The 57,671-nt window shown below is 63.7% G+C and carries 37 protein-coding genes (2 of these 37 only partly in view); 17 read left to right on the forward strand and 20 right to left on the reverse strand.

Annotated elements, in window-relative coordinates; all coding sequences use genetic code 11:
- Positions 1 to 112: the 5' portion of an iron chelate uptake ABC transporter family permease subunit gene (locus tag CH305_RS21680; RefSeq protein WP_080734371.1), read on the reverse strand. It extends 1,364 nt beyond the left edge of the window; 112 of the gene's 1,476 nt are visible here — the first part of the coding sequence; it begins with the start codon at positions 110 to 112; its stop codon lies off the left edge, out of view.
- A 179-nt stretch (positions 113 to 291) separates the two neighbouring features.
- On the opposite strand from CH305_RS21680, the gene CH305_RS21685 reads away from it, so the two are divergent.
- The 8 genes from CH305_RS21685 (at position 292) to CH305_RS21720 (ending at position 7,539) form a co-directional block, all read left to right on the forward strand.
- Positions 292 to 1,053 carry a hypothetical protein gene (locus CH305_RS21685; protein ID WP_094704870.1) on the forward strand — a complete coding sequence of 254 codons (762 nt, stop codon included), beginning with the start codon at positions 292 to 294 and terminating at the stop codon, positions 1,051 to 1,053.
- Between the two features lie 223 nt (positions 1,054 to 1,276).
- Positions 1,277 to 1,738, forward strand: coding sequence for a PaaI family thioesterase (locus CH305_RS21690; RefSeq protein ID WP_094704871.1), 462 nt, complete (start codon positions 1,277 to 1,279; stop codon positions 1,736 to 1,738).
- A gap of 5 nt (positions 1,739 to 1,743) precedes the next feature.
- Positions 1,744 to 3,012, forward strand: a complete 1,269-nt coding sequence (locus tag CH305_RS21695; RefSeq protein ID WP_094610415.1) for an aldolase/citrate lyase family protein — start codon at positions 1,744 to 1,746, stop codon at positions 3,010 to 3,012.
- An 85-nt stretch (positions 3,013 to 3,097) separates the two neighbouring features.
- Complete coding sequence (locus CH305_RS21700) at positions 3,098 to 3,730, forward strand: urease subunit gamma (protein WP_052058378.1); 633 nt, start codon at positions 3,098 to 3,100, stop codon at positions 3,728 to 3,730.
- On the forward strand, positions 3,730 to 5,451 hold the full coding sequence (locus tag CH305_RS21705; RefSeq protein WP_037150374.1) for an urease subunit alpha: 1,722 nt from the start codon (positions 3,730 to 3,732) through the stop codon (positions 5,449 to 5,451). Before CH305_RS21700 ends, CH305_RS21705 begins: the two co-directional genes overlap by 1 nt.
- On the forward strand, positions 5,451 to 6,107 hold the full coding sequence (locus CH305_RS21710; RefSeq protein WP_094610339.1) for an urease accessory protein UreF: 657 nt from the start codon (positions 5,451 to 5,453) through the stop codon (positions 6,105 to 6,107). The genes CH305_RS21705 and CH305_RS21710 overlap by 1 nt, the downstream gene beginning before the upstream one ends.
- A gap of 52 nt (positions 6,108 to 6,159) precedes the next feature.
- A complete protein-coding gene (gene ureG, locus CH305_RS21715) occupies positions 6,160 to 6,864 on the forward strand; it encodes an urease accessory protein UreG (protein ID WP_094610340.1) in 705 nt (234 codons plus the stop codon).
- Between the two features lie 6 nt (positions 6,865 to 6,870).
- Positions 6,871 to 7,539, forward strand: a complete 669-nt coding sequence (locus CH305_RS21720; RefSeq protein ID WP_094704872.1) for an urease accessory protein UreD — start codon at positions 6,871 to 6,873, stop codon at positions 7,537 to 7,539.
- A gap of 85 nt (positions 7,540 to 7,624) precedes the next feature.
- On the opposite strand, the gene CH305_RS21725 is transcribed toward CH305_RS21720, so the two are convergent.
- The 6 genes from CH305_RS21725 to dapA form a co-directional block, all read right to left on the reverse strand.
- Entirely contained in the window at positions 7,625 to 9,028 is a 1,404-nt protein-coding gene (locus CH305_RS21725; protein WP_032403457.1) for an NAD(P)/FAD-dependent oxidoreductase, read from the reverse strand.
- A 106-nt stretch (positions 9,029 to 9,134) separates the two neighbouring features.
- Entirely contained in the window at positions 9,135 to 9,935 is an 801-nt protein-coding gene (locus tag CH305_RS21730; protein ID WP_094704873.1) for a HugZ family protein, read from the reverse strand.
- Between the two features lie 22 nt (positions 9,936 to 9,957).
- Positions 9,958 to 10,635 carry a GAP family protein gene (locus tag CH305_RS21735; protein WP_094704874.1) on the reverse strand — a complete coding sequence of 226 codons (678 nt, stop codon included), beginning with the start codon at positions 10,633 to 10,635 and terminating at the stop codon, positions 9,958 to 9,960.
- A 19-nt stretch (positions 10,636 to 10,654) separates the two neighbouring features.
- Positions 10,655 to 11,209 (reverse strand): isochorismatase family protein, encoded by a 555-nt coding sequence (locus CH305_RS21740; RefSeq protein WP_094704875.1) that lies wholly within the window; start codon positions 11,207 to 11,209, stop codon positions 10,655 to 10,657.
- A 42-nt stretch (positions 11,210 to 11,251) separates the two neighbouring features.
- Positions 11,252 to 13,636 carry an excinuclease ABC subunit UvrA gene (locus CH305_RS21745; protein ID WP_094704876.1) on the reverse strand — a complete coding sequence of 795 codons (2,385 nt, stop codon included), beginning with the start codon at positions 13,634 to 13,636 and terminating at the stop codon, positions 11,252 to 11,254.
- 6 nt (positions 13,637 to 13,642) lie between these two features.
- On the reverse strand, positions 13,643 to 14,587 hold the full coding sequence (dapA, locus tag CH305_RS21750) for a 4-hydroxy-tetrahydrodipicolinate synthase (RefSeq protein WP_256983948.1): 945 nt from the start codon (positions 14,585 to 14,587) through the stop codon (positions 13,643 to 13,645).
- A 72-nt stretch (positions 14,588 to 14,659) separates the two neighbouring features.
- On the opposite strand from dapA, the gene CH305_RS21755 reads away from it, so the two are divergent.
- The gene (locus CH305_RS21755) at positions 14,660 to 15,559 is read left to right on the forward strand and encodes a LysR family transcriptional regulator (RefSeq protein WP_094704878.1); all 900 of its coding nucleotides are present in this window, start codon (positions 14,660 to 14,662) and stop codon (positions 15,557 to 15,559) included.
- Here the strand turns inward: CH305_RS21755 and helR are convergent.
- The 5 genes from helR to CH305_RS21780 all read right to left on the reverse strand — a co-directional run bounded on the left by helR (position 15,520) and on the right by CH305_RS21780 (position 22,288).
- Positions 15,520 to 17,697 (reverse strand): RNA polymerase recycling motor ATPase HelR, encoded by a 2,178-nt coding sequence (gene helR, locus CH305_RS21760; RefSeq protein WP_094704879.1) that lies wholly within the window; start codon positions 17,695 to 17,697, stop codon positions 15,520 to 15,522. The genes CH305_RS21755 and helR overlap by 40 nt on opposite strands.
- Positions 17,698 to 17,987: 290 nt before the next feature.
- Entirely contained in the window at positions 17,988 to 18,404 is a 417-nt protein-coding gene (locus CH305_RS21765) for a hypothetical protein (protein ID WP_032403697.1), read from the reverse strand.
- A 225-nt stretch (positions 18,405 to 18,629) separates the two neighbouring features.
- The gene (locus CH305_RS21770) at positions 18,630 to 20,825 is read right to left on the reverse strand and encodes a bifunctional diguanylate cyclase/phosphodiesterase (RefSeq protein ID WP_094705230.1); all 2,196 of its coding nucleotides are present in this window, start codon (positions 20,823 to 20,825) and stop codon (positions 18,630 to 18,632) included.
- 218 nt (positions 20,826 to 21,043) lie between these two features.
- Positions 21,044 to 21,706, reverse strand: a complete 663-nt coding sequence (locus CH305_RS21775; protein WP_094610347.1) for a class I SAM-dependent methyltransferase — start codon at positions 21,704 to 21,706, stop codon at positions 21,044 to 21,046.
- A 42-nt stretch (positions 21,707 to 21,748) separates the two neighbouring features.
- A complete protein-coding gene (locus CH305_RS21780; protein ID WP_094705232.1) occupies positions 21,749 to 22,288 on the reverse strand; it encodes a hypothetical protein in 540 nt (179 codons plus the stop codon).
- 49 nt (positions 22,289 to 22,337) lie between these two features.
- On the opposite strand from CH305_RS21780, the gene CH305_RS21785 reads away from it, so the two are divergent.
- The 4 genes from CH305_RS21785 to CH305_RS21800 all read left to right on the forward strand — a co-directional run bounded on the left by CH305_RS21785 (position 22,338) and on the right by CH305_RS21800 (position 25,701).
- Positions 22,338 to 22,853 carry a GNAT family N-acetyltransferase gene (locus CH305_RS21785; protein WP_179278372.1) on the forward strand — a complete coding sequence of 172 codons (516 nt, stop codon included), beginning with the start codon at positions 22,338 to 22,340 and terminating at the stop codon, positions 22,851 to 22,853.
- Between the two features lie 404 nt (positions 22,854 to 23,257).
- On the forward strand, positions 23,258 to 24,442 hold the full coding sequence (locus CH305_RS21790; protein ID WP_094705234.1) for a GNAT family N-acetyltransferase: 1,185 nt from the start codon (positions 23,258 to 23,260) through the stop codon (positions 24,440 to 24,442).
- Between the two features lie 78 nt (positions 24,443 to 24,520).
- Entirely contained in the window at positions 24,521 to 24,865 is a 345-nt protein-coding gene (locus tag CH305_RS21795; RefSeq protein ID WP_255182736.1) for a nuclear transport factor 2 family protein, read from the forward strand.
- Positions 24,862 to 25,701: an SDR family NAD(P)-dependent oxidoreductase gene (locus CH305_RS21800; RefSeq protein ID WP_094610349.1), complete on the forward strand. Its 840-nt coding sequence runs from the start codon at positions 24,862 to 24,864 to the stop codon at positions 25,699 to 25,701. Before CH305_RS21795 ends, CH305_RS21800 begins: the two co-directional genes overlap by 4 nt.
- Before the next feature lie 135 nt (positions 25,702 to 25,836).
- Here the strand turns inward: CH305_RS21800 and CH305_RS21805 are convergent, their stop codons facing one another.
- From CH305_RS21805 to CH305_RS21815, 3 genes are all read right to left on the reverse strand, one after another.
- Positions 25,837 to 26,721, reverse strand: a complete 885-nt coding sequence (locus CH305_RS21805; protein WP_094704881.1) for a PD40 domain-containing protein — start codon at positions 26,719 to 26,721, stop codon at positions 25,837 to 25,839.
- 125 nt (positions 26,722 to 26,846) lie between these two features.
- Positions 26,847 to 27,302 carry a hypothetical protein gene (locus CH305_RS21810; RefSeq protein WP_094704882.1) on the reverse strand — a complete coding sequence of 152 codons (456 nt, stop codon included), beginning with the start codon at positions 27,300 to 27,302 and terminating at the stop codon, positions 26,847 to 26,849.
- A 26-nt stretch (positions 27,303 to 27,328) separates the two neighbouring features.
- Complete coding sequence (locus tag CH305_RS21815) at positions 27,329 to 28,600, reverse strand: DUF6745 domain-containing protein (RefSeq protein WP_094704883.1); 1,272 nt, start codon at positions 28,598 to 28,600, stop codon at positions 27,329 to 27,331.
- A 258-nt stretch (positions 28,601 to 28,858) separates the two neighbouring features.
- On the opposite strand from CH305_RS21815, the gene CH305_RS21820 reads away from it, so the two are divergent.
- Positions 28,859 to 29,059, forward strand: coding sequence for a hypothetical protein (locus tag CH305_RS21820; protein ID WP_143545326.1), 201 nt, complete (start codon positions 28,859 to 28,861; stop codon positions 29,057 to 29,059).
- 507 nt (positions 29,060 to 29,566) lie between these two features.
- Here the strand turns inward: CH305_RS21820 and CH305_RS21825 are convergent.
- The 3 genes from CH305_RS21825 to CH305_RS21835 form a co-directional block, all read right to left on the reverse strand.
- Positions 29,567 to 31,204 carry a cation:proton antiporter family protein gene (locus CH305_RS21825; RefSeq protein ID WP_032403442.1) on the reverse strand — a complete coding sequence of 546 codons (1,638 nt, stop codon included), beginning with the start codon at positions 31,202 to 31,204 and terminating at the stop codon, positions 29,567 to 29,569.
- Between the two features lie 208 nt (positions 31,205 to 31,412).
- Positions 31,413 to 31,868, reverse strand: a complete 456-nt coding sequence (locus CH305_RS21830) for a tellurite resistance TerB family protein (protein WP_027497122.1) — start codon at positions 31,866 to 31,868, stop codon at positions 31,413 to 31,415.
- A gap of 129 nt (positions 31,869 to 31,997) precedes the next feature.
- On the reverse strand, positions 31,998 to 32,330 hold the full coding sequence (locus tag CH305_RS21835; RefSeq protein WP_032403441.1) for a hypothetical protein: 333 nt from the start codon (positions 32,328 to 32,330) through the stop codon (positions 31,998 to 32,000).
- Between the two features lie 193 nt (positions 32,331 to 32,523).
- Between CH305_RS21835 and CH305_RS21840 the strand changes: the two genes are divergently transcribed.
- From CH305_RS21840 to pabB, 3 genes are all read left to right on the forward strand, one after another.
- Positions 32,524 to 32,862 (forward strand): RNA polymerase-binding protein RbpA, encoded by a 339-nt coding sequence (locus CH305_RS21840; RefSeq protein ID WP_027497120.1) that lies wholly within the window; start codon positions 32,524 to 32,526, stop codon positions 32,860 to 32,862.
- Positions 32,863 to 33,137: 275 nt separating this feature from the next.
- Positions 33,138 to 33,533: a chorismate mutase family protein gene (locus CH305_RS21845; RefSeq protein ID WP_179278373.1), complete on the forward strand. Its 396-nt coding sequence runs from the start codon at positions 33,138 to 33,140 to the stop codon at positions 33,531 to 33,533.
- 9 nt (positions 33,534 to 33,542) lie between these two features.
- A complete protein-coding gene (gene pabB / locus CH305_RS21850; RefSeq protein ID WP_037150415.1) occupies positions 33,543 to 35,603 on the forward strand; it encodes an aminodeoxychorismate synthase component I in 2,061 nt (686 codons plus the stop codon).
- A 67-nt stretch (positions 35,604 to 35,670) separates the two neighbouring features.
- On the opposite strand, the gene CH305_RS21855 is transcribed toward pabB, so the two are convergent.
- Positions 35,671 to 36,267: a hypothetical protein gene (locus tag CH305_RS21855; protein WP_032377910.1), complete on the reverse strand. Its 597-nt coding sequence runs from the start codon at positions 36,265 to 36,267 to the stop codon at positions 35,671 to 35,673.
- A gap of 101 nt (positions 36,268 to 36,368) precedes the next feature.
- Positions 36,369 to 57,671, reverse strand: the 3' portion of a protein-coding gene (locus tag CH305_RS21860; RefSeq protein ID WP_094704885.1) for a non-ribosomal peptide synthetase. It continues 5,475 nt past the right edge of the window; 21,303 of the gene's 26,778 nt are visible here — the last part of the coding sequence; its start codon lies off the right edge, out of view; its stop codon occupies positions 36,369 to 36,371.

Consider the following 57,671-nt stretch of genomic DNA (forward strand, 5'->3'; position numbering starts at 1 on the left):
CCGCGATGCAGGAGCTCCGCGGCGGCGGGCCGTCGGGCACGTTCTCGGTCCCGTACTGCTCATCGGGAGACCGGCGAGCGCCGTGCGGGCCGAGTAGCGGAGCTGTGGTCACAGTGTCGTGACTCCTCGCTGTATCGAAGGGACTCGTTTAGGTTACGGAACCCTTGCTTTCCATGTGAGGTGAGGTAAGGGTAGCGGTACCTGATTCCCAAAATTATCTGGTTAGGCTAACCTACATAACGAGTCGGGGTGCGACGCATCCACCCGCCACGAACTTCAAGGAGCGATCAGGTGTCAGTTGCAACGGCGGCATTCTCCAGCTGGGCCGATGTTCATCGATTCTCGAACCGATCCGATGGGACGGCCCAGTTGGCCGACTCGTGTGAGACTCTTCGCGCGCTCAATCCCGATTACCCGCGGATGTACGCGGTGGCTGCCATGGCGAACGAAGGTAAGCGCCGGTGGTGGCAGTTGGCCGTCGGGCTCACGGACGGACGTGTCGAGCGGATGTACAGCCGTTCGCTCGAGGATCTGGATGTGCCGGAGGCTGCTGCGGTTCAGGTGGCCACTGCCTTGATTCACGCTGTGGTCGGCCGAGTATCTGCACTGCTGGTCCTGGAGGCCCGGGCGTGGGATCCGGGCATCGACAACATGTGGATCCACATGGACAGTGACGGTGGAATCGACTGGGCGGGTGTCGCGTCGCCGATCCTGAGGGTGCTGCCGGAGGATCCCTCGGCGGGTGAGCCCGGCACCGTCACCCTTCCGTGCGAGGAGGCTCTGCTCGTCTGGACCGCGCATCGCTGCACGACGTCGCTCGGTGCTGTGTTTCGCGCGATATCGGAGCGCGCTCCGCTCGATGTTCGAGTCTTCTGGGCCCTGGTGGGGGATGCGATTCTCGGCGCGTCCACGTACGTTCCGATTCTGGCCGGGGCGAGCGCGTCCGACGGAGCTCGTCGAGGTCAAATACTGCTCGACGCCATGGTCGACGCAGGCGCTCCCGTCCGGTCACGCGCCGGGGTTCCCGGACGAGCGAGACTTCGGGTGTCGTGAAGCTCTTGCGCCGTTACTAAGGTTTGCCTATGCTGACCACGTACCAACGGACCGCGCCGGAGTCCTGAGGGCTGCAGTGACTCCCGGTCCTTGCCACGGTGGGCCTCTCGTTCTTCACGAACGGGAGGCCCACCGATTTTCGTGGGTCGACCGTCGTGTAATTCTGATGGAAAGTCGGCTGCACAGTCGGCTCACATGTTTCGACGCAACCGGAGGCAGTGCAATGACGGACTCGAACGGCACCACGGAAGAGTCGCCTTTCGACGCCTTGACGCCGGAACAGTTGACCGAGCTGTGCCACCGTGGATTCGACGGAGTCATCGGTCTGAAATACCTCGCGGTGTCCGGCGAGGACGTGCGCGCGGAGTGGACGGTGACTCCGCAGCTCCATCAACCCGCAGGAATCATGCACGGCGGCGTCCTGTGCGCGGTGGTCGAATCGGTGGCCAGCATCGGCGGATCGGCCTGGTTCGGGTCACGCGGACACGTGGTCGGCGCCAACAACAACACCGACTTCCTCCGAGCCACGCGATCGGGAACCTTGACCGCACACGGACATCCGATTCATCGTGGACGCACCCAGCAGCTGTGGCAGGTGGACATCTCCGACGAGACCGGACGCTTGGTAGCTCAGGGCAGAGTCCGACTGGCAAATATCGAAAACACTGCACATCTGGGACAGTGATGCCCATGACGGGCCACAACCAGCATCCAGATTCACCGGTCACCGCGCTGACTCCCGACGCTCTAGATCGCCTCGAGACACTCTTCGGGCCCATCGACGAGGATCTGGCGCGGCACTATCCCGGGGACCGCATCGGCGGGCAGCCTTCCCACACCGTGTACGTCTCGGCGGCGGACGCCTCGGCGAACGTGCCCGCCGAGTGGGGCGCAGCATCCTCGGCGATTCTGGACGCTCACCCCGAGGCATTCGACGAACTCGACACTGCGAACGTTCTGCCCCTGGTTCGTGAGCGATTGAGCACGGCCCCCATCCAGGACCTCCGAATCGATTTCGAGGACGGGTACGGATGGCGGTCGGACGTCGTCGAAGACCGTCATGCAACGGCCGCGGGTGCAGCGTTGGCAGCCTTGGCGAAAGATGCCGATGGTCCGACCTGGTTGGGTATTCGTTCCAAAGGACTTGCAGCACACGAGCGTCGGCGCGGGATTCGCACCCTCGAGCTCGTTCTGGACGGGGCCGGGGGAGTGCCCGACGGTTTCGTGTTCACCGTGCCCAAACTGCGGGCCACCTCGCAGGTGGCGGCAGTGGTCGCGTTGTGTGAGGAACTCGAGCACGCGCACGGCCTGCCCGATCGTGCCCTTCGATTCGAGTTGCAGATCGAGAGTCCCCAGGCGGTCATCGGGGCCGACGGCACGACGACTCTCGCGCGGGCGATCACTCGCGCGGACGGTCGCTGCACGTCACTGCACTACGGAACCTACGATTACAGCGCCGCGTGTGGGATCACTTCCGCGCAGCAGTCGCTGGCACATCCGGTGGCGGACCACGCGAAGAACGTCATGCTGGTGGCAGCCGCGCAGACCGGAGTGTGGGTGTGCGACGGCTCGACCCAGGTTGTTCCCACCGGCAGCCCGGAGCAGGTTTCGGCGTCGGCGCGGCGGCACTTCGATCTGGTGACGAGGTCCCTCGAACGCGGTTTCTACCAGGGCTGGGACATGCATCCCGGGCATCTGGTGACGCGGTGGCTGGCCACCTTCGGTTTCTTCCGCCACGCCATGCCGGTCGCGGCTGCTCGACTCGGGGGCTACCTCGATCGTCAGGGCGGTGAGGTGATGGACGAACCCGCCACCGCGCAAGCGTTGGCCGGCGTGCTGGTGCGAGGCCTCGACGCGGGTGCGTTCGGCCTCGCCGAACTGCAGGCAATTGCTTCGGGAATCGACCGAGACGTCCTGCGGGGACTGCTCGATCGATCGGTGACCGTGCCCCTCGGGTGAGGCGCGAACCGGCGCTCCGCTGCCGGGCTGCCTCGAGCGTGTCAGAATTGCCGAGCACCATCACCGATCGGGACGGAGAACTCCAATGCGGTTGTCTCCGCACGAGCAGGATCGACTGCTCGTCAGCTATGCGGCCGAGCTCGCGCGGCGTCGTCAGGCTCGAGGCTTGAAGCTCAATCATCCCGAGGCCATCGCGGTCATCACCGATCACCTTCTCGAGGGTGCCCGGGACGGGCGATCCGTTGCAGACCTGATGTCCTCGGGGCGCGAAATCCTCACTGCCGACGATGTCCTCGGTGGGGTTCCCGAGTTGCTTCCCGAGGTGATGGTCGAAGCGACCTTTCCCGACGGCACGAAATTGATCACCGTGCACGAGCCGATCTCACCCAAGCGAGGTGACGGTCACCTGATTCCCGGCGAGATCATCACCGTCGCAGGGGACATCGAGATCAACGAGGGTGCCGAGGTGATCACGATGGTCGTCGTGAACGGCGGAGATCGGCCGGTTCAGGTGGGCTCACACGTGCACTTCCCACAGTCCAACGCCGCCCTGCAGTTCGATCGTGAACGTGCACACGGCCACCGCCTCGATATTCCGGCGGGCACAGCGGTACGTTTCGAGCCCGGAATCGAACAGACAGTTCGGCTCGTGCCTCTCGGTGGCACGCGCGAGGTCCACGGTTTGAGCATGACACCTCCCGGAAAGTTGGACAGCTGATGGCGCGTCTGAGCCGTAGTCGTTACGCCCAGTTGTTCGGGCCTACCACGGGCGATCGAATTCGCCTGGCAGACACGGATCTTCTGATCGAGGTCACCGAAGACCGCAGCGGCGGACCGGGCAACGCGGGGGAGGAAGCGGTCTTCGGCGGCGGCAAGGTGATCCGCGAATCGATGGGTCAATCGCGTGCTACCCGCGCAGACGGAGCTCCCGACACGGTGATCACCGGGGTGGTTGTAGTCGACTACTGGGGAATCATCAAGGCCGACCTCGGTATTCGCGACGGGCGCATCGTGGCATTGGGCAAGGCAGGCAACCCCGACACCATGACCGGAGTCCATCCCGATCTCGTGATCGGACCCTCGACCGAGATCATCGCGGGCAACGGAAAGATCGTCACGGCCGGCGGCATCGACTGTCACGTCCACCTGATCTGCCCGCAGATCAAGGAGGAAGCTCTCGGCGGAGGCATCACCACCGTGATCGCCGGCGGCACCGGACCCGCCGAAGGAAGCAAGGCCACCACGGTCACCCCGGGTGCATGGCACCTGTCCCGGATGCTCGAAGCTCTCGACGACTGGCCGATGAACATCGTGCTCCTCGGCAAGGGCAACACGGTCAACCCCGACTCCATGTGGGAGCAATTGCGCGCAGGCGCGTCAGGATTCAAGCTGCACGAGGATTGGGGCTCGACCCCTGCTGCGATCGACGCGTGCCTGCGAGTGTGTGAGGACGCCGGTGTGCAGGCCGCGCTCCACTCGGACACCCTGAACGAGGCCGGCTTCGTCGAGACCACTCTCGCTGCGATCGACGGCCGTGGAATTCACGCCTATCACACGGAAGGCGCGGGCGGCGGGCACGCACCCGACATCATCACCGTGGCCGCGCAAGGGCACGTGCTGCCCAGCTCGACCAACCCGACGCGTCCCCATACCGTCAACACCCTGGACGAACATCTCGACATGCTGATGGTGTGCCATCACCTCAGTCCGTCCATTCCGGAGGATCTGGCCTTCGCCGAAAGTCGTATCCGGCCGTCGACCATTGCGGCCGAGGATCTGCTGCACGACATGGGTGCGATCTCGATGATCGGCAGCGATGCGCAGGCAATGGGCCGGATCGGCGAGGTCGTTCTGCGTACCTGGCAGACGGCACACGTGATGAAATCTCGTCGGGGCTTCCTCTCCGGAGACAACGGGGCCGACAACAACCGCGTCATGCGGTACGTCGCCAAGTACACGATCTGCCCGGCCGTGGCCCACGGGCTGGACGACGAGATCGGCTCGATCGAGCCTGGAAAATTAGCCGATCTGGTGCTGTGGGACCCGGCGTTCTTCGGCGTCCGCCCGCACATGGTCGTCAAGGGCGGAATGATCGCCTGGGCGGCTATGGGCGATGCCAACGCGTCCATCCCGACTCCGCAACCCGAGCTTCCGCGTCCGATGTTCGGGGCCTCGCCCAAAGCAGCTGCCGCGACATCGCTGCACTTCGTCGCTCCCCAGGCAATCGAAGATGGACTTGCCGGCCGCCTGAACTGCGATCGCCGGCTCGTTCCGGTCAAGAACGTCCGCAGCATCAGGAAGTCCGACATGGCTCTCAACGACGCCATGCCCGACATCGAGGTGGATCCGGACACGTTCACGGTGCGCATCGACGGCGACGTGTGGAAAGAACAGCCGGCAACCGAACTGCCGATGGCGCAGCGATACTTCCTTTTCTGATGACGGCTGCTCGTCTGCAGGTGACAACGCTTCTCTCTCTTGCCGATTCACGTCTGCCCACCGGTGGACACGTGCATTCCGGTGGAGTGGAGGAGGCGATCGCATCGGGTTTCGTCCGAGACATCGCGACACTCGAGGCTTTCTTGCGACGTCGAATAAGGACCTCCGGTGCCACCATGGCGTCGGTGGCGGCAGCGATCGTCCACGGCTCTCTCGGCACGGAGGGTGCCGACGCCGAGTGTGACGCTCGGACGCCGTCCCCCGCGGCCAGATCCGCGTCACGCGCACAGGGTCGCGGTCTGCTTCGATTGGCCAAATCGGCTTGGCCGCATCATGATTGGACATCGATCGGCCGTAAGCCGCACCTCCCGGTGGCTGCAGGGCATGTGGGGCTCGCGTGCGGGCTGTCGGTTGCCGACGCAGCGGCTGTGCAGGTGTACATCACCATGACCGGGTCGGCGATCGCGGCGCAGCGTCTGCTGGCGCTCGATCCGGCCGAGGTTGCCGCATGCACCATCCGCTTGGGCGACTTCTGTGACGATGTGACTGCCTCGGTGTGCGAGTGCCTACCCGAGCTGATGGAGTTGTCGGATCCGTTGCTGGACATGTTCGCCGAAGCCCACGCCGTCCGCGATCGTCCGTTGTTCGTATCCTGAGATTCCGATCCACTGTTTCGACCGACTGTTCTCGAACGACGAAGGAGATGTCATGCCCCCGCACCTGATCGACGGTGAGCCCCACGACCACGGACTGGATCGTCCGAAACGCGCGCGGGAGGCGGGCGAGGCGCTGCGAGTGGGAATCGGTGGACCGGTCGGTTCCGGAAAGACCGCTTTGGTGGCTGCCCTGTGTCGCCAGCTTCGTGACGAGCTGTCGCTTGCTGTTCTGACCAACGACATCTACACGACCGAGGACGCCGACTTCCTGCGTCGGCATGCGGTGCTGCCGGACGAGCGCATCACGGCCGTACAGACAGGTGGCTGCCCACACACAGCCATTCGCGACGACATCACCGCCAATCTCGACGCCATCGACGACTTGATCGAGAACAATCCGCCCCTGGACCTCATTCTGGTCGAGTCGGGCGGAGACAATCTCACCGCGACGTTCTCGTCCGGTCTCATCGATGTGCAGATCTTCGTCGTCGATGTCGCAGGCGGCGACAAAGTGCCGCGCAAGGGTGGTCCCGGTGTCACATTCTCCGATCTGTTGGTGGTCAACAAGACAGATCTGGCCCCATACGTCGGGGCTGATCTGGGTGTGATGGAACGCGATGCGGCACAGGTGCGCGAGGGCCGACCGACTGCGCTGATCTCACTCACCGACGACCCGGCCGCGACCACGGTACTCGCGTGGATTCGTGAGCAGCTCGAGGTCGTTGCCGACGCCGACGCGCATGCTCACACGCACTGAGCGTCGATGCACACCGAGCTCTGCATCGATGCGAGCCTGCATCGCAGCCCACGCATCACCTCGGTGGGCGGACTTGCCGGCCGCCAGACCGGGGCGGATACGGTCCACCTGATCGGAACCGCCGCAACGCCACTCGGCGGTGACACCATCACCGTCAGAATCTCTGTGGCGGCCGGCGCACACCTGGAAGTCCGCAGCGTCGCGGCGTCACTGGCGATGCCCGGTGGGCAGCAGCGTCATTCGTCGGCGCAGTGGCACGTCGAGGTGGGTGCGGGTGCATCTCTGATCTTCGATCCCGAGCCCATGGTCGTCGTGTCGGACGCATCGCATTCGGTGGTCAATACTATTGCGCTGCAACAGGATTCAACCTTGTGGTTGCGCGAGCGGACGCAGATCGGGCGTTTCGAGGAGGCGTCGGGTCGGTGGACCAGTGCGATGCGATGCGACGTCGGAGACAGTCCTTTGCTGCGCCACCGGGTGGAACTGGGCAACGGATCGATCTCGCACGACGCGTTGTCGGCTCCGCTGTCGATGTCCAGTACGTTGCAGTACCCCGATGATCGTGCGTCCGAGGTCGATCTGCGCGGCGGAAGCGTTCGGCTTGCTTTGGCAGGAGGCGGCTCACTGACCACCTCGGTGGGTCGCCTCCTGCCGCCCAGTGATTCGAGTACGTGAGAGCGGTACGCCGAACGACGAATCGCATCGGCCGACGGTGTCCCGTCGGCCGATGCGATGTCGGAAAGCTGGGGTCAGCGGTGGGTCAGCCCGCTGCCTTCGCGCGTTCCTGTTCCGTCTCGGCGGTGTCCGTCTCGACGGCACCCGCGCGTTCGAGGGAATTCAGTTGTTCGATGGCCAACCTCGCGAACACCTGCTGCTCGGTCGATGCCATCTGGGCGCGACCGCGACCGAGGAAGGTCACGAACCAGGAGATGACGGTCGTGATTCGACTGCGGTAGCCCACGAGGTAGTACAGGTGCAACGCTAGCCACATCAGCCATGCGATGAATCCACCGAACTCGAGCTTGCCGACCTTCGCGACCGCGTTGAACCGCGACACCGTTGCCATCGAGCCCTTGTCGAAGTACTTGAACGGCGCACGCTGAGCGGGGTCGTCCTCGCCCTTCACTGATGCCTTGATCCGCTTGGCGGCGTACGTCGCTCCCTGAATGGCACCCTGCGCCATGCCCGGTACATCCTTGACCGACATGAGGTCGCCGACCACGAACACGTTCGGGTGGCCCTTGACGGTCAGATCGGGTTCGACGAGCACACGTCCGGCGCGGTCGGTCTCCGAACCGGACTGATCCGCGAGTTGCTTGCCGAGGGGGCTGCCCTGAACGCCTGCCGACCAGACCTTGCACTGCGCCTCGATGCGACGCGTCGTGCCGTCCTTCTCCTTGACGGTCAGGCCGTCGTTGTCGACGTCGGTGACCATCGCGTTGAGCTGGATTTCGACGCCGAGCTTCTCGAGTCGTTCCGCGGCCTTGCGGCCGAGCTTCTCGCCCATCGGCGGCAGTACGGCGGGCGCTGCGTCGAGCAGGATCACGCGGGCGTCGCGAGGATCGATGTTGCGGAAAGCTCCGTCGAGGGTGCGATCGGCGAGCTCGGCAATCTGCCCGGCAAGTTCAACACCGGTGGGGCCTGCCCCGACGACGACGAAGGTCATGAGGCGGTCCTTCTCCTCCTGATCGTCGGAGAGTTCCGCCTGCTCGAACGCGCCGAGAATGCGTCCACGCAGTTCGAGTGCGTCGTCGATGGTCTTCATGCCGGGCGCGAACTCGGCGAAGTGATCGTTGCCGAAGTAGGACTGCTGCGCGCCGGCTGCGACGATCAGGCTGTCGAAGGGAGTGACGGTGATGCGCTCGAGCAGCTTCGACGTCACCGTCTTGGCCTCGAGGTCGATGTTCAACACGTCGCCCAGCAGCACCTCGGCGTTCTTCTGCTTGCGGAGAATGACGCGGGTGGTGGGAGCGATCTCGCCGACGGACAGGATGCCCGTCGCTACCTGGTAGAGGAGCGGCTGAAAGAGGTGGTGCGTCGTCTTGGCGACGAGGGTGATGTCGACGTCGGCCTTCTTGAGCGCCTTGACGCCGAACAGACCTCCGAACCCGGAACCGATGACGACGACACGATGACGCTTCGATTCGACCGGTTGGATGCTCATTACCTGCTCCCTAGACGTTGAGATGTAAGCACAACGGTAGCCGCCATCGTTCTCGGCGTCTCGGCAAGGTGGCTGTACCGGTCCAGAGCGGGGAGTGCAGCGGAAACTACCGCCCGCCTACCGCTCGCTTCGCCAGTTCCACGGTCGCGGCCCGTAGTTCCCCAGCCGAGTCGATCGGGGCCGCGTAGCCAACCCTGGTGTACGCGACTCCGCGCGGCGTGAGCACCTTCAGGTCGAGTCCGTAGCGGTCTGCGGCGGTGCATTCGGCGGACGTGGCATCGGGATAGCCACCCAGTTCGCGGGCCATCGCCATCAGAGACGTCGAGTGGTCGGCGTTGAGGTGCTCGATCGCGTACGCGGAGGTGGGCGATACCGGATCGGGTGCGGCCTCGGCGTAGTCCTCGGCAGTTGCCGAATCCATCCGCCCGTATCCACCGACCCAGCGGACCCGATGCACGCGCATGACCCAGAGCGTGAAGTCGCTGTAGTCGAGGTAGTACTTCGCCGCGGGCACCCCCGCGAGATGCGCCTCGCGGGCAGCCGCCAGCTCGTCTCCCTCGGGCCGTTCGACCACGCCGGCCAGAGTGATTCGGCCCGACGCCAACGGATCGGTCTGCGATTGCGGTGCCACGATCGACAGGCTCGCGCGCTGATCGCCGGCGAGGTTGCGCCCGTGCTCGGCCATCCGCGAGACACACAGAACCGGAGCGCCGCCGTGCAATCCGTAGGTGACGAACGATGCCCAGGGATCGCCGTCCGCGGTCAGGCTCGCAAGGGTCGCGATGTTGGTGGACGCGGCGATCGTGCGCGCCTCCTCGGCCGCCGAGGGACGACGGTCGGCGACCACGGGAGACAGGGGAGGGGGAACGGACGGAGTGTCACCGGGGTCGCCGTGATCGAGTGCCATGCGCAGAAGCTTAGGCGACGACCTACAGGAGGTCTCGAGCATGAATCAGAGCGTCGGCGAGCAATGCGACACCGAGCACGACGAAGATGACGCGCACCGTCGGCGGGCCGTACCGCGTCAAGCCACGCACGGTGGTGACGAACGCCCGCCTGGAACGTCGACTCTTCCTCGACGCCAGAATCAGGACGAGGATCGGCGGAATCAGTGCGATCAGGCAGTAGACGACGACTATGGCCGGCCACCACTGCGGGCGGGGAACATAGGTCGAGAGCATCGTCAGCCCGGCGAGGTACGGCACTGCCGTCGGGCCCTGCACCAGACCGATCGTCAACCCCGTCAGGGCGACCACGAGAATGCTGGAGCCGGCTCGGGCGGCCCATGCCGGTGGCCGACGCTCGGCGGTGCGCAGCGCGCCGAGGCTGATCAGGACCAGCCCGGCCACGAACTCCGTGCGATATCGGACCGTGGGAGTGACGGTGAAGTCGAACAGATCCGTGACGAAGTCGATGCCGAGAACGGTGACGATGCCGAACGCCGTCGTCGCCGTGAACACTCCGCCGACGAAGGCCAGCCCGGCTCGGAACGGCGACCGCCGAGTGGTTCTCGAGTGCACCGCAATAGCGGCAGTGACGCCGATCAGCAAGACGTCGAGCGAATCGAGTATCGCAAAGCCGACGATCGCGAGAAGCAAAGTCACCATGGAAGGTTCAGGGTATCGGTCAGGTGAAGTCGATATCTTTCGTCGCCACTGCCGCCGCGATACGTCCGGGCGCGGTCTGGTTGTCCCAGTACAGATTGGTGTGTGCGATGACCTGCTCGGGCAGGGGAGCTCCCCATTTCGTCAGGTCTTCCGTCGTGTGAGCGTCGCTCGCCAGCGTCACGTCGTATCCGCGCACCAGAGCGCCGTGAAGGGTGGATCGGACGCAGAAATCGGTCTGTGCGCCTGCGACCACGACATGCCCGGCTTCGGCCGCTGTCAGCTCCGCCTCCAACGTCGTGTCCTCGAAGGCATCTCCGTGTTTCTTGTGCACGATCGGGTCGCTCGAAGCCACAGGTAGCGCCCCGAGAAGCTCCCACCCGTCCGTCCCGAAGTGCAGTTCCTCTTCGGCCGAGTGCTGTACCCAGATCACCGCAGTACCCGTCTCCCGTGCGCGGGTCACCAGGGACACGATGTTGTCGATCACGCGTTCTCGCTCGTGCGCACCCACCATCACGTCGTTCTGTACGTCGACGATCAGCAGTGCGGTTGCGTGGCGGCCGGGCAGGGTGGTCACGACAATTCCTTCCGAAAGATGTCTCGTCCGATTGCCTGCACGTCAGCTCCCGACGTACGCGGCCAGATGTCGGCCGGTGAGTGTGGAACCGTCCGCCACCAGATCGGACGGCGTTCCTTCGAACACCACGAGTCCGCCGTCGTGTCCGGCACCGGGGCCCAGATCGATGATCCAGTCGGCGTGTGCCATCACCGCCTGGTGATGCTCGATCACGATCACCGACTTGCCCGAGTCGACCAGTCGGTCGAGGAGCCCGAGCAGCTTGTCGACGTCGGCGAGATGCAGTCCGGTGGTGGGTTCGTCCAGCACGTAGACCCCACCCTTGCCTGCCATGTGTGTGGCGAGCTTGAGGCGTTGGCGTTCGCCACCCGAGAGCGTCGTCAGTGGCTGTCCGATCTTCAGGTAGCCGAGCCCGACGTCGTTCAAGCGCTGCAGAATCTTGTGCGCTGGGAGCAGTTTGGCTGCGCCGTCGGAGAAGAACTCCTCGGCCTCTGCGACCGACATGGACAACACCTCGTCGATGTTGCGACCGCCGAAGTGGTACTCGAGTACCGAAGCTTGGAACCGCTTGCCCTCGCACACCTCACACGTCGTGGCCACCCCGGCCATCATCGCGAGGTCGCTGTAGATGACGCCTGCTCCGTTGCACGTCGGGCACGCGCCTTCGGAGTTGGAGCTGAACAGAGCCGGCTTGACGGCATTCTCCTTGGCGAAAGCCTTCCGTATCGGTTCGAGCAATCCGGTGTACGTCGCGGGGTTGCTTCGCCGTGAACCACGGATGGCACCCTGGTCCACCGACACCACATCGTCTGTGCCCGAGAGCGACCCGTGAATCAGCGAGCTCTTGCCCGAGCCTGCGACGCCGGTGACGACGACCAGCACTCCGAGTGGAACGTCGACGTCCACGTCGCGCAGATTGTGTGAGTTCGCACCGCGAATTTCGAGTACTTCCGAGAACCCACGCACCGAGTCCTTGAGCGACGCTCGATCGTCGAAATGCCGACCGGTGACCGTGTCGCTGTGTCGCAATCCCTCGACGGTGCCCTCGAAGCACACGTGCCCGCCCGCGCTGCCGGCACCTGGACCCAGATCCACCACGTGATCTGCGATCGAGATCGTCTCGGGCTTGTGCTCGACGACCAGCACCGTATTTCCCTTGTCTCGCAACTGCAACAGCAGGTTGTTCATCCGTTCGATGTCATGCGGGTGCAAGCCGGTCGTGGGCTCGTCGAACACGTACGTCACGTCGGTCAGCGAGGAGCCGAGGTGGCGAATCATTTTGGTACGCTGGGCCTCTCCACCGGACAACGTCCCCGAGGGACGATCCAGGCTCAGATATCCGAGCCCGATCTCCACGAACGAGTCCAGGGTCTCGCTCAGCGTCGTCAACAATGGTGCCACCGACGGTTCCTTCAGGCCTGCAATCCATGTGGCCAAATCGCTGATCTGCATCGAACAGGCGTCGGCGATGTTGATGCCCTTGATCTTCGACGATCGAGCTCCCTCGTTGAGTCGGGTGCCGTCGCAGTCGGGACACGTGGTGAAGGTGATCGCGCGGTCGACGAAGGCGCGGATATGCGGCTGCATTGCCTCGACGTCCTTGGACAGGAACGACTTCTGGATCTGAGGCACGAGTCCCGAGTAGGTCAGATTTATGCCCTCGACCTTGATCTTCGTGGGCTCGCGGTAGAGCAGATCGTCGAGTTCCTTCTTCGTGTACTTCGCGATGGGCTTGTCCGGGTCGAAGTAACCGCAGCCACGGAAAATTCGGCCGTACCAGCCTTCCATGCTGTAGCCGGGAATAGTGATGGCGTTCTCGTTGAGGGACTTGCTCGCGTCGTACAGGGCGGTGAGATCGAAGTCGCTGACCGAACCTCGGCCCTCGCAGCGTGGGCACATGCCGCCGGTGACGGAGAAGGACTTCTTCTCGGTGGTCTGACGGCCACCCTTGTCCACCTTGTAGGCGCCTGCGCCGGAGACCGACGCAACGTTGAACGAAAAAGCTTGTGCTGAGCCGATATACGGTTTACCGACTCGACTGAAGAGAATGCGAAGCATGGCATTGGCGTCGGTGGCCGTACCGACGGTGGAGTGCGGATTGGCACCCATGCGCTGTTGATCGACGATGATGGCCGTGGTGAGCCCGTCCATGACGTCGACGTCGGGTCGAGCGAGTGTCGGCATGAACCCCTGGACGAAGGCGCTGTAGGTCTCGTTGATCATCCGCTGCGATTCCGCAGCGATAGTGCTGAAGACCAGTGAGCTCTTGCCGGAGCCCGACACACCGGTGAACACGGTGAGCCGTCGCTTGGGCAAGTCCACGTCGATGTCCTGAAGGTTGTTCTGCCGTGCTCCCTGTACACGAATCACATCGTGACTATCGGCAGCGTGCGGTTCCGAGACCTGCGTGACCTTCTTCGTCGCCATGAGCAGTCAGGCTAGTCGCACCGGAATGCCCACGCTTCTCGATTCCTGATCGATTCCGGTGGCGCGCAGTGCCGCGTCCAATCGCCTCAGGTCGGTCGTCGACGATTCGAGAAGTGGACGGCGGACGGTTGCGTCGGACAGCACACCGATCCTGACCAGTGCAGCCTTGGCCATGATGGCTCCCTGCGTCGTACGCATGACGGCGTCGGTGAGCGGCAACAGTGCCCGCTGTACTGCGTTTGCCCGATCCAGGTCGCCGGTCCGGACGGCTTCGATCATCTCGGCGTACCGGTCGGCCACGGCGTTGCCGGTGACACTGACCAATCCTGTTGCGCCACAGCAGAGATAAGGGAGGGCAAGCTCGTCGATTCCGCAGTAGTAGGCAAGCTCCGTCGAGGCCATGACGGTCATGGCTTCGTAGAGGTCGCCCTTTGCGTCTTTGACAGCCCTGATCGAGGGATGCCGGGACAGTTCGATCAACGTCGCCTGCTCGATGGCGATGCCCGTGCGCGCCGGGACGTCGTACATCATGACTGGAAGCCCACCTGCTCCGGCGATGTCGACGATGTGCGCCACAATGCCCGCCTGGGTGGGGCGCGAATAGTGGGGAGCACTGATCAGTAGTGCATCGGCACCGGCCGCTGCAGCGGACCGAGCCATGTCCATTCCCGCCGCCGTGTCGTTGGTACCGAGTCCGGCGATCACCCGAAAGGCATCGTTCGAGTGCTCTCGGGCCTGCGTGATCAGCCCCGACAGCTCGTGGGAGGTCAGAGTCGGTGCTTCACCGGTGGTGCCGCCGACGACGACTCCGTCGCATCCGGTCGACAGCAGGTGCACGAGCAGTGCATCGACGCCGGCGCGATCGATAGTTCCGTCCGGGTGCATGGGCGTCACCATGGCGACGACATTGGTACCGAAAATCGACGAGGAAGAAGGCGCGGAATTGGTCACCAGGTGAGTGTGGTCCGCCCAACACCTACGGTCCAGCGATGGATTATCGGCAATATTGCGTAGTGTTGCTTCATGATCGATGTGAACGCACTCCATGCCCTGCGCGCGGTAGCTGCCCTGGGCACCCTGGCCAGGGCGGCCGATGAGCTCGGATACACCTCGTCGGCCATTTCCCAGCAGATCAAGCGGCTCGAACGGCAGATCGGGACGCCGGTACTGGCGCAGGCCGGCCGAGGCGTCGTACTCACCCCGGCCGGTCGAGCGGTGGTCGACTCTGCGGACGAGGTGTTCCATGCCCTCGAGCGCTGCGTGGAGTCGGCGCGCTCCGCCGACGAAGGCGTCGCTCGTGGGGTCGTGCGCCTCGTCGGCTTCTCGACCGCCCTTCGCGGTCTGGTGGCACCTGCGCTGAGCCGACTTCACCGGCGGTATCCCGATCTGACCGTCCAAGTCAGCGAGGAAGATCCCGATCGCGCCCTGCACAGCGTCCACGCGGGTGCCGCCGACTTGGCGCTGGTGCACGACGCCGACGGTGTACCGGCAGCGGCGCCGCCCTCGATCGTCCGACGACCGATCCATACCGACTACGGCGACGTGATCATGAAACGTACTCATCCACTCGCCGGATGCGAGTCTGCGCTGGCCCATTCCGAACTCGCCCGCTACCCGTGGGTGACGAGCCCGGCGGGAACGGTGTGCCATCAGTGGTTCCGTCGACTGTTCGCCGACACACCCACCGACGTAGTCGTTCGCCATCTCGTCGATGATTTCTCGACCCAGCTCGCACTGGTCGAAGGGGACGACGTTCTTGCGCTCGTTCCTCGTCTCGCACGGCCGGTTCTGAGCGCCGGCCTCGTTGCAGTGTCACCGGCACGCACTCCCACGCGTGAGGTGCAGGCGGCCTGGAGGCACAGTGCGAATGCGAGCCCCGCAATTCACGCGGTACTGGACGTCCTGAACCCGGCCTCGAGCTGAGAGGTCAGAATTGTCAGCCGCCCGGTAGCTCGTGTCATTGCCACGTACCGGTCGACAGCACCGGCGATTCCGGACCCGAACGACTCCGGGTCGACGAGGACGACCAGGTCGAATTCGAGCCCCTTGGTCAGTTGGGGCGTCAGTGAGCGTATGCGTTCCGATCCCGCGAACGTAGGATCGCCTATGACACAGCCGATTCCGCTGGCGTTCGATTCCATCCACCTTTCCAGGATCGACGACAGATCTGCCGAGTTGCCGTACTCGACAGGCACACCGCTACTGCGAATCGATACCGGGACGTTGGCGTCCGGCAACACTGCACGGATCACCGGCTCGGCCACCGCCATCACTTCTCGCGGGGTGCGGTAGTTGACGCCGAGGGTGGCAACGTCGATGTGGTCGATCCCCACTCGTCCGAGCCGTTCGAGCCAGGATTCGGAGAACCCACGACGCGACTGCGCGCGGTCTCCGACGACAGTGACGCTGCCCGAAGGGCAGCGTCGACACACCATGTGCCACTGCGCATCCGTCAGCTCCTGAGCCTCGTCCACGACAATGTGTGCGAACGGTCCGGCCAGTGGGTCGATGGGGATCTCCTCGAATCCGGCTCGATCGACGAGCGCATCGCGAATTCCGTCCTGGCGAAGCTGTGCAGCCATCATGTCGTCGTCGTCGGCAGCCATGAGTTCGTCGACGACGCGATCCATCCGCGTCCGCTCGACTGCCGACGCTGCCTCGCGGCGTTCCGTGCGCCGCGCATGCTCGGGATCTCCGAGCCGCATGCGCGCAGCGTCGAGCAGGGGTAGATCGGCCAGTGTCCATCGCGTCGGATCGGTTCGTTGCAGCATGCGCACCTGCTCGGCACTCAGCCAGGGTGCACATCGACGGAGATACGCCGGCACGCTCCACAAGTCGGCAACGAGGTCGGCGGCCTCGATGATTGTCCATGATCTTTCGAGCGTCCGACGTAGATGCTCGTTGCGCTGCAGAGACCGTCGTACTTCCTGGGTGGACTCGCCGCCGTCGTATCGCTCCGTGAGAATTGTGAGGAGTAGGTCCCAGATCTGTTCTCGTGCCTCGTTGTGCGGAGTACCGGGCTCGGCTGCCCCGAACGCTTCGATCCAATCGTCCGGGGTGAGTCTCAGGTCGGCCCATTCTGTTTCCACGATCATGTTCCGGGTGGGCGGTTGCTCGTAGAACGCGACGGCCGCGGCGATTGCGTCGATCATTCCGAGAGTGGACTTCAGTTGCGCCACAGCAGGATCGGGCTCTTCTGTTGCGTTCGTTCCTTCTGAAACGAGGTCCTGGAGGGTGCAGGTGTGTACACCGTCTTCGCCGAGACTCGGCAGGACGTCGGAGACATAGGCGAGGTACGGCTCGTGCGGGCCCACGAACAGAACTCCGCCCCGGTTGTGTCCTATGCGTGAATCCGTGTACAGAAGATAGGCAGTACGGTGAAGAGCGACAACCGTTTTCCCGGTTCCCGGCCCACCGTCGACGACGAGAGCTCCGCGCGCATCTGCTCGGATGATCGCGTCCTGATCCGCTTGCACTGTGCCCAGTACGTCCCGCATCCGCGCCGAACGTTCGGTACCCAAGCTGGCGATGAATGCCGACTGATCGTCGAGCGCCGCATCGGAGTCGATCCCCGTCGAGTCGAAGACCTCGTCCCAGTAATCCGTGATGACGCCGTTCGTCCATCGATAGCGTCGGCGACTCTGGAGCCCCATGGGGTTGGCGTGGGTGGCACCGAAGAAGGGCTCGGCAGCGGGGGAGCGCCAGTCCACCAGAAGTTGCTCGCCCGAGTTCCCCAACAGTCCGAGGCGCCCGATGTAGACGGGCTCGTCCGAGTCGACGGGCACGATGCGACCCAGGCACAGATCGATCCCGTAGCGATGTAGTGAACGAAGACGCCCGCGCAGACGATGGACCTCGAAGTCTCGCTCCATCACCTCCTGGCCCATCCGGCCCGACGACTTCTGGATGGTGTTCAGCCGATCCGTCGTATCGGATCGAGACGTCTCGATACTCGAACAGATTTCTGAAAAGTGTTGCTGATCAACCTCGATCAGCTCTGGATCGCGCTTGCGAGAGAGACTATCGGGCAGGTCGAAGACGCGTGGGCGCACAGGATTCACAGAACTCCGATCGACTGATTCATGACGGTAGCGAGCCATTCTGAGCCCTGTACGGGGTCTTGCCGCAAGCCCCGGGGTGCGCTATACATTGAAAGTGGAAAGAGGTGATCCTCGCTTTCCGAACCCATGGCCCGATCGCACGTCTGTGCTACTGCCTGGATGTCTTGTTCTTGCCGGAACCGGCTTGCTTGCCGCTGGCGCAGATCAACTCGTGCGGAAATCCAGGATTACACGTCGTCTGCAGCGACCATCATCGAAGAGACTGCGAGACAACTCATACGATTCCAGGATCACGCTACGAGACCTCTGCCGCGATGAAGTTCGAGTCGGTAGATGATGCCGCCGAACAGGATGCGTTGCACGGTCTCGTCGGCGAAGTAGCTGTCGATGTCGTTCGGCTGCAGTGTCGGATTGTTGTCGAGGTGTTCACGCAGCACGATCAGCACGCTGTCGACGGTGAGTACGAACCGCTCGCCGCCGAGGTCGGTAATCGCCGCCCGAGCGACGCCGTCCCATTCCTCGACACGCGCCCAGTGGCGAATTCCGCATCCCTCCACGGCCTCGATCAGCAGGCGCTCCGCGAAAGGCGACAACGATGCGCGATCGGCACGGGCCGCTCTCACCGACGTCAGAGCCTGACGGTAGGGGAGCAGGTGCGATTGTGCGTAGGCTCGTGCTGCTCGCTTCTCGGCGTGGTTCTTGGTCACCGTAGTTCCGAATTCTGTGCAGCGGCCCCGCGGCACCACTGCACCGGTCGGAGGTCGAGGACACGGCGTGCAGCAACGAACAAAAAGGTCTTCGATCGCAGATCCGTAAAAGACCTTGCCCGTCGAGCGCTGGCGGAGGCGACGCGGGTGCCTGCTGCAGCTGGGGTGGCTATGCGAGTAGCTCTGCTTCGGCACGTTATCACGAACGTGGTGGCTGCTCGTCACTCATGGATCGGTGAGCAGCAAATCTGCGATCGCGTCGGCATCGACCGGACGTCCCAACAGGAACCCTTGGGCGAAATCGCATCCGGCAGCGGCCAATGCCTCGAGTTGTTCCTCGGTCTCGACCCCTTCCCCGACGACGGTGACATCGAACGCCCGGGCGAGTGCAACGATCGCCGAGATGATGGCGCAGGCGCGTGGGGCCGGCAGCCGGGCGATATACGACCTGTCGATCTTGAAACTCTCGAACATGGGATAGCGGTCGAGATACGACATGGAACTGTGTCCCTTTCCCATGTCGTCGAGCAGCAGAGTGACACCCATCGAATGCAGCGTGGAGACGGTGTCGGCAACTCGTTCGGTGTCCGCGACCCAGACGGTTTCGGTGACCTCCAAACCGAGGGCGAAGGCGGGAAGTCCCGTGTCTGCCAACACGGACGCAACCTCTTTCGGAAAATCCGGATCTCGAAGCTGGAGTGCGCTGACGTTGACGCGAACGACGATGTCGGAGAACGTGCGCCATCGTGCCGCAGCGGCACACGCGGTGCGAAGAGCCCAGGTGCCCAATGGCGTTGCAAGGCCCGTTCTCTCGGCGACGCTGACGAATTCGCTGGGTTCTATCGGTCCGAGGTGGTGGTGATTCCAGCGAGCCAGCGCCTCGACCGCAACGACCTTCCGAGTCGCGATCTCCACCAGCGGTTGATAAGCCAGCGTGAGTTCGTTCGCTTTCAAGGCCGCCCTGAGATCTATCGAGAGTGACCTGATGCGATCGGCGTCGTAGAGATCGGTTGGATCGAAGACGGCATGGCCGCCAGTACCGCTGTCCTTCGCGCGGTACATGGCCAGGTCCGCACGGTGAATGAGCTCCTGTCGCGTCGAATTCCGGTCGGACACAGCGATGCCGATACTCGCGCTGAGGGGAATCGGAACGTCGACGGCAGAAAACGGCACCGCGATCGAACTCGAGATGTGCCGCGCGAGTTCTTTCGCATGCTCGACGCTGTCCACTCCCTCACACACGATCAGGAACTCGTCTCCGCCAAGGCGCGCAACTGTATCGGCTTCCCGAATTGCCGAGGCAAGTCGATCGACGAATTTGACCAGCGCCCTGTCACCGGCATCGTGGCCCAGGCTGTCGTTGATGATCTTGAAGTCGTCGATGTCGAGCAACAGCAGCGCAACCGTGCCGAACTGTTGCCGCGCGCGAACCAGCGCAGCGTCGATGACGTCGTAGGCGAGCGTTCGGTTCGGCAGACCGGTGAGTGCGTCGTGTGTACTGCGTCGTCTCAGCTGGCGTTCCAGATCGATCCTTCTCATTGCCGCGGAGACGATCCCAGCGACGGAACCGAGAAACGACACCTCCTCGTCGCGGTAGAGACGGGCCTCCACGCTGTGGATTGTGAGCACACCCCAGGCGGCGCCGGCAACGTCGAAGATCGGAACTCCCACTCCGCTGCGCAGCCCGAAAGCAGCCATCGTCTCGGTGCGAAAACGCGTCTCGACAGTGCGGTCGTTGCACACGGCCGGCTCGGAGTTCGCCAGGACGAACCCCATCAGCGACCCGTCTCCCGGTGGAACATCGTGCCGTATACCGAGTGCGCCGCTTGCTGCGTCCATGGTCAGGTAAGGATCGTCCGGGCGTTCGAGATGGGAAATCGCCGAGTTTCCGACACCGATCAAGGTTGCGGCGGTATCGGTGGCGGCGGTGAGCAGTGTCGGTAGGTCTGCGATGACGGCGAATCTGCTGAGATCGGCAAGAGCCTTCTGCTCTCGAGCATGCCGACCTGCGAGGAGGACATCGGCGGCCATCCGAGCATTGCGCTGTTCGGCGGTGTGACGATGACGAATGATGGATGCAACCAAGTCGGGCCCACCGTCGCCGGAATCGATCGAATAGGCGGTCACCATCACCGGAATTGCGGCACCGGTCACCTGATGGCGTAATTCGCAGTATCCCTCCCATCTTCCGTCGATGCGCAGACCGTCACCGATATCTGCCGCGAGATCGAGCCCACCCGGGGTGAGGAATTCGAGCGCACTCAACTCCATGACAGTGGATAGGCTCGTCGATCCGATCAGTTCCAAGCCTGCAGGATTGATATAGAGGATTTTTCCCGAGAAATTGGACAGGGAAGCGAAGTCCGGGAATCGATCGAGAAACGACCGAAGGCTCACCGGATCGCCCGTGAGATTGTTCACCGGTCCTCCGATCCGGCTCGCCCGTGATCCGAGCACTGCCGAGCCAATGCTATTCGGCGGGTGCGGTGCGTGTGCACGATTGCCACGACGGGCCCCGAACTATCTGCTCGACACGCATGAATCCGAGCGACGGCCGGCGTAGTGGACAACACTCGTGCACAGGCGGAGTTGATGGCAACGGGTGCGGCTTCGGAGGCGCGCCGACGGTCCTTCGGGGTCTACGGTCGTGTGCGAGGCTGTCGAGCCACGAAGATCGCGACATTGCCGACCATAGTCACCTCGACTTGCTCGAATGTTTCGGACAGTGACCGGCGAAGGCCGGGCAGATCGTCCTGGCGATTTCCGAACACGCCGGTTTGGTTGTAGGCGAACATCAGCGCCTTGCCGAGGACGGTGAAGCTCTGGTCCGCACCGATCACGGTCGATCCGAACAGCACTCCCTCCGGCGTCAGCTTCTCCGCGAGGTTTGTCAGGGCAGCAGCCTTGGTGGACCAGTCGCCGGGGAGGCAGTGCAGAACGTAATTGATCGACACCGAGTCGAACTTTTCGATGCTCTTGTCCAATGGCACCAGAACATCGTGTTCGATCAGCGTAAGCGGAACATCCAGTCGGGATGCCGTGTGATCGAGCGAGTTGGCGTTGAGGTCGAGGAGGGTGAGGTCGATATCGGTGGGCAGGTCGATGTTGGCGAGGGCCCAGCCGGATCCAGGGCCGACCTCCAGGTGACGGTGGCCGATGTGGCGACGGTAGAGATCGACGAAATGAGCTCTGTTGCAACGCCATCCGAAACTGTTCGACAGTCGGATCACCCACAGGTCGTACAGTCGTAGGACAAGCTTGGTGTACGGGGCCGCCCCCGCTCGGGTGGATAGCGTTGTCATGTGGTCGTTCGCCTCTCAGAACTTCCGGGAGTTACGGAAGTGTCACCACACCACAGTGGTGTCTTCGACGCGAACTCGACCGAAGAATCTGTTCGTGATGTCGCCCCCGGAATGGTCGAAGCCGGCGACGATCGATGCGAGCTCGTCCACGAGAGCGCGAAGCGCAGGGGAGTAGATATCGATTCCGCTGTCGCGGAACCAGCCCCAAGCGGGTGGAATGCAGCTGATCGTGACGACGATTTCGCAACCGTGGTGTACTTCGACTTCGATCCGAATGTTTTTGGGTGCGTCGCGAACTGGATCGACTGGGGTGATCCCGGAGGATTCGGTAGCGGAGGGCCGGTAGATGCGGGTCATCGTGATGTCGTCGCGAATCATCTCGGCGATGCTGTCCAGTCCCGAATGTCGGCCGAGACGGCCGTGGCTCGAACCGTACTGTCGATGAGTGTCGGTGATCGGCCGCGAGGTGCGAAGTATCCGATTCAGCATGCGCTGCGCCGTGTCCCGTTCCGAGCTGCCTGTGCGGGGGTGGTCGATCAACGTTCGCAGCCGTGAGACTCTGACTGCGGGGTCGGTTGCCATGGGCCGAGAATATCGCGCACGCGGCATCGGCGGCACATATCCTGATTCCATGGAGTCCGTCGACGTCGTCATCCGCTCGGTCGACGCCAAGGAAGTACATGATCCGCAGAAATTGGCGTCGATCTGGGTTCGCTCGACTGACCTGCGCGACGGATGCGCGGAACCGACACGCGTGTCACGGGCGGTGGACGGCATTCGGCGAAGGATCGAACTGGACGATGCCCGTGCTCTCGTGGCCGAGTGCGCGGGCGACATTGTCGGTTTCGTACTGTGCGCCGTTCAGGGCGACGTTCTGGAAGTCTTCTATCTGGCAGTCGATCCGGAAATGTGGGGGCGGGGGATCGCCACATGCTTGCTGCACGCGGTCGACACTCATGCCGGTTCCGTCGGATGCGATACCTGCGAGCTGTGGGTAATCGACGACAACGAACGTGCCGTCGGTGTGTACGAGGGCGCAGGATGGCTCAGAACGGATATGACGCAGATGGACACGGGTTCTCGTCGACTCAAGCGGAGACTGTTCCGTCGGACGCCCGGCAGTCGCGGTCACGTCCTCTTGCGATGAAACACGTTCGCGAAATCTAGCTTTCGTCGAATTTCGATGAGGCGATCGACGTTCTGGCGAGGCCCGCCACGACCGACCCGACGACCCACTCGTCGCCTGATATCTGGCGCTTGCCCTCACCAGCGCCGGAAAGGCGGTGCCTGCCGTTGCTCTCCTTCTGGAAACGGCGGTGAACCACATAGCCGACGAGCCCCTTCAGAACGGCCGGTGGGCGCTGACGAATTACGCCCAGGCGCTGCGGTACGGGTACTGGTCACCGGAACCAGGCACACAAGCGACGTCCGCTGCGGCGAGTCGAGCCCCGTCCAACGATCGCTGACTAGTTTCGGTCGACTCCGCCTAAGAGGTACCGAGATTCGGACGCGTTGCGGGGTGCACTGGGAACAGTCCAGACTGAAGCAATCATGACGAACGACGACTTTCGAGCAAATCCGCGCACAGTGAGGACGAGACGGACTGCACCGCTGGAGGCTGCGGTCGAACTGACGTCCAGTGGCGTACCTGTTTCCGAGCGTGACTTCTTCATCGAAGAGTTCCGTGGGGTCACCATCGTGGTTGCCTTACCCGTCGTGAGCGCCGCTGGGCTGCAAGCAGTCAGCCGCACGGTGGGTGAGTTCGGTACGGGGGATACGCGGTTCATTTTTGTCGTTCCTTCCGACTGCGTTTCGAAGACCGCCACTGCGATCGGTGGTCTGGCCATGGACGGTTCGACGGCGTGGACCGACGAGGCAGTTGCCCGTCTGTGGCTCGCTATCGCGGACTCGGAATGCGTCGTGATCGGGACCGAGGCTTCCGACGTCGCGCGCACGGCCGGGTCTGTAGCTGCAAGCGTTCGGGCATCCAAGATGGTGCTCACCGATCCGGGCGGCGGCTGGGGGACTCCACCTCGAAGCTTCGCGGATATCGACGTGCACCGCGAACGTTTGTCCAGTCACCTGGCCGAACGAGGGCTCGAGGATTTCCCGTACGCGGCACAGGACGCGCTTGCAGGCGGTGCATACAGCGTAAACCTCTGCCGTGCAGAAGATCTCGAATTCGAGCTGTTCACCTTCGACGGCCGCGGCACCGTCCTGACCCAGGGGCGGTACCTCCATTTGGCCTCGCTTCAGGTGGACGATTTTCCAGCAATCGAGGCGCTGGTCGCGCAGGGAGTCCGCGAAGGGGTTCTCAAGCGGCGCAGCCGAATCGAGATCGCGAGGATGGCTGCCGGAGGGCTCGGTGCTCGGGTTCTGCGCACTGGGCACCTGGCCGGCATCGTCGGACTCGAGGTGGACCGATACGCCGGGACAGGATTCGGCGAGGTGTCGGGCTTGATCACGGTCGCAGAGTTTTCCGGTCTCGGCGCTGGGGGCCTACTGATCGACGGATTGATGGATCTCTGTCGCGAGCGGGGGATCGCGAACCTGTTCGCAGTGACCGTCAGCGGTGAGGCTGCAGATTTCTTCGGCCGACGGGGATTCCGTGAAGTGGGACGCCAGGATGTCCCTGCCGCGAAATGGAATCACTACGACGCCGATCGGCTGGAGTCCGCTCGTTGTTTTCTGCGGTCTGTCCCGGCAACCGCGGGGAGTGTTTCCCAGGGCACGTGAAGGCGAGTGTCGGGCAAGTTCACCGGTGTGCCGACCCAGTGTTGACCTTCCCCCTGGGGGAGGCGTCACCGTGATGTCATGACCACAGAATGGGATGGACTCCCGGACACCGTACAGAAGTTCATGACCGCACTCGACGCCCGCCAAGGCACCCGAGCCCTCACCGTGTTCACCGCAGATGCCGTGGTGACCGATGAGGGCCACGACCACTCGGGCCGCGACGAGATCGAGGCCTGGCTGACCGCCTCGGTCAGTGAGAGTGAGTACACCTACACAACAGAGTTCACCGGAGCGACCACGACCGGCAACACTGTCGACGTCACGCAGCACCTGGAAGGAAATTTCCCAGGGGGAGTTGTCGATCTGCACTATCGCTTCACCCTGGACGGCGCACTGATCAACCGGTTGGTGATCGAGCCATGAGCAGACGATGGTTCATCACCGGTGGCACACCAGGCGGCTTCGGTATGGCGTACGCCGAGGTGGCGCTGGAGGCGGGGGACCGCGTGGTACTCACCGCCCGGCGTCCAGGGGAACTCGCCTCGTGGGCCGACAAGTACGGTGACAGCATTCTCGTCGTGCCCATGGATGTCACCGACGCGGCACAGGTACTGCGGGCCGTACGAACAGCCGAAGAGCATTTCGGCGGCATCGACGTGCTGGTCAACAACGCAGGCCGAGGCTGGTACGGATCGATCGAGGGAATGAACGAAACCTCGATTCGGGCGATGTTCGAGCTGAATTTCTTTGCAGTACTGTCCGTCACGCGAGCAGTGCTACCAGGTATGCGCACCCGCGGAAGCGGGTGGATCGTCAATGTGTCCTCGGTGGCCGGGCTTCTGGCGGCGGTCGGATTCGGCTACTACAGCGCCACGAAGTACGCGATCGAGGCCATCACCGACGCGCTGCGCCAGGAGGTCGCCGGGCAGGGTCTCTCCGTGTTGGCGGTCGAACCAGGGGCTTTCCGCACGAACGCTTACACCGGATTCGCCGACGAGCCCGTCGCGGAAGCGATTCCGGAATACCACGACATGCTGGACGAGGTCCGTGCCGCTTTCGTCGGCATGAACGGGGTGCAACCGGGCGATCCGCGTCGCGGTGCCCGTGCGGTGATCGCAGCGATGGCCCAAGACCCGCCGCCACGCCGGCTGATCCTGGGTAACAGCGGGTACGACGCCGTGATCGACGCGCTGGAACAGAACCTGGGCGACATCCGGTCGAACGAAACGCTGTCTCGTAGCGCGGATTTCCCCGCCTGACCGAGCTCGCCGATTACACATTCGATACCGCCTGTCCGCTGCACTGACTGACCGATCCAACGGTGATGACGGCCAGGTCGTCCTCGACGACCTGCCCATCATCACTCCACAGCAACAGCGATTGTCGCTCGCGGATCAACGCCCCCCGCCCACGGTCGGCATCTGACCGCTCAGAGAGCGTGGAGTCAGCCGTTTCTGGTCGGACCCGTCGGGGTTCATCGATGCAATCTCAGGCTGAGAGCCGGTAGCGACGTCGGTCACCAGTTCACCCGCCTGTGTGACCGCCCGGTCGTACAGTATGCGCGAGCCGTCGGGCGTGAACTTCGGATGTACGGCGTAGGTATCGGTGAGGGGAGTGATTTCCCCTCCGCCGGAGGGCATTGCGTAGATCTCGGAGCCGTTGTTACCGCCTCGGTTACTGGAGAAGACGAGTGTCGACCCGTCGGGCGAAAAGGCCGGGTCGGAGTTCCAGAACTGGTCGCGCAGAAGCACTGTCGATTCTCCGCCGTTGACAGACACTTCGTTCAGGTAGCCGCCGGTGACGTAGACGACCCGTGAACCATCCGGGGAGAATGTCGCTCCGAAGGCCGACTCTTCTTGCGCGATGACGTGTGCGTCGGATCCGTCCACGTTCATGATGTCGATGCTGCCGTTCGAGGTAAATGCGATCTTGGATCCGTCCGGTGAGAAAGACGGTTCGTAGCCACCTTCGTGCACCGACCTCGATTCACCCGACTCGAGGTCGAGGATCTCGATGAACCGGCCTCGGGCGTACGCGAGTTGCTCGCCATCGGGGGAGAGGGCGGCGTCGTTCCCGTAGTTCGGGTCGCGGCTGTCTTCGCCCACGGTCGGGGTGACCTGACGCAAGCCGGAGCCGTCGATGTTCATGACGAACAGCTGGCCCCATCCGTCGTCGAAGGCCACGACCACCGGTGTCGGCTCGGGTGGAGGGTCGTCGGCGCATGCTGCCGCGAGCAGTGTCAGCGCGACGAGCGCGGAGATCAGCCGGATTCGATGCATCGGGCAATCATCTCAGAATCGCAGTATGCAGAACCCTGGTACGCGGCCCTGCCGGACGTTGAGGTCGTGGCTCCCTGCCCACCCGTATTTCCGAATGGGCAAGGAGCAGCGCGGCCGAGCCGCACTCAGTCGGCGACCAACTGCGTCGACTCGAAGTACTCACCTCGAGCACGCTCACGTTGTCTGCCGATGACGTAGCGGCCCGGGGCAATTCCGGTGGCTCCGTGTTCGGGGTGGATCAGGTAGGCGGTCACTGTGTTGTCGAGAATTCCGAGCGCCAGACGCCGCGTATCGCTCACCGGTGTCGACCACGTGCATCGGCCGCCGTCGGCTACGAGGCTGTGGGGATTTCCGCCCGCTGCGCTGCGCAGCAACTCGATTCCGGACAGGGGCACCGCGTCGATGCGCGTCCAAATCCCGGTGGAGACGACGCCTTCGAGCAGCGCATACGGAACGACGATGAGGTCGCCTTGGGCTTGCATGCCGTCGATGATCGGCACCGAGATCTCCTTGTCGAGATAGTCGAAGACATCGAGGCCGGTCATCGATGTCAATGCGGACAGGGTCATGTTCTGATTCATCTGAGTCACCTTGTGTGAGAGTAGGTTCAGGTTCGGCGGCGCAATTGGGCGTAGTTTTCTCCGCTGAGGCCGTAGGTCCAGCCTGCGGCGTCGAGGGCCGAGGAGAATTCACCTGGAACGTACAAGCCGTAGCGTCTGCGCTGGCCGTCGCGTTCGCGAGACCCATTGACAGCGAGAAGCACTCGACCCTCGCCGCCCCAGCCGGCGGGGGTGGCGAACAGCTGCAGGATGCAGCCCTCGTTGCCTGGATCGTCGGAGTTGTCGACCAGCGCGAGTCCTGCAGCGTCGATGTAGTTGTCCCACCCGATGCGTTCGATTGCGGAGCGGCGGATCTCGACGTTGCGTTCGACGGTGATGCGTTCGACGCTCGGGTCGAGCACCACCCAATCCGGCACAATTGTGCCGTTCAGGACGTATGCCGAACTGCCGTCAGCGAATTGGAGCGCCGGTTCGTCGTGGTGGTGCAGCCGTCGTTCACCGTGTACTCGATCGGGAATGGGTTCGGAGTGCAGCGCGGTCGGTCGTTCGGACATGACGCAGACGTCGTCGAACGCCCACCACCATCCCGTCGATTCGGTCAGGGCAACAAGTGCGTCGAGCAGGTCGTTGTCCTGTGGTTGGAAGGTTGCGAGGCCGAGGCGGCGGTATATGTCGTAGTAGGCGATGCGGTGTGCTTCCTGCTGGCCGTACCAGGGGATCCCGCCGACAAGGGGCGGCATCAATGTCCTGATTGCTGCTGCGACGCCGTCGAACAAGCTGGTGCGCAACGAGTCCCACACCGTCGATCGGATGATCGGGTTGAGTCCGATGCCCGCGCGGACCGACATTTCGGGTGGCTGATTTCGTACCGCAGCCGCTGTGCGACCTTGGGCTGCTCTGAGCGCCTGAGACCGGATCGTCATCGGCCACCGGGGCGGTGGCCGTTCGCTCACCGGCAACCGAATGCATGCGTCCATTCGGGACCGTGAAATGGAGAGCAGTGTCGCGATGCGAGCCGATGCACAGGTGGGGCCCTCGACGGCAAAGGTTACAGCGTAAGCCAGGTTGTCCTCGGCAATGCGGGCCGCTGCAGCAGCCGGAGAAAGTTCCCATACGAAGCGGGGAACGGGGAGGTCGGCATGTCGATACAGCTGTGCCACAGCAGATTCGGCAGAGTGTCGATCCGATGGTCCGGCGCGCATTCCGTGACCGAGATAGGTATCGCGCTCGGACACGACACTGCGAATGAGTTCTGAATGGGGGTCTTCGATGAATGTCCCGTGCGACGAAGAAGTCGAGGGGATCCGCACGGCGCTCACGCGATGGAGGCTGTGTCAGCCTTTCCGGTAGTCATACGAACAGAGTGACATAAATGTTGCCTCGCCGCCAGTGTTGACTTGCTTATTCTTTGAGGGCCATTGCATTTCGCCGGCGACGCGTCTCCCGGAAACACGGGTGGGCCGCGCAGCACGGGTCGCGAAGTCGCGAGCGGGTAGCGTTCCATGTCATCGAGTTTCCTGTCGGGCCATGTCGATTTGGATACGTCAGACCTACGAACAGACTTGGAGACCATCACCGTGAGCGATCGAAACCCCTCGACAGACGACGACTACGACACCGGCCTGGAAGAACCCGCCATCGACGGCGATGAACCGACGTCGACCCGTGAGCTGATCGAAGACTCTCGGCCCGATTCCAACACGGTTGACGACGGGCTTCTCGCAACCGACACGGAAGAGGCAGTGGCAGGGGAAGGCTGGACCTCGCACGGGAACTAGGCAGGCCAGGAGTGCGCGAACTGCACGATCGGTCAGCGTAAGTTGACATAATGTTGATTATCGGCAAAAGAACGTAGCTGGTCGACGTTGTCGATCATCGTCGAGTTCACGGTTTCGATCCACCATCAATGCTCTGGGGGTCTTCGTCCTACATCCGTTGACTTGCCCGGTGACCGTCCGTGCGTCCGTGCGTCCGCGGGTACCGATGAATGCTTGCGGACTACCGACCCGATGTTCTTTAGTCGCCTGCGTTGTCTATTTCGCTGTAATCGCACTGATGCTTCACTCTTGCTTTGTCGCCGCGATAGTCCCCCTGTAAAGAACTCGTTACGTCACTGTGACGTTTCGTCATCGTCTGGCTGGCCTTGCAGGTCACGAGCACCGACGTCACATGAAGTGTGTCGACCCACAAGGCCTGTTGTCGTCGGACATTGCTGCCAAGGGGATTGCCGGCACGTACACGCGGGCGGGTCCATCGACTCGTCGCAACAGGCTCACTCCCCTGGGTCATGTCACGCTGTCCGGACGGCGGGGCTTGTCGGACTCGGGGTCGACCGCGTCGCCTACGGGATCTGGTGCACCGTGTCCCACTTGATCTGCCAATTCCAATCCGGCACCGGCATAGACGTTGAACGCGATGTCCACACCGTGTTCCTTGGCCCACTGAACTTCGTCGTCGTAGCGGGCGACGGCCGCGACGGTTCCGCTGAATCCGGATTCGCGGAGACAGGCGAGTGCTGTGACGTTGGCTCCGTGACGTGGCATTGCCAGCACCGCGATCCGCACCGACTCCGAGTGCCGCAGCTGATTCCAGAAATCGAGATCGGTTGCGTCCCCTTCCAACACTCGCAGACCCTGTTCGGCGAGTCGACGAATCCGAGGACCGTCGTAGTCGACCCCCACCACGCTGAGTCTGTAATGCTCGGTGAGTCGCTGATACGCCGCGAAGCCGACACGCCCCATTCCGATCACGACGACCTCGGCGTCGCCCGCGTCCCCGGAGCGTTCCTCCGGGTGCAGGCTCTGATCGTCCTGATCGGGCAATCGCGCCGCGATCTTCTCCACCATCAGGTGTCCCCGACCGTTCACCAGGGCCGACACGACGAAGCTCAACGCCACGGCAATCGACATTTCCACCAGCCAGGCCGGTGCCAGCAGCCCGGTCGTCACTCCGACCGAGACGACGATCAGACCGAACTCGGAATAGTTCATCAGGCTCAGTCCCGCGAGCAGCGCGGTTCGATACCGCAGTTTCATCATGGCGAACAGCGCCAGGTACAGCACCGATTTGAGCGGCAGTAGGAGCACCATCAGCAGGGCGACGCCCAGGCTGGGAACATCGGGCAAACCGGACAGGCCGATGGAAACGAAGAAGCCGACCAACAGCAGTTCCTTGATATGAAACAGCGATCGGGACAGCTCGGAGGAAGCCGGATGCGACGCCAGGAGAACGCCGATGATCAACGCTCCCAGGTCTCCTTTGAGCCCCAGTGCGGAAAACAAGGCGTAACCCGGAACGAGGGCCATCACGATGCCGAAGAGCGACTGCATCTCGCCGTGGCCAAGCCCGCTCCACACCCTCCGGAGGATTCGTGTCAGGGGCCACAGGAGTACGAGAGTCACCGCCCACGGACTGGGCAGTGTGCCGCTGGTGACGGTAAGGAACACCACGGCAACGATGTCCTGCATCACGAGCACTCCGATGGCCACACGCCCGTAGAGAGCGTGCGATTCACCTCGTTCTTCGAGAACTTTGACGACGAATACAGTGCTCGAGAACGACATGGCGAAGGCGAGCAACGCAATCGTCGTTGTGCTCTGCCCGGACAGCATGGCCATTCCGGCGACGGCCGCGAGCCACAGGACGGTGGTACCGAGCACGACGCTGAAAATTAGATGTATCGACGTCGTCAGCCACACTTCTCGGCGCAGCAGAATCCGCACGTCCAGCTTGAGACCGATCGCGAACAGCAGCAATGTAACACCGAGGTCTGCCATCAGTTCGAGTTGGGGCATCTCACCGACATCGAGAGCATTGATGACGAAGCCGGCCGCCAGGAAGCCGACCAGTGGAGGTAGCCGGACAGCCATGGCGAGTCCGCCCAATCCGAAGGCGATGACGAGGTAGATCGCGGCAACTGTCATGCACGGTCTCTCTGCTGGTGGGTCGCAACCGGATCTCCAACGGATCGACGACATCGGCACATGCAGTCGGAGTGACCCAAGTATCCCGGCATTCCGGTTATTTCACAGCGCACACAGTCCGCGGACGACAACGGCGATCGGCGAAGGTGCACCTTCGCCGATCGCCGTTGCTGCGATCGAGTGTTCGTCCTCTATCGGTCGGAAGGTCTCAGAGCTCGAACTCGGCCGGATCGATTCCCACAGCAAAGCATGCATTGCGGACGGCAGCCTTCTCGTGATCGTCGAAATGACCGTCGGCACCGCCGATGATGATGCCGATCTGAATGACGGCTCGCGCCTGGTCGGGCTTCGATTTCAGCTTGCCGATCGTGGCAGTTGCTTCGACCTTCCCGAAGTCGAAATCGCCCTGCAGCTTATCGCAGTACCAGTCGAACTTCTGACGAAGTTCGTCGGATTCGAACACCCGCAGGGCCTCGTTACCGGCGATCAGGGCTGCCGTCTTCTGACGCTCGGCAGGATCGATGGTGCCGTCGGCTGCCGCGATGAGCGCACACATGGCCATGCTGCCGTTGGCAAATTCCTTGTTCTTGAACTGGCTGGTCTTGGTTTGCAGCTGCCCGTTCAGTTCCTGTGCCTTGGACTTGAGTTGATCCCAGAACGCCATGGAGCTCCTCTTCGTGTTCTTTCATCCGCGCACATGCGCGAACCCCGTCCATTGTCCACGGTGCCGGTGAACGAGGATGGAACCACATTTCGATGAGGGCGCTTCACCAGCCGTTCCCTGCTGTTCTCCTCAGCGCAGCCGCTCCGCATCGCGCGCCTTGGTCAACAGCTCGGCACACAAGCGGTGCAACTCCGGGATGTCGGCACCTTCTGTGACCGCGGTGCTCACGTCCTCGGCGGCGCAGCGGACCTCGAACGCGCGATCGGCCGCCGCCGACGCCTCTTCGGCCGTCAAGATGACGGCGTCGTCGGGAATCGAGGTTTCCTTCATCGCACTGCGCTGCTCGTAGGCACGTTGGCGACACGACTGACGGCAGTACCGTCGCTTGCGTCCGGTTCCGGAGTCGGCGACAGGGCGTCCGCACCACGTGCACGTCTGGTCACGGCGAGTTCTGACGGACATGGTCGTTCAGCCTACTGCGACAGGAAGGTAAGATGCATTCACCAGCTGCGCCGATGGCATCGCACCGGGGCTCATCGGCCCGGGGAACGAACCGACGCGCGGCGACGTTGTAGATCAGTGGGTAGACGGTGTAGCTCGGAGTCGACCGATGACACCGACTCGCGTACCTACTATCGATGGAGAGGACTTCACCATGGCAGATCGTGTACTTCGAGGTAGCCGACTCGGAGCCGTGAGCTACGAGACCGATCGTGATCACGACCTGGCACCTCGCCGCGTTGCACGCTACCGATGCGACAACGGTGAGGAGTTCGACGTCCCCTTCGCCGACGACGCGGAAATCCCCGGCACCTGGGCTTGCCGTAACGGTCTCGAAGGGTCGCTGATCGAGGGAACCGCGCCGGAGGCCAAGAAGGTCAAGCCGCCGCGCACCCATTGGGACATGCTGCTCGAACGGCGCTCGGTGGACGAGCTGGAAGAACTCCTCAAAGAGCGCTTGGATTTGTTGAAGGTCAAGCGCCGCGGAGCATGAGAATCGTCGTCTGCACCGCCTGATTGGAAACAATCCGGCGGTGCAGTTTTTTTGTGCTATTCCAACTCGACGTACGTTCCGGATGAGGGCGGTGTGTTTGTCGTCGCGCTTTCGCGGGTTCCAATACTGTTGAGTGGCGGTGAAACCGCGCGAGGTGTCATGATCGAGCATCGATTACCGCGCAGGACGTAGATCGGCAATGGCTGCCGTAACAATTGTCGGTGCATTCCGATAATCATCACCACTGGAGTCGAAACATCAGGGGGCAGTAACTCGTGAGCCAGGATTCTGATCAACGCTCCAACGACGCCCTGCGCGTAGCTGCCTCCGAGGCGAAATCCGAAGGTCATCGCGCTGCAGGTGAGCAGAAGCTTGCCGAGCTGAGGCGTGAGTTGGACGGAATAGACGAAGTTCTGCGCGCTGCAATTCGAGACCGTATCGATGTGTGTGTCCGAGTTGCACACGTGAAGCGCGAACATTCCATCCCGATGATGCAACCCGGTCGCGTCGGTTTGGTGACCGAACGCGCGCGAGAATTCGCGTCCGCAAATGGCCTGTCCCCCGACTTCCTCGAAGAGCTGTACCGATCGATGATTGCCGAAGCATGTCGTGTCGAGGACTTGATCATCGACTCTCCGGCTGCCGGGATCGGCCCCGAGAGTGAACGGTAGAGCACGTCGATGACCATCAACACACTCCTCGTGGACAACTACGATTCGTTCACCTACAACCTGTACAGCCTGCTGGCCGAGGTCAACGGCCGTCCGCCGACAGTGGTCAAGAACGACGTCGAATGGACGTCTCTGAACTTCGACGCCTACGACAACGTCGTCATCTCCCCCGGGCCCGGACGCCCTGATCTGGAGCAGGACTTCGGCATCAGCAGTCGAGTGATCACCGAATCCGGTCTGCCGATTCTCGGTGTATGCCTCGGGCACCAGGGGCTGTGCCACCTGTTCGGTGGCAGTGTCGATCTCGCACCGGCACCGATGCACGGCAGGATCACCGATATCACTCATACCGGTGTCGATCTCTTCGCCGGAATCCCGTCTCCCTACTCGGTGGTTCGGTATCACTCACTGGTCGTGACACGCACACCCGCCGACTTCGAGGAAGTCGCATGGACACCCGACGGCTTGGTGATGGCCGTTCGGCATCGCAGCAAGCCGATGTGGGGAGTGCAATTCCATCCCGAGTCCATCAGCACCGAGTACGGACGCGAGCTGCTCGCCAACTTCCGAGACCTGACATTGGCGCAGTCCAACGCATCGAGTGCTGCAGGTACCCAGGATTCGATGTTCACCATCGAAACTCGCTCTCTCGACGAGGCTTTCGATCCCGAACAGGTTTTCGCCACGCTCTACGCTGACGGTAAGAAAAGTTTCTGGCTGGACGGCAGCGCAGCACTCGAGCCCGAATGCAGGTTCACCGTCATGGGCGATTGCTCGGGGCCACACGCCGAGTACGTGACCTACTCCGTTGCCGAGACCATGGTGTCCGTGCAGGGTGCCGACGGTACGAAGGAGCGCGTTCACTCCACGTTCTTCGACTACATCGACGATCGATTGCGCGAGCGCGCCACTCCCCCTCGCCACGACCTTCCGTTTGCCTTCGGACTCGGCTACGTCGGATATCTCGGCTACGAGTTGAAGGCCGACACCGGCGGACAATTGGTGCATACAGCTGCCACCCCCGATGCCTCCATGGTCTTCGCGGATCGCGCGTTGGTCTTCGACCACGAGGCCGGCACCCTCTATCTGATGGGATTGGCCACCACGCCCGGTGACCCCGTCCTGGCGCAGTGGTTCGACTCGACAACCGCCACACTGCGCGGCCTGTCCGGTCGATCCGCACAGGCGGCCCGCTCCGGCATGGGCGCGTCCGGTACTCCTTTGCTCGGAGCAGAGCACTCGCTCGAACCGCGACTGCGGCACGATCGCGCCCACTACCTCGATTTGATTTCCCAGTGCCTCGCCGAAATCCGCTCCGGTGAGACCTACGAGGTCTGTTTGACGAACACCGCTACGTTGGCGGGTTCGATCGACCCTGCGGCAACGTATTCGTTCATGCGGGAAATCAACCCGACTCCGTACAGTGCGTTCTTGAACTTTCCCGAGGTGTCGGTCTTGAGCGCGTCACCCGAGCGCTTCCTACGAATCGACGCAGACCGCATCGTGGAGTCCAAGCCCATCAAAGGAACTCGTCCACGCGGAGCGACTTCCGAAGAGGACAACGCACTCAAGGCCGACCTCGTCGCGAACGAGAAGGACAAGGCCGAGAACCTCATGATCGTCGATCTGGTCCGCAACGATCTGGCTCAGGTGTGTATTCCTGGTTCGGTGCATGTGCCGAAGCTGTTCGATGTCGAGACCTATGCCCCAGTGCATCAATTGGTGTCGACGGTTCGCGGTCGCCTGCGTGACGACGCGTCGGCGGCGGACTGTATCCGCGCTGCGTTTCCGGGTGGATCCATGACCGGGGCCCCGAAGATCCGCACCATGGCGATCATCGACAAGCTCGAAGACGGCCCGCGCGGAGTGTATTCGGGTGCCATCGGCTACTTCTCGATCACGGGCACTGCGGACTTCTCGATCGTCATCCGCACGATCGTCGCCACCGAGCACGAGGTGACCTACGGGGTCGGCGGTGCGATCGTGGCACTGTCCGATCCCGATGAGGAGTTCGAGGAAACGATGGTCAAGGCCGTGTCCATGCGCCGGGCGCTGACCGGCCGAACGTAAAACGGAGGGTAGGGCGCTTGCCGCCCTACCCTCCGTGTCGTGTGCGTCTGTAAGCGCTTGTCGCGTCTTACGGAGTGGTGAAGTACTCGAAGACCGCGGGCTGTGCCTGCGGGTTGCCGTTGGCCGTTCCGATGACCGCGCCGGCGACGGTTCCGATCACAGTTCCGATGATGCAACCGGAAATGAAGTTCGGGAAGATGGACACGCAGCCGATGGCGAAGCCGAGGCCTGCACCGATTGCCGTACCGACGCCGCCGCCGTTGTTCCAGCCGATTGCCAGCTGGTTGACCATGTTGTCGAACGCCTGCTGCTTGGTACGAGGGCCCACAGCGTCGGCGACGGGAACAGTCTGCGGAGTCAAGGTCAGCTCGCGACCCTCGGCACCGATCAGGGGTGCGATCGAGTAAACCGTGCCGTTGATGGTGTACTCCAGCGGAACCGATGCGAGCGTGGCACCGGACTGATCGATGATCGACACTGTCTCGCTCGTCGCATCGACCCGGAACAGCCCGGCGTCGAGGATGGTCTTGACGGATCCATCCGGGTTGACCGACGTCTGGTAGTTAACCGTGTCCGACGACGGATCTGCTACGGCGTGGCCCGCTCCGGTGGCTACCGCAGCGGTCAACGCCACCGCGACCGTAGCTGTTCTGATCAGTTTCACTTCTGTCCCCTGGTTGGTAGTGACGAGCATTCGACCGCATTGGTACCGAACGCCGATGGTATTCGTACAGGTGCTCCTCGATGTGAAGAACACGCCAAACGTTATTCAGCTGTATTACCCAGATGAGAATCGACGATCGGCCCGATTACATCGGCCGCATCGGCATTTGTCATCTCGTTGTGGAAAACCTCGACGTCGTGGATGACGATATCCCCTGTCACGTACGGTCGCCATTCCTGCGGTGATCTGACAATTCCGTCGCTCGCACCCTTCGTTGCGGAAAAGAACAAAACATCTCCGTCGAAGACGTCCGGCACGAACTCGGCCATGATTCTTGTCGAATTCTCGAATCCTGCGTTGATTCTTCGCAGATGATCGGCAGTCACGCCGGTCGTCTGACCCAAGGATTCGTCCAGCAGTTCCACGCCCCGCTCGTAGGTCAGCGGCTCGGCCGACGGCTGCGCCGTCAGGTCGAGACCCAGGCCTCCGAGCAGATTCTCGACGCTCAACGCTCCGTCGAGGTTGTCGTCGTCGTGGCCGTCGACGTAGCTGTCCAGCAACGCGAGTGTGCGAACTTCGCTGCCGGTGCTGCGCAATTCCACAGCGATCGCGTGAGCGAGCGAGCCGCCCAGCGACCAACCGAGCAGGTGGTACGGACCGACCGGCTGGACAGTGCGGATCTCGTCGGCGTATCGGTGCGCGAGGTCACGAATCGAACCGAACGTAGTACCTTCCACGATGCTCGGCAGCTGCAGGCCGTACACGGGACGGTCGTCGGTCAATTTCGAGACGATACCGGCGTATCCCCACGAGAGCCCGATTCCCGGGTGGACGCAGAACAGCGGTGCCTTCGCCCCGGTACCACGCAGCGGAATCATCACTCCGAATACCGAATCGAGATCGGCACCCGCGGCATCGGCGGCATCGGCGTCGGACGCAACCCGTGCGGCCAGCCCGGCCGGTGTGGGGTCGACGAACAACGCTTGCAGCGGCACTCGTACTCCGATGGCGCCTTCGATGGCCGGCACGATCTTCGTGGCCACCAGCGAGGTGCCGCCGAGCTCGAAGAAGTTGTCGTCCATACCGACACGCTCGACTCCGAGAACCTGAGCAAAGGCGTCGGCGATGGCAGCCTCCACGTCGGTACTCGGTGCTCGGTACGGAGTTGTCGAGACCGTCAGCTCCGGTATCGGCAATGCCCGACGATCGAGCTTGCCCACCGGGGTGAGCGGAATGTCGTCGAGCTCGATGATCGCCGACGGAACCATGTGGCGTGGAAGCACTTTGGCTACTCGATCTCGCAGCGCCTCGGTGTCGACCGTCTCGCCGTCTGCCGCCAGGACATACGACACGAGCACCGTGTCCCCGGACGCCGCGGTGTGTCCTATCGTGGCGGCAAATCCGACCTGTTCGTGCTCGGTGAGGGCGGAGTCGATCTCACCGAGTTCGATTCGGAAGCCGCGCACCTTGACCTGGAAGTCGCTGCGTCCGACGAATTCGACAGCACCGGTACTCCCCCAGCGCACGACGTCGCCGGTGCGGTACATCCGCTCGCCCGGAGTACCGAACGGGTCGGCTACGAACCGCTCGGCCGTCAGTCCGAATCGCCGTAGGTACCCACGTGCAGTGCCTGGGCCGGCAATGTACAGCTCGCCTGACACACCTGCCGGGACCGGTCGCAGGCGTGCGTCGAGCACCAGGAACCGGAATCCGGTCCCAGGGCTGCCGACGTCCACCGTGCCGCCGGGCACCAACGGGCCACCGACACTCGCTTGGATAGTGGTCTCGGTCGGACCGTAGCCGTTGAACATCTTGCGGCCAGGTGCCCATTTCGCCACCAGTTCCGGAGTACAGGCCTCGCCGCCGACTGCAAGGACGCGGACAGTGCCGAGGCGGGTCTCGTCGATCGACGACAACGCCGCCGGTGTCAGGAATGCGTGCGTGACGTGTTCGGACTCGAGCAGGTCGGCAAGTTCGCTGCCGCCGAACGTACCCGGCGGCACGATCACGACCGTGGCACCGACGCCGAATGCCATCGTCAGCTCGTACACCGACGCGTCGAAACTCGGCGAAGCGATGTGAGACACCCGCGAATCTCGGGTGGGTCGGAATCGCTCGATCACCTCGGCCTGCAAGTTGGCCATGCCTCGGTGTCGCACCGCGACGCCCTTCGGCCGACCCGTCGAACCCGACGTGTAGATCAAATATGCCGGGTGGTCGAGGTGCAGCGTCGCCGTGCGCTCCGAGTCGGTGACGGCATCCACGGGATAACGAGACAGTTCCGAGGACGTCTCGGGATCGTCCAACACGAGCCACGGCACGGTGTCGGGTAGCGACTCCCTACTGTCGATATCGGTCAATCCCATTGCAGCGCGGGAATCTTCGAGCATGTGCGCGATGCGGTCGGACGGGTAGTTGGGGTCGACCGGCAAGAAAGCTGCGCCGGTCTTGGCGACCGCCCACACCGACAGGACCGATTCGATCGACCGAGGCAGTGCCAGGGCGACGAACGTTTCCGGGCCGACGCCGTAGTCGATGAGCATCCGAGCAATGCGGTTGGACCAGCTGTCGAGGTCGGCGTAGGACAGGCTCACGCCTCGATAGGTGACGGCGACCGCGTACGGGTCGAGTGCCACCGACGCGGCGAGCATTTCCGGCCATGTCCGCAGCGCGACGTCCGCCGAACCGCGGGCCGGTGCCAAAGCCTGCTTCTCGTCGGCACCGAGAATATCGATATCCCCCACCGCTGTGAGTCGATCGTTCCCGACGGCGTCGAGCACGCGAACCAGACGCGCCGCGATGGCGTCGACGGTGGCTGCGTCGAACAGTGATGTGGCGTAATCGAACGCTGCCTCGAAGCCGGCCGGTCGCCCGTCGTCCCCGAAATTCTCGGACACCAGGAGTTGCAGATCCTGCTTGGCGACGGGTACGTCGAAATCGAAGCCCTCCACCCGTAGGTTGGGGAGCTCGAGTGACGCCTTCTCGTTGTTCTGGAACGACAGCGCCACCTGTGAAAGCGGAGCGTACGCCGTCGACCGGGTGGGATTGAGCACCTCGACGATGCGCTCGAACGGCATCTCGGTGTGATCGAAGGCATCGAGATCTTGTGCCTTCACCTGGGTGAGCAGATCCACGAACGAGGTGGAGTCGACGACCCGGCTGCGCAACACCAACGTGTTGACGAACATCCCGACGAGGTCGTCCAGTCCCGCGTCGCCGCGCCCTGCCACCGGGGTGGTGATCGCGATGTCGTCGGTACCGCTCAGTCGTGCCAACACCACGGCGAACGCGGCGTGCAGCACCATGAACATACTGACGTTCTGCTCGCGGGTCACCTCGACGAGTGCCCGGTGTATCTCGGCGTCGACGGTGAATCGCACCCGGCCACCCCGGAAATCCTGAGTGGTGGGCCGAGGGCGATCGGTGGGCAACGGCAACAGATCCGGCAGTCCTGCGAGCGTTGTCGTCCAGTACTTCAGCTGGGCCGCAGCCACGCTCGACTCGTCCTTTTCGTCGCCGAGCAACGAACGCTGCCAGAGCGTGTAATCGGCGTACTGCACCGGTAGCGGCCGCCAATCCGGCGCGCGCCCTGCACTGCGAGCCGAGTATGCGAGTACGACGTCGCGCGCCAGCGGTGCCATCGATGCGCCGTCGGCTGCGATGTGGTGCACCACCATGGCGAGAACGAAGACCTGATCGTCCGCCGCCGCATCGGTCGTGTCGAGCACCTGGAACAGCTCGACATGCACCGGGATCTCGGTGGTGACGTCGAACCCTCGACCCGCCAACAGGGCCACGCGATCGGTCAGTACCCCGGCATCGATTCGTTCGGATTCGACCGTCGGTGCTACATCGCCGGCCGGATGCACCAGCTGCACCGGGAATTGCGGACCCTCGGGGAAGGTCGTGCGTAGCGACTCATGGCGTTCGAGAACGTCGACGACCGCGGCGGCCAGTGCCGCAGTGTCGAGCTGCCCGGTCAGTTTGACGACCAGCGGCACGTTGTATGCCGCCGACGAGGTGTCGAACCGGTTGATGAACCACATACGTTGCTGAGCGAGCGAGAGTGGAATGTGCTCGGGACGCTGAACTGCGACGAGGGCCGGACGATGCGATCGGGTGTCGGCAGTACCGACCGCGTTCGCCAGACCCGACACCGTCGGCGTCTCGAAGATCGTGCGAACGCCGATCGCAGTACCGAATTCGGCGTTGACACGCGCGATCACCCGAGTTGCGCTGAGCGAGTCGCCCCCCAGCTCGAAGAAGCTGTCGTCGGCACCGACTCGGTCGATGTCGAGGATCTCGGCGAACACCGCAGCGACGGTCAGCTCGGCAGGGGTGGTCGGCTCGCGGTACGACGTTGCCGCACCGAACTCCGGTATCGGCAGGGCAGCGCGATCGAGCTTGCCCACGGGGGTGAGCGGAATGGTCTCGAGCACGACGATGGCGCTCGGAACCATGTGAGAGGGCAGCGCAGCGGCGAGATGATCGCGCAGCACAGCGGTGTCGAAGGTGTCGACTGCCTCCCCTGCCAGACGCACGTAGGCAACGAGCACCGTCGCCCCCGAAGGCCCCGGAGTGCCGAAGGTCGCCGCGAAGTCCACCGCAGGATGCGTGGAGAGCGCCGCGTCGATTTCGCCGAGTTCGATGCGGAAGCCGCGAACCTTGACCTGGGAGTCGCTCCGACCGACGTACTCGACGGTCAGATCCGGTGACCACCGCACCACGTCTCCGGTGCGATACATCCTCGAACCGGGTGCACCGAACGGATCGGCGACGAATCGCTCTGCCGTCAGGCCCATTCGGTCGTGGTAGCCGCGGGCCAGACCGACACCGGCGAGGTACAGCTCTCCTGCAACACCGACAGGAACCGGCTGCAGCCGTGAGTTCAGGACCACCTCGTGCACGCCGCGCACCGGCCCACCGATCGACACCGGCTCGCCGGCGACCATCGGTGCACTGATGTTGGACATGATCGTGGCCTCGGTCGGTCCGTACCCGTTGTACAGGTTGCGCCCGGGGGCCCACTTGCCGACCAACTCGGCCGGAACGGCCTCGCCGCCGACGACGACGTCGGCGAACGTGTCGAGACCTGTTGGGTCCACCGACGCGAGGGCAGACGGAGTGATGAATCCGTGAGTCACTGCCTCCGATGCCAACAACGACGCGAGCTCCTCGCCGCCGTACACCGTCGGTGGCACGATCACCACGGTTGCTCCGGCACCGAATGCGAGCAGATATTCGAGCACGGAGGCATCGAAGCTCGGCGACGAAACATGCAGTGTCCGTGATTTTTTCGAGACGCCGTAGCGCTCGCGCTGCTCGGTCGCGAAGTTGTCGAGGCCGGAGTGGGTGACCACGACGCCCTTCGGAACGCCCGTCGAACCCGACGTGTAGATCGTGTACGCAGCACTGTCCAGAGTGATGCGACCGTGACGTTCGCTGTCGGCTATCGGCTCGTCGCCTACGCCGTTCGGGCCGTCCGTGGCGAGATCGTCCAGAATGATCCATGCCACGGTCGAGGGCAGGTCGTCGAGATGGGCACGGGTGGTGACGCCGAAACTCGCGCCCGAGTCCGCCAGCATGTGCTCGATGCGATCGGCGGGGTAGTTCGGGTCGACCGGAACGAACGCGGCACCGGACTTGGCGACCGCCCACACCGTCAGAACGGATTCGATGGACCGCGCGATACCGAGCGCGACGAACGTCTCGGTGTGCACGCCGTGGCTCAGCAGGATCCGAGCGAGTCTGTTCGACCGTCGGTCCAGCTCCCGGTACGTCAGCTCTCCGTCCACGCTGCGCAGCGCGATGGCGTCCGGATCGATGGCTGCGGCGTCGGAGAAGATCTCCGGCAACAAACGCGTGGAGCGGCCTTCGATTCCGAATACCGGTGCCAGGGAGCCGAATTCGGCCTGATCGAGCAGGCTGAGTCGGGCCAGAGGCTGCTGCTCGTCTGCCAGCACTGCGCCGAGCACCCGCTCGACTCGGTCGACGATGGCGTCGACGTCCTCGACATCGAAAAGTTCGGGCAGGTACTTGGCCTTCAGATTCAGGCGCTCGTCCACGGACGAGACCAGAGTCAGCGGATAGTGTGCGGCGTCGGTCCCCAGAATGTCGGTCACCTGCATACCGGCGAAATCCGTTGCCGCAGAGGCACCGGCGCGATCGACCGGGTACGACTCGAACACCGTCAGCGTGTCGAATGCGACCCCGGCACCAGCCGCACGCTGGATGTCGGTCAGTCCGAGGTAGTGGTGGTCCAGCAACGACGCCTGCTCGGACTGAACACGATCGACCAGAGCGCCCAGCGTCTCGCTCGGATCGAGCGTGACCCGAACGGGCAGCGTGTTGATGAACAGCCCGATCATGCCTTCGATACCTGGGACCTCGGGTGGACGTCCCGACACGGTGGCACCGAACACGACGTCGTCTCGGCCGGTCAGTGTCGCGAGCACGACGCCCCACGCGGTCTGGACGAGCGTGTTGAGAGTCGACCCGCGGCGCGCCGCGAAATCGCGTAGGGCAGCGGTGGTCTCGATCGACAACGAGCGTTCGGATTCGCGAGAGACCGTGGACAATTGCCGCCCTCGATCGCCGGTGACCAGCAGCGTAGGCTCCTCGACGCCCGCCATCGCACTGACCCACTGCGCGGTCGAGATCGAGACGTCGCGTTGCCGCATCCATGTCAGGTAGTCCCGGTACGCGGGCACCCGCGGCAGCATCGAGTCGTCGGACTCGGTGACGTACAGCGTGATGAGTTCCTTGACGACCAGCGGCGTCGACCACCCGTCCAGCAGAATGTGGTGGTTGGTCAGCAGCAGTCGCCAATGATCGTCGGCGAGGGTGATGAGCGTGAATCGAAGCAGCGGCGCGGAGTCCATCTCGAACCGAACACCGCGATCGGCTTCGAGGACTCCTTCCAGTGCAGCCTCGACATCGGCTTCACCGCGCAGATCGATCTCGGCCCACGGAACCGTGACCGAACTCTGCACGATCTGCAGAGATTCGCCGGAGCTGTTGTGGACGAACGCTGCCCGCAGATTCGGATGACGTGAGACGAGCTTGTCGACTGCGGCGTGCATCCGCTCGGAATCGACGGTGCCACGCAACTCGAGGCCGAGTTGCACCATGTATGCGTCGACGCCCGCAGAGTCGCTGCCGACCTCGCCCGCGAGGCGCGCGTGGAAGAGCAAACCAGCCTGCAGCGGCGACATCGACCACACGTCGTCCAGGTCCGGGAATCTGTTCTCCAGTACCTCGATGGACCTCTGATCTATGTCGACCAGCTCGAGATCGGACGGAGTGAGACCACCCGCACCGTCGGCCGAGGCGTGCTCGGTGATCGCGGTGAGTGCCTGCGTCCAGAGCTCGATCAGTCGATCGACCTCGTCGGCACCGAGGATCCCGGACGGGAACGCGAAGGTGGCGTCCAGCTGCGGGCCGGCGGGTGTCGACGTCGTGACGGCATTGATGTCCAACGCGGCCGGCACGGGCATGTCCGGGTTCTGCGCGTCGCCCAGTTCGGCGTCGGCCACGGGAATCCAGCCCACGTCTTCCATGCCCTCGGACGAACCGGTCGAGAAGCGCCCGAGGTAGTTGAAACTGACCTGCGGAGCGGCGTGATCGGACAGAGCTTCGGTTCCTGCGGGATCGAGGTACCGGAGCATGCCGTAGCCGATGCCGTGATCGGGGATCTCGAGCAGCTGCTCTTTGACGGCCTTGATCAGCGTGCCTGCGGAGTCTCCGCCGGACAACGCGTCGGCGATGTCGACGGAACCGAGGTCGAGGCGCACCGGGAAGATCGTGGTGAACCAGCCGACGGTTCTGCCGAGATCGGCTCCGGGAACCACGGCGTCTTCACGGCCATGGCCTTCGAGCGTGATCAGCGCACTGCGGACAGCGGCTCCCCGTTCGCGACGCCATGCCGTGAGCGCGAGAGCCAACCCGGCCAGCAGGCCGTCGTTGACGCTGCCCCGGAAGACATTCGGCACAGTCGTGAGCAGTCGCTCGGTGACCTCGACCGGCAGCGATGTGCGAATGCGCTGCACGGTGGCGTCGACGTCCACCCGCTTGTCCAGCGGACGCGAGCCGATGGTCGGATCTTCGCTGTCGAGGATGCGTCGCCACAACCCGAGCTCGCCTGCGCGGCTTGCGGTGACCTCGGTCAATCCGGTCGACCAGCGCCGCATCGACGTGCCGACCGGTGCCAGCACAGGCTCGTCGCCCGCGACGATCTGGCTCCATGCCGTGGCCAGATCCGGAACGAGGATGCGCCAGGACACGCCGTCGATGACGAGGTGATGTGCGACGACGAGAAGTCGACCGGATCCGTTCGGGCCCTGGAACCACACCATCTGGACCATGACCCCGTCGGCGGGGATCAGTCGATCCGCTGCGGCGTCGAGTTCGGTTGCGGCGCGGGAGGAGAACTCGGCACCGTCCACGGAATCGACCGAGACGGCATGGATGACCGACGCGGCGGACACGGTCCCGATCGGAGAGACTTCCTCGTGCCACGTGCCGTCCGAGTCCTGGAACAGACGCGACCGCAGCATGTCGTGACGATCGAGCACGGCCTGGACTGTGCGCTCGAGCGTGGTGGTGTCGATACCGACAGGGAGCTGAAGCAGAGCGGTCTGGGTGTAGCGACCGAAGTCGGTGCTGCGATCCAACATCCATCGAACGACCGGTGTCAGGGGTAGTGGGCCGACTCCCCCGCCGTCGAGTTCCTCCAGCACGACGACGTCGCCTCCGAGAACGACCACCTCGGCCAGCGCGGCCACGGTCTTGCGCTCGAAGATGTCGCGTGGAGCCAGCACCAGGCCGGCCGCCTTGGCGCGGGAGACCAGCTGAATCGACATGATGCTGTCGCCGCCGAGTGCGAAGAACGAATCGTCGACGCCGACGGTGTCGAGTCCGAGCACGTCTGCGAACAGGCCGGCGAGAATGGACTCGACTTCTGTTGCAGGCAAGCGGCTTTCGGTGACATTCGCCGAGAAGTCCGGTGCCGGCAAGGCGCGTCGATCGAGCTTGCCGTTGGCGGTGAGGGGGAGCTCGTCCAGCACGATCAGCGCGGCAGGCACCATGTAGGACGTCAGCGTGGTGCCCACGAAATCGAGAACGGCGGAATGGTCGAGGGTTCGACCGGACTCGGCAACGACGTAGCCGATCAATCGGTCACCGAATCCGTCGTCTCGTACCGAGACCACGGAGGCCGCGACACCGTCGAATGCGAGCAGAGCGCTTTCGATCTCACCGAGTTCGATGCGGAACCCGTGCAGCTGTACCTGCATGTCACTGCGGCCCAGGTATTCGAGCGCCCCGTCGCGGTTCCATCGCGCAGTGTCACCGGTGCGGTACATCCGGTGTCCGGCCCGACCGGAGGGATCAGCCACGAAACGGGTTGCCGACAGGCCGGCCCGTCCGAGGTAGCCGCGCGAGAGCTGTGCCCCGGAGACGTACATTTCGCCGGTCACGCCGGGTGGCACAGGCTTCAGACGCGCGTCGAGAACGGCAACGTTCAGGGCCGGGATCGCCTGACCGATGACGCTGGCGGACGCCGAGGCGGCGAACTCCTCGGTCAGGGCCAGGTGGCTCACGTGGACCGTCGTCTCGGTGATGCCGTACATGTTCACCAGGGTCGGCGCGGACTCGTCGTGTCGGGCATACCAACGGCCCAACTGTCCGAGATCGAGTGCCTCACCGCCGAAGATGACGTAACGCAGAGAGAGGTCTGCCGAGTCATCGGCAGCTCCCACGGCAGCGGTGGCAACCCTGTCGGCCTCAGCGAACTGGTAGAACGCCGTCGGTGTCTGGTTGAGCACCGTGACCTTCTCGCGCACCAGCAACTCGCGGAACAGCTCCGGCGAACGTGCCGTGTAGTAATCGACGACGACGAGGGCTCCGCCGTGCAGCAACGGGCCCCACAGCTCCCACACCGAGAAGTCGAACGCGTACGAGTGGAACATCGTCCAGACATCGCGGCTGTCGAAATCGAACAGATCCGCGGTGTTCGCAAACAGTGTCGCCACATTGCGGTGCGCGATCTGGACGCCCTTGGGACGGCCGGTACTACCCGAGGTGTAGATGACGTACGCGATCGAATCTGCACCGGTCCTGCCCGAGCGGTCCGCATCGGTCAGCGGAGCGCCGGAGACGTCGTTCAACTCGGCGATCAGTTCCGGCGAATCGACCAGGAGAACATCGACGTCGGAGGCCGGAACCGCAGTGCTGTCGGCCAGGGTGGAGATGACGCAGACAGGCGAGGCGTCCTCGAGCATGAACGCGAGTCGGTCAGCTGGGTAGGAGACGTCGATCGGCAGATACCCGCCGCCGGATTTGATCACGGCGAGCAGCGCCACGATCAGCTGCTCGTCACGTGGCATTGCGACTGCAACGAGCGATTCGGACGTCACGCCGCGATCGACGAGAACGCGGGCCAGGCGGCTCGAACGGTCGTCCAGCTCGGCGTAGGTCATCGATCGATCGCCGAAGACGACGGCACGCGAATTCGGGAATCGTGCTGCAGCAGCGGCGAATCGGTCGGCCAAGGTCGAGTCGTCTGCCTCGAGACCCGCGTGGTTCCACTCGTGCGTCATCGCATCGAGTTCGCCGGTGAGAAGCAGATCGATGTCGCCTACGGCCCTGTCAGGATCGGCAGTGACTGCATCGAGAACGGCACCGAAGCGTGCGGAGAACTCCTGGACGGACGATTCCTCGAACAAATCGACCGCGTACGTGATCGCTGCGGTCATCCCGGACGGCGCACCGGTCTCGTCGAAGTTCTCCGCAACGGTCAGCTGTAGATCGAACTTCGCCACGTGTGCGTCGATGTCCACGGCTCGGACGGACAGGTCCGGCAGCTCGAGCGTCGCCGAGGTGTTGTTCTGGAATTCGAGCAGTACCTGGAACAGCGGCGAGTGGTCGGTCGAACGCGTCGGGTCGAGTACGTCGACCAACCGCTCGAACGGGACGTCGGTGTTGTCGAACGCAGCCAGATCGGCTGTGCGCGTGGCACGGAGCAGGTCGGTGAACGAGAGCTGCGGTGCCACGTCGGTGCGCAGAACGAGCGTACCCACGAACATGCCGACCAGATCGTCGAGTGCGGCGTCGCCGCGGCCTGCGATGGGGGTACCGACCGCGATGTCCTCGGTGCCGCTCAGTCGCGCCATCAGGACCGACCATGCCGCATGTACGGCCATGAAGACGGTTGCCTCGTTGGCGCGTGCGACGTCGACCAGTGATGCATGGGTGTCGCGGTCGATCTCGAAACGAACGCTGTTGCCGCGCAACGATTGACGGGCCGGGCGGGGATGATCCAACGGCAGCGGGAGAACCTCGGGCAGGTCCGCCAGGGCGGTTTTCCAGAAGTCCAGCTGCTGTGCGGCGAGTGACGACGGATCGGACTCGTCGCCGAGAACATCGCGCTGCCATATCGCGAAGTCGGCGTACTGAACCTCGAGCGGTACCCACATCGGAACTGTGGCTGCGGCATGGGCTCCGTAGGCCACCATCACGTCTCGCGCCAGTGGTGCCATGGACGCTCCGTCGGCGGCGATGTGATGCACGACGATCGAGAGCACGAACTCGTCCGGTGCCAACCGGTACAGAACCGCGCGGAAGGGCAGCTCGGTCGAGACGTCGAATCCCTGTGCCGCAGCTGCCGACACGGCCGCCACGACCTCGCCGGCGTCGAGATCGACGACGTCGAGCTCCGTCGATGCAGTCCGGACGTCGAGAATCTTCTGCTCGGGTCGCTCTCCCTGGGTGGGGAACACCGTGCGCAGCGACTCGTGTCGTTCCAGAACGTCGCCGACGGCCGCGCTCATCGCAGCGATATCGAGACGACCGGTCAGACGAACCGCGAGCGGGATGTTGTACGCCGCCGACGTCACGTCGAACTGGTTGATGAACCACATCCGTTGCTGAGCCAAGGACAACGGAATCGAACTCGGCCGCGGCTTCGCGACGAGTGCGGGGCGGCGAACCGTGCCGAGCGGGTTGCTGTCCACGCGCTCTGCGAGCGACTCGACAGTGGGAGCCTCGAACAGGGCACGCACACTGATCGCAGTGTCCAGGGCAGTGTTGACTCGCGCGGTGAGTCTGGTCGCGCTGAGGGAGTCGCCGCCCAGATCGAAGAAGCTCGAATCGATACCGACTGCCTCGATTCCGAGCACCTCGCCGAATATGTCGGCGATGATCCGCTCCGTCTCGGTTCGGGGAGCACGTGAATCGCTTCCGAGATGGAGATCGGGAGCAGGCAGTGCTTTTCGATCCAGCTTGCCGGCAGGGGTCAACGGAATCGACTCCAGCGCGACGAAGGCCGTCGGGATCATGTGCGTGGGAAGCGAACTCGACACATGGGTCCGCAAGGCGGCGGCGTCGATCTGCCGACCCGGTCGCGGGAGAACATAGGCGACCAGAATCGTGTTTCCCGCCGGACCGTCGACTCCGACCGTAGTGGCGAATTCGACCGTCGGATCGTCGGTCAGAACAGCGTCGATCTCGCCCAGTTCGATACGGAACCCACGCACCTTGACCTGGAAGTCGCTGCGCCCGACGTACTCGAGTGTCCCGGATTCGGTCCACCGCACGACATCTCCGGTGCGGTACATCCGCGCACCCGGCTCGGCGAAGGGATTTGCAACGAATCGGTCTGCTGTCAGACCGAATCGGGAATGGTAGCCCCGGGCAAGCGCGGGCCCGGCGAGATACAGCTCTCCCGCAACTCCGACCGGAACGGGATGCAGCCGTGTGTCGAGAACGACCTCGCTGAAACCGATTGTCGGCGAACCGATGTCGATAGAGGAATCGACGCTCAGCGGATCGCTGATCGACGAGAAGATGGTCGCTTCGGTGGGTCCGTACGCATCGAACATCAGACGACCCGGAGCCCAGCGAGCCACCAGCTCGGGCGGACACACGTCTCCACCGGTGGCGACGACGCGCAGCTCGGTGAGGCCTTCGGGGTCGACCGATGCCAGTGCGGCAGGCGTGACGAACGCGTGCGTCACGTTCTGCTCGGCGAGCAGTGCGGCCAGCTCGGTGCCGCCGTAGACCGAGGTCGGTGCGATGACCATTGTCGCAGCGCCGGAGAAGACCATGACCAGTTCGAGGATGGAGGCATCGAAGCTCGGCGAAGCGAAAGCCAGAACTCGAGCATCGGGAGTCACCTCGAAACGGCTTCGCTCTTCCTCTGCCAAATTCGCAAGACCGCGATGGGTGACGGTGACGCCCTTGGGCACACCGGTCGAGCCCGACGTGTAGATCAAGTAGGCGACCTGATCGACGTGCATCGGACGCGTTCGGTCGTCGTCGCGCACCGGGGTGGTCGAGAGATCGGCTAGCTCGGCACGTGTCTCGTCCTGATCGAGGACGGTCCACCGGGCCGAGCCGAGACCGTCGACAGCGGGGACGTGCGTGGCGAGTGTGAGGCCGATGGAGGCACCCGAGTCGACCAACATGTGCTCGACGCGATCGCGGGGGTAGCTCGGATCGATGGGCAGGAATGCCGCGCCCGTCTTGGCGACCGCCCAGATACCGAGAACAGAATCGATGGAGCGCGGTAGAGCCAGTGCGACAACAGTTTCCGGTCCGGCACCGCGGGCGATGAGCGCGCGGGCAAGAGCGGAGGACCGCGCGTCCAGCTCGGCGTAGCCGAGGCTGCCGTCCCCGCTCCACAGAGCGAGGCCGTCGGTGTTCGTCGCCGCTGCACCGGTGAAGATCTCGGGGAGCAGACGAACACCCGACGACGCCGGGCCGTGAACCGGGGCCAGTCGACCCAGTTCGTCCTCGGACAGCAGTGACAGCGATCCGACGCGCCGATCGGTATCGGTGGCAATGGCCTCCAGTACCCGGACGATCCTGTCGATCGTCGCTCGAACGACGCTGTCCTCGAACAGTTCTGGCAGATACTTGGCTTCGATGTGCAGGCGGTCGTCGACCATCGCGACCAGAGTCAGTGGATACTGCGCCGTGTCGCTGCCGTCGTGGACGTCGTGGACGTGCATGCCGGCGAGGTCGGTCTCGGCCGACAGTCCTGCACGGTCCATCGGGTAGGACTCGAACACCGTCAGGGTGTCGAAGGCGACGGCCGGTCCCACGGCGCGCTGAATGTCGGTGAGTCCGAGGTAGTGGTGATCGAGCAGAGCAGCCTGCTCGGCCTGCACCCGATCGAGGTATTCACCGAGTGTCTCGGATGGATCGAGCACGATCCTGACCGGCAGGGTGTTGATGAACAAGCCGACCATCGACTCGATATCGGACACCTCGGGCGGTCGTCCGGACACGGTCGCACCGAACACCACGTCGGAGCGTCCGGTCAAGGTGCCGAGAACCATGGCCCACGACGCCTGCACCATGGAGTTCATCGTCACGCCGCGTGCTCGGGCGACGGCCCGCAGTCGGTCGGTCTGTGCGGTGTCCAACGAGATCAGCTCACGGCCGGCCAACGTCGATTCCTGGCGCCGACTTTCGACCGGAGTCAACAGAGTGGGTTCGGACAGTCCTGCGAGCGCGTCGGTCCATGCCGCAGTTGCCGACGAACGGTCACGTTTTGCGAGCCACGACAGGTAGTCGCGGTAGGCGGGGACGCGCGGGAGCACGGTCTCGTCGCCGTCGACCACGTACAGAGTCAAGAGGTCCTTGAGCAGCAGCGGCGTCGACCAACCGTCGAGCAGAATGTGGTGGTTGGTCATCACCAGACGCCACTCGCCCGGCGCCACCGTGATCAGCATGAAGCGCAACAGCGGAGCCTGAGCCATGTTGAAACGGGTGGCTCGGTCCTCGTGTTCGATGCGTTCGAGCTCGGCGGCCCGATCGTCGACGTCCAGACCGGTGAGGTCGATCGACGACCACGGTGCGTCCACCTCGTGATGCACGATCTGGATCGACTCGCCGTCGGTGTTGTGCACGAAGGCGGTACGTAGGTTGGCGTGTCTACGCAGCAGCGCCTGAGCAGACCGTCGGAACCGAGCTTCGTCGACGTGTCCGCGCAGTTCCAACACGAGTTGAACGATGTAGGCATCGACGGACTGATCCGACAGCTCGGCGTGGAACAGCAGACCGGCCTGGAGAGGCGTCATCGACCAGATGTCGTCCAGTGTCGGATAGACGCGTTCGAGGTCGTCGATCGAGCTCTGGTCGAGCCGAACCAGCTCGAGATCGGACGGAGTGAAACCGCCGGCTCCGGGCCGCTGTGCAAGCAGAGTCAGCGCGGTGAGTGCCTGTCGCCACAGTTCGACCAGCTCTGCGACCTCGGCCGCGTCGAGAACGCCTGTCGGGAACGCGAACGAGGCTTCCAGTCGTGGGCCGGTCGGTGTCGCCGTGGTGACGGCGTTGATGTCGAGCACAGCGGCGACGGGTAGATCGTCGTCCTGCGAATCACCGACACCGGAATCGTCGACCGGCAACCAGCCGTGCCCGCGAAGCTCGTCCGGAATGTCGGTGCTGTAGCGCCCGAGGTAGTTGAAACTGATCTGGGGAGCCGGGAAGTCGCGAAGCGCAGCGGCACCCGTCTCGTCCAGGTATCGCAGCATGCCGTAGCCGATGCCGTGATCCGGAACGGCCAGCAACTGCTCCTTGACCGATTTGATCAGGCGCGCTGCATCGGCGCCGCCCGCGAGAGCGTCGTCCAGATCGATACCGTCGAGGGTCAATCTGAGCGGGTAGATCGTGGTGAACCAACCGATGGTGCGGCCGAGATCAGCGCCGGGCACGACGTGGTCCTCACGACCGTGACCCTCGAGGGAGATGAGCGCGTCGTCGACGACCACGCCGCGACCTCGTCGCCAGACGGCGGTGGCAAGGGCCAAAGCTGCGAGAAGACCGTCGTTGACGCTGCCGTGGAACGCGTCGGGCAGTGCGGTGAGCAGTCCCTCGGTGACGTCGGTCGACAGAGTCGTCTCGATCTTGTCCACGGTCCGGTACACGTCGATCTCGCGATCGAGTGCACGGGATCCGATGAGCGGATCGGGTTGCGCCACAACAGATCGCCAGATTTCCAGCTCGTCGGCGCGGGTCGCGGTGACCTCACGCAAACCGTGAGACCAACGGCGCATCGAGGTGCCGACCGGAGCCAGTTCCGGGGTGTTTCCGCCGATGATCTGGGCCCATGCCGACGCGAGATCCGGAACGAGAATCCGCCAGGACACACCATCGATCACCAGGTGATGGGCGACAACGAGCAGACGGCTTCCCTCGGTGCCTGCGTCGAACCACACCATCTGGATCATGACACCGGAATCAGGTGCCAAGCGGGCCACTGCTGCCGCGGCCTCGGTTCTGGCCTGCTCCGAGAACTCCGCCCCGTGAACGGTTGTCGACGAGACTCGGTGGACAACCGACCGCGCGGACACCGATCCGACGGGAAGAACCTCCATCGCGGGGTGTTCACCGCGATGCAGCACACCGCGAAGCATGTCGTGGTGATCGAGAACCGTCTGGACAGTGGCTTCGAGAACGTCGAGTTCGATGTCCGCTGGAAGCGTCAGGACAGCGGTCTGGGTGTGCTTGTCGAGCACTGCCGTGCGATCGAGCATCCATGCCACGATCGGGGTCAGCGGTACGTCTCCGACACCGCCGCCCGGCAGTTCTTCGAGCACGAGCGCTGCGGTTCCGTCACCGGCTGCGACCACCTCGGCCAGCGCGGCAACTGTTTTGTGCTCGAACACATCTCGCGGCGAGAGGGCGAGGCCGGCGGCCTTGGCGCGCGAGACCAACTGAATGGACATGATGCTGTCGCCGCCGAGCGCGAAGAACGAATCGTCGACGCCGACGCGGTCCAGCCGCAGGACCTCGGCGAACAATCCGGCCAGCGTCTTCTCGACCGCATTGTCGGCATCGCGGCCGCCCGTGGTGACCTGAGCGGACCAGTCCGGTTCGGGTAGTGCGTTTCGGTCGAGTTTGCCTGCCGGAGTCAACGGAATCGACTCGAGCATCACCAACGCCGATGGCACCATATGCGCCGGCAACACCGACCCCACATGCTCCCGCAACGACGCCGCATCGAGAACCGTCCCGGCCACCGGCAACACATACGACACCAACACCGTCGCCCCGGCCGCACTCTCACGCCCCACAGTGACCACAAAATCGACACCCGGCACAGCCGCCAACACCGAATCGATCTCACCCAACTCGATCCGGAAACCACGCACCTTCACCTGAAAATCGCTACGCCCCACATACTCCAACGCACCCGACGCATTCCACCGCACCACATCACCGGTGCGATACATCCGCGAACCCGCACCACCGAACGGATTGGCCACGAAACGCTCCGCCGTCAAACCCAACCGAGCGTGATACCCACGAGCCAACGCCGGACCCGCCAGATACAACTCACCCACCACACCCACCGGCACCGGATTCAACCGCGCATCCAACACCACCTCCGCGAAACCGATAGTCGGAGAACCGATATCGACAGACTCCCCCACCACCAACGCCGACGAAATCGACGAGAAAATCGTCGCCTCCGTCGGACCGTACGCATTGAACATCCGCCGACCCGGCGCCCACCGCGCCACCAACTCCGGCGCACACACATCACCACCGGTGACCACAACCTGAACCGAATCCAACCCCACCGGATCCACCGACGCCAACGCCGCCGGCGTCACGAACGCATGCGAGACCCGCTCCTGCGCCAACAACGACGCCAACTCCACCCCACCGAACACCAACGGCGGAGCAATCACCATCGTCGCCCCACCCGAAAACGCCAACACGAACTCGAGAATCGACGCATCGAAACTCGGCGACGCAAACGCCAACACCCGAGACGACGGACCCACACCGAACCGAACCCGCTCCTCAGCAGCCAAGTTCCCCACACCACGATGAGTGACCACCACACCCTTGGGCACACCAGTGGACCCCGACGTATAAATCAGATACGCCGCATCATCGAGACGCAACACCCCCGAACGCTCGGCATCCAACACCGGAGCAGCCGACCGAAACGCCAGATCCGCCACCACATCCGGATCATCGAGCACCACCCACGACACCCCACCCACACCCGACACCGCACCCACATGAGCACCCAACGTCACACCCACCACAGCACCCGAATCGACCAACATGTGCTCGATCCGATCCACCGGATAATTCGGATCCACCGGCAAGAACGCACCACCGGCCTTCGCCACCGCCCACACCGCCACCACAGACTCCACCGACCGCGACAACGCCAACGCCACGAACGACCCCGGACCCACACCACACGACATCAACATCCGCGCCAACCGCGACGACGCCGCATCCAACTCACCGTACGAAAGCACCCGCGAACCCGACACCACCGCAACACCACCGACACCAGCCACACCCACTGCACCAGCCAACAACTCCGGCAACACCACACCCACCACAGACCGCGGCCCACGAACCGGAGCCAGGGAGGCGTATTCGTCGTTCGACAGAATGTCGATGTCCCCGATCCGGACGGACGGGTCCGTCGTCACGACATCGAGGATTCGCGCGAGGCGGTCGGCGAGGACTCGGACCGTGTCGGCATCGAACAGTTCTGTGGCGTAGCGGAAACCGGCATCGATGCCGACCGGTGCCCCGAACTTGTCGAATTCTTCCGAGACCGTCAACTGCAGGTCGAAATTGGAGATGTGATTGGGCAGTTCGATGCCCTCGATCGACAGGCCGGGCAACGTCACCGTCGGTCGGTCGGTGTGTTGGAACTCGAGCATCACCTGGAACAACGGCGCATGGGCGGTCGATCTCGCGGGATCGACCGCATCGACGACGCGCTCGAACGGGATGTCCGAGTGTGTGAACGCCGCAAGGTCGGTGGCACGCACGTCCGAGAGGAGATCCTCGAAACGAGTGGAGCCCGGCACCTGGGTGCGTAGCACGAGCGTATTGACGAACATACCGACGAGCTCGTCGAGCGCAGCGTCCCCTCGACCCGAGATCGGCGTTCCCACCGAGATGTCCTCGGTGCCGGACAGTCGGGCGAGAAGGACGGCCAATGCGGCGTGCACGATCATGAACGAGCTCGAATTGTGCTCGGCAGCAACAGTTGCGAGCCGAGCATGGATGGCCGCGTCGATCTCGAACGAGACCGAGTCGCCGCGCAGAGACGCCACCGCCGGGCGGGGGCGATCGGTTGGCAGCGGCAGAACCTCGGGGCTGCCGGACAGTGTGTCGACCCAGTAGGTCGATTGCTGTGCCATCAGAGACTCGGGATCGGACTCCGTGCCGAGGTATCGACGCTGCCACAGTGCGTAATCGGCGTACTGGACCGGCAACGGTTCCTGGCTCGGCGCATGCCCTGCGGCACGGGCGCTGTACGCCACCATCAGATCGCGGGCCAGCGGGGCGCTGGAGAAGCCGTCGGAGGAGATGTGGTGCACCACCATGACGAGTACGTGCTCGTTCTCGCGCTCCCGGATCAATCGGACGCGCAACGGAACGTCCGCCACCACGTCGAAGCCCGAGCCGGCGACATCGCCGATCAGTTCGTGCACATGCCGGTCGTCGTCCGCCGTGATCGGAGTCAGATCCGGCAGTGCCGACGCCACATCGAGAATCGATTGCACAGGGCCGTCGTCGGACAGCGGGAACATCGTGCGAAGAGACTCGTGCCGCGTCAGCACATCGCCGATGGCCGATCGCATCGCGTCGACGTCGAGGGCACCGCTCAGTCGCATGGCGAACGCGACGTTGTAGGCAGCCGACTCGGTGTCGTACTGATTGATGAACCACATTCGTTGCTGCGCCAGCGACAGCGGGACTACGTCTGGCCGCTCCTGCGGAACCAGTCGCGGAGCCGCGTCGGCGTCGTGTTCGCGGATGTCGATGCCAGCGGACAACGCGCGCACGGTGGGCGCGTCGAACAGATCCCGGATACCGATATTGCTTCCGAGTGCGGCATTGACCCGCGCTACCAATCGCATCGCGATCAGCGAGTTGCCACCGATCTCGAAGAAGCTCGACGTGACGCCCACCTGGGAAATGCCGAGCAGGTCAGCGAAGATGCCGGCCACGATTTCTTCGACGGGGTTCTCAGGACCGACGAATTCCGAAGCGGCGACGGTGAACTCGGGTGCAGGCAGCGCCTTTCGATCGAGCTTCCCGCTGGCGTTGACCGGCAGCGAATCGAGCACCACTACATGCGAGGGCACCATGTAGGCCGGCAGCCGGCGCGCGGCCTCGGCCGTCAGATCAGTGGGGTCGACGGCAACACCGTGTGCGCCCACGACGTAAGCAACCAGCGTCTCACCGGTGTTCGGGTCCTTGTGTACCAATGCGATCGCTTGAGCGACCGACTCGGACCGCAGCAGGACGGCTTCGATCTCGGGCAGCTCGATGCGCAGGCCGCGCAACTTGACCTGAAAATCGGTACGGCCGATGTACTCGAGCTCACCGTCGGCGCGCCAGCGAACCAGATCGCCTGTGCGGTAGAGCCGCTCACCCGGTTCCCCGAACGGGTCGGCGACGAAGCGATCCGCAGTCAGATCGCCGCGCCCTACATAACCGCGTGCGAGTTGGACACCCGCGAGATACAGCTCGCCGGGTGCGCCGATCGGTGCCAGCCGCAACGACGCGTCGAGCACGTACAACCGGGTGTTCCACACCGGTGCGCCGATGGGGATGGAGACCGGATCCCGTCCGGTCACGTGGTAGTAGCTGACATCGACTGCGGCTTCGGTCGGACCGTAGAGATTGTGCAACTCCGCGAGGGAGAACTGAGCGAACTGTGCCGCGGTGGCAGGCGGAAGTGCTTCGCCACTGCAGAAGACCAGCCGCAGCGATGTGCACTCCGCAGCCCGGGCACCGGCAGCGAACACAGCGAGCATCGACGGTACGAAGTGCACGGTGGTGATGTGCTCGTCGGCGATGATGCGGGAGAGGTACGCAGGGTCGCGGTGTCCGTCGGGTTCTGCCACCACGAGTTTGGCGCCCACCTGAAGTGGCCAGAAGAATTCCCACACCGAGACGTCGAAGGTGGCGGGCGTCTTCTGCAGAACGGTGTCGGCCGGCTCGAGACGATACTCGTGCTGCATCCACAGCAGGCGATTCACTATGGCGGAGTGCGTGACTGCCACGCCCTTGGGCCGGCCGGTGGAACCGGAGGTGTAGATCACGTAGGCGGTGTTCGAGCCACCCAGGCTGCCCAGTCGATCGGCATCGGTGACCGACGAGTGATCGCGATCGGAGACGTCCAACAGATCCACGGCGAGAACGGGAGTTGCCACCGGAATGTTGATCCAGTCGCGGCTCGTGGTGAGAATGCACACCGGTTGAGCACTCGACAGCACGTAGGACGACCGCTCGACCGGATGGTCCGGGTCGATCGGAACATATGCACCGCCGGCCTTGACGATGGCGTACATACCCACGAGCAGGTCGATCGATCGTCGCATTGCCAGGCCGACGTGGGATTC

It is taken from the genome of Rhodococcus sp. 15-649-2-2 (assembly GCF_002258645.1).
Classification (GTDB): domain Bacteria; phylum Actinomycetota; class Actinomycetes; order Mycobacteriales; family Mycobacteriaceae; genus Rhodococcoides.

Excerpts from the sequence above, each read along its gene's own strand:
- CH305_RS21695 (WP_094610415.1), top strand. The coding sequence starts at position 1,744 with ATGACGGGCCACAACCAGCATCCAGATTCACCGGTCACCGCGCTGACT.
- CH305_RS21825 (WP_032403442.1), bottom strand. The coding sequence starts at position 31,204 with ATGACAGTTGCCGCGATCTACCTCGTCATCGCCTTCGGATTGGGCGGA.
- CH305_RS21785 (WP_179278372.1), top strand. The coding sequence starts at position 22,338 with ATGGAGTCCGTCGACGTCGTCATCCGCTCGGTCGACGCCAAGGAAGTA.
- CH305_RS21730 (WP_094704873.1), bottom strand. The coding sequence starts at position 9,935 with ATGGCACTCGATCACGGCGACCCCGGTGACACTCCGTCCGTTCCCCCT.
- CH305_RS21735 (WP_094704874.1), bottom strand. The coding sequence starts at position 10,635 with ATGGTGACTTTGCTTCTCGCGATCGTCGGCTTTGCGATACTCGATTCG.
- CH305_RS21835 (WP_032403441.1), bottom strand. The coding sequence starts at position 32,330 with ATGTCCGTCAGAACTCGCCGTGACCAGACGTGCACGTGGTGCGGACGC.
- CH305_RS21705 (WP_037150374.1), top strand. The coding sequence starts at position 3,730 with ATGGCGCGTCTGAGCCGTAGTCGTTACGCCCAGTTGTTCGGGCCTACC.
- CH305_RS21775 (WP_094610347.1), bottom strand. The coding sequence starts at position 21,706 with ATGACAACGCTATCCACCCGAGCGGGGGCGGCCCCGTACACCAAGCTT.
- CH305_RS21800 (WP_094610349.1), top strand. The coding sequence starts at position 24,862 with ATGAGCAGACGATGGTTCATCACCGGTGGCACACCAGGCGGCTTCGGT.
- CH305_RS21780 (WP_094705232.1), bottom strand. The coding sequence starts at position 22,288 with ATGGCAACCGACCCCGCAGTCAGAGTCTCACGGCTGCGAACGTTGATC.
- pabB (WP_037150415.1), top strand. The coding sequence starts at position 33,543 with ATGACCATCAACACACTCCTCGTGGACAACTACGATTCGTTCACCTAC.
- ureG (WP_094610340.1), top strand. The coding sequence starts at position 6,160 with ATGCCCCCGCACCTGATCGACGGTGAGCCCCACGACCACGGACTGGAT.
- CH305_RS21830 (WP_027497122.1), bottom strand. The coding sequence starts at position 31,868 with ATGGCGTTCTGGGATCAACTCAAGTCCAAGGCACAGGAACTGAACGGG.
- CH305_RS21810 (WP_094704882.1), bottom strand. The coding sequence starts at position 27,302 with ATGAATCAGAACATGACCCTGTCCGCATTGACATCGATGACCGGCCTC.
- CH305_RS21795 (WP_255182736.1), top strand. The coding sequence starts at position 24,521 with ATGACCACAGAATGGGATGGACTCCCGGACACCGTACAGAAGTTCATG.
- CH305_RS21840 (WP_027497120.1), top strand. The coding sequence starts at position 32,524 with ATGGCAGATCGTGTACTTCGAGGTAGCCGACTCGGAGCCGTGAGCTAC.
- CH305_RS21690 (WP_094704871.1), top strand. The coding sequence starts at position 1,277 with ATGACGGACTCGAACGGCACCACGGAAGAGTCGCCTTTCGACGCCTTG.
- CH305_RS21700 (WP_052058378.1), top strand. The coding sequence starts at position 3,098 with ATGCGGTTGTCTCCGCACGAGCAGGATCGACTGCTCGTCAGCTATGCG.
- CH305_RS21755 (WP_094704878.1), top strand. The coding sequence starts at position 14,660 with ATGATCGATGTGAACGCACTCCATGCCCTGCGCGCGGTAGCTGCCCTG.
- CH305_RS21710 (WP_094610339.1), top strand. The coding sequence starts at position 5,451 with ATGACGGCTGCTCGTCTGCAGGTGACAACGCTTCTCTCTCTTGCCGAT.
- CH305_RS21720 (WP_094704872.1), top strand. The coding sequence starts at position 6,871 with ATGCACACCGAGCTCTGCATCGATGCGAGCCTGCATCGCAGCCCACGC.
- CH305_RS21805 (WP_094704881.1), bottom strand. The coding sequence starts at position 26,721 with ATGCATCGAATCCGGCTGATCTCCGCGCTCGTCGCGCTGACACTGCTC.
- CH305_RS21725 (WP_032403457.1), bottom strand. The coding sequence starts at position 9,028 with ATGAGCATCCAACCGGTCGAATCGAAGCGTCATCGTGTCGTCGTCATC.
- CH305_RS21790 (WP_094705234.1), top strand. The coding sequence starts at position 23,258 with ATGACGAACGACGACTTTCGAGCAAATCCGCGCACAGTGAGGACGAGA.
- CH305_RS21745 (WP_094704876.1), bottom strand. The coding sequence starts at position 13,636 with ATGGCGACGAAGAAGGTCACGCAGGTCTCGGAACCGCACGCTGCCGAT.